Origin of the sequence: Photobacterium swingsii (genome assembly GCF_024346715.1) — a bacterium.
Classification (GTDB): domain Bacteria; phylum Pseudomonadota; class Gammaproteobacteria; order Enterobacterales; family Vibrionaceae; genus Photobacterium; species Photobacterium swingsii.
This window is the reverse complement of record NZ_AP024853.1, coordinates 57,672-115,342: the sequence shown is the minus strand read 5'-3', so window position 1 is coordinate 115,342 and position 57,671 is coordinate 57,672. Positions and strand designations below refer to the sequence as shown.

Here is a 57,671-nt window from a genome sequence, read left to right as displayed (position 1 = left end):
ATTCTGTGCGTGAGTTAATCAACTACGATCGCGTGGTTGTAAATGCCAATCTAATTACCGACAAGCAAATACAAACCCTACATACTGCAGGTTCACTCGTTTTCGCTTATCTCAGCGTAGGGGAATATGATGGGGAAATACTGCCAAGTACACTGGCCAGTGCCTCACCTGCCAAAAATGAAAACTGGCAAAGCCATGCCATGATGCTCTCAAGCCCAGCTTGGCAAAAACACCTGCTTGCTGAAGCAAAAAAAGTGACAAAAAGAGGCTTTGATGGACTTTTCCTCGATACTCTAGATAGTTACTATCTGTTCACTGACTCTGAAAAAGAGCAAACCCTTCAGCAACAAGCATTGGCTAAGATCATTGATAGCCTTTACCAACTCCCGACTCACCCCAAATTAATACTTAACCGCGGCTTTGAAGTGATTCCACAAATTAAAGCCCCTATCTATGCAGTTGCAGCGGAGTCACTTTACGATAGTTATCACCCTGTTGACCAAACGTATCATAAGGTCAGTGAAAGCGATCGTAATTGGCTTGCTGGTAAGTTAGCAGAGGTAAAAGCACGTAATATCGAAACCATCGCTATCGACTATATCCCCGCATCAGAACGTGAACGCCAAAAAGATGCTGCGCAACGTTTACTCGATGAAGGTTACACCCCATATATTAGTGATGGTTTGTTGTATGAATTTGGCACTAGCACGATCCAACCTGTCGCTAAACGGGTACTTGGCTTTTACGATAGCCAATATGGTGCGATGAATAGCTCACAATGCCACCGTATGATGGCGATGCCAATTGAATACAAAGGTTATGTCCCCGATTGCCAAGATGTAAATAATTTCAACTTTTCTCAGGTAGACATAAGCCGCTACGCTGCGGTTTATACATGGTTAGAACAAGCCTCTTTCCAGCGCGTACCTGCGCTATCCCTATGGCTAGATACTGTTATATTTAAAACACCCGTTTTGTTTATCAATCAACTTCCTACTGATAATGCACTGTTAGCTCGGCTTGGCATTCAAAACAGTGGTGATTTAAGTGGGAAAATCACGTTAAAAGTAGGCCATGCTTGGCTTAGAAATCGTTACCCATTGCGTTTTAGTCAGTTTGAAACTCAAGCGAAAATCACCATAGATAAAAACACAATCACACCTTTGATCACCATAGAGGATCAACAACAAAACACGTCCACGCTATTTTTTAAAGCTGGCTGGGGAGGTGCGATTTTAAACCCACTGCCTGTGGCAAGCTTGGCGAATGAGACCGAAGTCTGGCAAATTGATCCTTTTCGCTTAGTCGATGAAACCTTGCAACTACCCGTTATTCCAGCAGCAGACGCCACCACAGAGTCTGGGCGACGTATTCTAACCAGCCATGTCGATGGTGATGGTTTTCCTTCTAAAGGATGGTTTCCCGGCAAGCCCTATACAGCCGAGGTCTTACTTGAACATGTATTTAAGAAATACACTTTACCTCAAACTGTTTCAGTGATTGAAGGTGAAGTAGGTGAACGTGGCCTATACCCTAAAGAGAGTCCACAACTAGAAGCCATTGCGCGCAAAATATTTAAATTACCACATGTCGAAATTGCTTCGCATACCTTTAGTCATCCATTTTTCTGGGATTTTGATAAAGTGGTCGATTCCAGTGCGTACGGTGAAAACTTACCTATCCCTGGTTATACCGTCGATTACAACAATGAAATAATTGGCAGCATCGACTACATCAACAAAAATTTAGCCCCTAAAAATAAAAAAGCGCGATTGGTTTTATGGTCGGGCAAAGCCGATCCTAAAGAAGATATTCTCGCTATCGCTGAAAAAGCCAACTTACTTAATGTAAATGGTGGCAATACCTATGTAGTACGAGGCAATGATAACTTTACCCAAGTCTCGCCAACCATCACTTGGTACCCTTCAGCGGTTCACGTCTACGCCCCGGTACTCAACGAAAATTTATATACCAACCTTTGGACAGAACATCATGATGGGTATGGTCGTGCAGTAGAAACTTTCCAATTATTGGGCGAACCACGTCGGTTAAAAACCATTTCGATCTACTACCACATGTACTCTGGCGCTTACCCTGCCTCACTCAAAGGGCTAACCAATGTATATGACTGGGCCATTAAACAAAAAGCCACGCCATTGTATTTAAGTGAGTATGCAGAACGTGCTCGCACGCTGTATGAAACAGGACTATCAAAAACCTTATCTGGTGAATGGCTCATCACATCAACAGGCATTAAAAGTATTCGAGCGCCCTACAGACTTGGTTACCCTGTCACGCCAACGTCTGAATTAGCTGGCTGGAATCAAGGACCCGATGGCAATTATTTAATGCTGACTAAAACAAGAACGCGTTTACAGTTTTCAACAACACAATCGAACGCCCCCAGGCTACAGAGTGCCAATGCACAACTTACAAAGTGGCTAGCACAAGGAAGTACCATTCACTGGGCATTTAACAGCCATGTCCCATTCGAAATGGAATTGACCAATATGAATCACTGCACCTTACGTAGCAATAAAACACTTGCTAAAACGCAATTACCGCCAAATAGGGTGCGGTATCAATCGAACAAGAACGGTGTTTTTCAAGGCACACTCAATTGCAATAACCTGTAATTAATGCATTTTTGCCTCCACCGTAGCAGGGTTGAAGTTTATTGATATGAAAAAACGAGAGTCAGAAGACACGCATAAGAATCCGCCAAGAATACGACTGGTTAATCGGTTATCTCTGGTTATATTAACGCTCACATCACTTTGGGCGTTATGGCTGGTTGCGCCAACAAAAAGCATGTTGGTTAAGTTAATCTCTCGCTCAACATCACCTGAAGTCTCTCTCGCATTTCTGAACGAGTTAGAAAGCCACGAGCCACAAAACCGCACCATTATGTTCATGCAAGCCCAAAATCAGTATGAATTAGGCAAGGTTGATGACGCCTTACAATCACTCTCTCCTATCCTATTTTATTCAGACAATCGTCGTGATTGGCATAGCCATACTTTGTTTTTGGATATTTTATTGCAGCAGTCATACTCCGACAATACTAAGGAAAAGCAAACCGCAAATGTAGAAATAGCGAACTTTTTCTCGGATATTGATTACATTCCAGAAGCAACAACTGCGCGAAAATTTGCCGATGCTGCCATCTCGCTTGCCATGCCTAACTACGCCTTTAAATTTCTTTCTCCTCACCTACAAAGTGGAGAGACCAGTTATAAAGAGTTGATTGAACTAGCCTTACAAACGTCTGATTATGAAAACGCAGCTAAACTGCAACGTGAAGCATTCATGGAGTACCAAAGTTACGAAACTCTCGCATCGCTCATCACGTTGAATCAAAGCTCTAACAACTCAGCTGCCAACCTTGAATTTTACAAACATTACGAGGGAAAACTGGCTAATGAACCACAATATTTAATGCTAGTGATCGAGCAAGCCAAAGAGGCAGGTGAGCTCGAATTGGCAATGCAAAAATCACAGCAGTTGTTAGCTATTGCGCCTTCACCAGCGCTACAAGTAGAAACCGCGGATCTTGCCATTTCACTGGGTAATTTGCCGTTAGCAACTGAGTTATTAGCACAAGCAACCAGTCAGAACCCTACATCAGCATCTTTGGATAAGTTGCACAAGGTTTACCGCTGGCAAGGTGATATCCCGAATGCCTTTAAGACCAGCTTGGCATTACTAAAGAAAAGTGCAACTGAACCACAAATTCGAGCTGGTATCGAAGAATCAAAAGCCTTAGGTGACATCTACCATGAGGGGGTTTTCTTTGATGCACTCGCCTATGCTAATGTTCTTAAAGCTAGCGAATACGATGCGTGGCTAAATGCATTAGAAAAGGCCAAAGGCACACCTGCAGCATTGCGTAGTGTTAAATCATTGTCTGCGAAGCGACCGTATGACAGCGCTTTAGTGAGCCATAAATCGCGTCTGTACTCTTATAACAGTGATCATGCACAAGTAATAAAACAAAGAAAAGCCCTCAAGCGGTTGCGCCAACCAACCACAGAGGAAGCAGAACGTTTTGCCAACGCCTATATCTACCTCAATCAACCCGAGCAAGCGTTAGAGGTTTTGATCGAGCCATCTGATTGGCAACTTGCTGACGATGATTACCTTAAGATGGTGGCAGCCTTAGCATGGGATAGCAGCAATAAAGCATTAGCACAACGTAGCCAACAATATTTAATGCAGCGCTCAACGGCGAATATTGATGTTTATCGTTATATCCAGCTGCATGCCCCCTTTACCATCAAGGATATCGATGAGCTCACACGCTTATATCAAGAGTCTGGTAATAGTGAATTCTTACTCTTGGCCATCAGAGTCAGCAATGATGCTCAGTCATTCGATCAAATGCCCGCACTTTTTACTCTTGCTAGCAAAGATCGCTATTTGAAAAGTAATGCCGAAGTGACTTATTACCGTGCACAACTTGCCGTTAAACAAGGGCAAACTGCACGTGCGCATCAACTTTATCAGCAAGCTATCTCAACTAACACTGGTTTTCAGCCTGCTATCAATGGCTATATGTGGTGGTTAATTGCCACTAATGATCAAGACAAGCTGCGTACCCTTTATGAGAGTTATCGCCTGCCACTGGCGAATAATGCTGACTTCTGGTCTGTTTTTGCCGCAAGCGCACAACAGCTTGGCCGAAATGATGAAGCTGATCTCTGGTATCGCCGCCAAATCCAAGCGACAGATAAACCCGATGCAGCATTATTGCTGAACTACGCTTCTCTCTTGGAGTTACGTGAACAATATGATCGCGCTTATCAATTACGCCAGTATGTCGCTAAAAATATGGCAACATCTTTACTGGCGCTGCCCGATGGTGACATTTCACATCGAGCCTTAATCGCATTATTCGTTGGTGATAAAACAGCACTGAAATTGGTCGAAGCCAATACCCTCGCTCAACCAAACACGAATAATGTCGCCGAACTGATCCAATACTACCTTGCTCAAGGTCGCCCTGATGTTGCACTTTATTGGCATGAAAAAACGGCACTCAGCCAATACCAGCTACCAGATTGGCAACAACTTTCTTTTGCGATAGAGAAACACGATCGTGAAGCTATGGAAAAACTTCTCATTGAATCGCTGACCTTACCCGTTGCTGATAAAAATTACGCACTACAAGCTGTAGGTAGGCATCAACAAGCATGGCAGCAAGCTCAACAAGAAATTGGCGTACTTGCAGATGAAGTGGCCGAAAAGCAACTACGTAAGAATCATGTAAATCAACACCCGAATAAAACACACAGCGTTCGCGCCCAACAAACATCCATCACTCAGTGGAATATCAATCGCTTTAGTCTGGATTACTACGCTCCACACTACAACGGCTATTACCGCCTAGGTAGTGATTACCAACAAGCAGATACTCCTGAGCTATTAGGTAAAACGCCCATCGATGATGAATTTCGACTACGAGGCGGTTTTTATTGGCAGCAGAATGAAAGTACATGGGCTGTTAAAGCGGATCTTGCACAAGGTGTTGGCGATCAACGCCTTGGTGTATTAGCCGAATTTAACACCCAACTGAAAAGCTATTGGTCTGGTGGGATTAAATTAGGCATTAACAATCATCTCGAGGCCAGCCAATTAATGACCCTCGCTGGGCAAGATAATGTTCTCGGTATAAACGTGAACTATCAACCTACAGCGCGTGAAAATCTAGCAATGCAAGTCAGTCTTCATGATTTATCAACGCGCTTTGGTGATGATATCGGCCGTGGCTGGGACATGAATATCCGCGCCAGCGAACAATTTTTCTTTAATGACCCAGCATGGCAAGTTTATAGCGAATTTAGCATGCAACAGGTCAGCCACAGTAACGCCCCAATGAGGGGAGTTAACCGCTGGCAACAAGGATCTAGGCCACTTGCCCCCAGTGATTTTATTGCTGAGCGCTACCAAAGATTATCAATTGGTCACCGAGTGTGGCACGGGGAACCAGGAGTTCCTGGGCCAACAGCACCCTCACCTCGTTACTGGCTAGATAGTTCTGTGGGCTATAACGTAGAAGCCCAACAAATTGATATGACGTTAAGTGCCGGCCTCGGTTGGCGAATTATCGGAAATGACGAACTCTACATGGGTGTTGATTGGCAAAGCCAAGACCGAAATGGCGATGAGTCGCTAAAAGTAGCTTTTGGCTATTACTACAGTTTCTAATTAAGGAGAAGCCGGATGAAACGCATCTTACTTGCTGCTTCCATTGCAGGGTTAAGCGCCTGTTCTAGTTACCAAGTACCAGATAGCCCAGTTTTTGCGGCAAATAGTCATTGGGTCATCATGCCAATGGCAAACCACTCAAATACCCCCATGGCAGCAGAGAAAGTAGAGGAGATTCTCAATGCTCAGCTTTACGCCAAAGGGATCCGTGCCACTATATATCCAGAGCTAAACACAAATGATCTTGCTGTGATCATTGATGATTCAGCCAAACGAAGACAAGCGCAGACGTGGTTAGCATCACAACCTGCTGATTACATTATTACAGGCTCAGTGGAAGAGTGGCACTATAAAAGCGGGTTAGATGGTGAGCCTGCTGTTGGTATTACGCTCGAAATAAAATCGGCGAAAAGTAAAACAACACTTTGGCGTGCGACGGGCTCGCGTGGTGGCTGGGGTCGAGAAAGTGTTAGTGGCACTGGGCATATCGTGATCGATGAACTGCTAGATGGGGTCAACGTTGAAAACCTTGAATAGCATGGCAGCGATTGTTGATATAGAAAGAAACAAACTCTGCGAGTAGGCTTATGAATAAACTATGGCAACGCTTCATCATTGGCTTTAAAGAAGAGGGCTTTGCATGGCTGGAAACGGCCGTTATTGCATTGCTGGCAATATTTATTTGGATGAAGTCAGATTCGTTAGCCCCCACTTCTACGGATCATAATTTCTTCTGGCCTCTTTTTGGTCCACTGCTAATATCGTTACGCTATGGCTTTGCCAAAGGATTCATTTGCGCATTGATCACAACAGCTGGCTTAGCCACTGCGATGCGTATCACTGGCGTACTTGAGTTCTACCCCTTTTCATTAGCCGTTGGAACCATACTAACAGCTATGATTGCGGGAGAGTTTCGAGACTATTGGCACAATATTAATCAACGTCATATTCTTGATCATCAGTATATGAGCCAGAAACTCGATAGTTTTACAAAAAACTATCACTTGCTTAAAGTCTCACATGATCAGTTAGAACAACGCACTGCTGGTCAAACAATCAGCTTGCGGGCAAGTATTAACACCTTACAAAAGATTGCCTCCGCTCATGCAGATAAGCGTATTGAGAACATCGGGCATCCACTGCTAAACCTTCTCGCCGAAATAGGTGGTTTGCAAGTGGCTGGTCTGTACAAAGTGACCAAAAATAAAATAGACAAACAGCCTCACGCCATCATCGGGGATCACCACCAGCTCATAATCAAAGACCCGATGCTACAAGATATGTTGGCATCTAAAAAATTACTATCACCTGCAACCATAGGTGAAAATGAGATTCACAAATCCCGCTACCAACTCTGTATCCCTTTACTCGATACTATGGGCAATTTACAAGCCGTTGCGCTAGCTGAAAATGCAAAATTCTTCATGCTAACACCAGCCAATGTTGCCCTATTATCATTGGTTGCTAACCATGCGGCTGACTTGCTCAGTGATGCTTTACTCACCCCTGTTCTGAAAGCAAATCAAAGCGACCTCTTTTTGAAATACATGGCGCGCGCTAAATACAATAAACGCCATTACGGTGCTGATAGTAATGTTGTCGCCTTTGTTGATAGCTCAGGTAAACATGGTAATGTATTGAGTAGCGTAGTGAATTTCCGTCGTGGTGCTGACGTCTACTGGACTTGTAAGTCCCTGACGAACAACCCGGTGTTAGTGGTACTACTCCCGCTAACCACAACTTACGACAGCCAGCAATACATTGCCCGTGTCACCGATTTACTCAAAAACAATATCGGAGAGGCTATCAGTGATATTGATATCCTAGGGCCACTCTCTTTAGACACGGATAACGCAGAAATCACAGCCTTCATGGATGAACTAGGAGCTTATGATGAAAGCTTGGCTATTTCTTCAAACCCTAGCGTTTGAGACAATCGGCTTTTATATTCTGCTCGATAAAGAAATGACGCAGATGCATTGGGTTGGATTTATTTCAAGCCATGCCATCGCCTGCGCCAGTTTTACCTTTTTATGCTGGATTCTGCTACCAAAGAAATACAAAACGCCCGTCATTAGTTCGGTAAGCTTCTTGTTTTTCTTTAACTTTTTCTTACCACTATTTGGCATGATAGGCACAGCGGCATCCTTGCTAGTTGCCTTATACATACCAAGAAAACAAAGCCTAATCACTTGGCAAGAGTGTGAAGAGGCCCCACTACCACAAAGTCCTGGCGACTTGTCTGGTACACAATTTGGTGCGGGTGCCCTACGCGAAATTCTGCTGCATAACGACGACCCAGAGCGTCGCTTATTAGCGGTCAGTGCCATTCGTCATTTACCCAAACCCCAAGCCGTACCTTTATTGCAGCTTGCGCTGAAAGATTTGTCTGATGATGTTCGCCTATTAGCCTATGCATCACTTGAAACCATAGAATCCCAAATCAACGAAGCAATATCCCTTTTCAAAGGCCAATTCCAATACCGTGAGCAAGCCAGTAAAGCCTATGAGATAGCACAACAGTATTGGGAGTTATGTTATTTAGGGATTGCTGAGGGCGCTTTACGTAAACACTACTTAGATCAAGCTGAGCATTACCTCACTCTTGCCAATAATATTTCACCCAACGCATCCAGCTATCTATTACTTGGTCGAGTCATGTTAGAACAACAACGACCAAAGGATGCATTGCAATGCCTAACGCAAGCCATGGATGGTGGCTTAAGAGTCAAGCAAGTCGCCCCTTACCTTGCAGAAGCGGCTTACGAAGCTGGCGATTACGAAACTGCGAAATATTACATTAGCTATTTCCCTGAACAAAAAGGCGAAAAGCTAAGCCAGATAAAGGAGTATTGGGCATGAAAAAAAAGAGTGACATAGATATATGCCTGCTACTTGAAGGCACATACCCCTACGTTCGAGGAGGTGTATCGAGCTGGGTACATCAAATTATCAGCGGCTTACCCGAGTTTAACTTTCACTTAATCTTTTTAGGCGGGCATCCCGATTTTTATGATAAACCCGCTTATGATTTCCCTGATAATGTCGTGGGGTTTGACGTCCACTTCTTACTTGCAAATAACGGCAATTTGAAACCTAAAGCGCGTAAAGGAAACAGTAAACTCTTCGACGCTTGGGGGAAATTTTTATCCTTCTTTGAAAAAAATGACACGCCGATCCCTGAAGACTTACTGAAAGACGTATCTGAGTTCTTAGGCAAAAATAATCAGCTAACGCTTAGCGATTTCTTGTACAGCGAAGCTTCGTGGGAAGTGCTAACTAATAGATATATGGCGTCTGCCGAGCATCAATCCTTTGTGGATTACTTTTGGACCTATCGCAATATCTATCAACCTTTATTTATCTTATCGCAGATATCACAAAATTTACCTGATGCTAAGGTCTTCCACAGCGTCTCTACGGGCTATGCCGGTTTTCTGGGAGCGCTCTGTCAAAAACAGACAGAAAATCCATATTTGTTAACCGAGCACGGTATCTATACCAAAGAACGTAAAATCGATTTAGCACAAGCTACATGGATAAAAGACCGCCATAAGCTCATCGATATCAGCATGCATAAAGGCATGGATTTAACCCGTAAGACATGGATTCGCTTCTTTGAGCAGCTGGGGCTTACGGCTTATCATCAAGCCAATAAAATCGTCTCTTTGTTTGAGGGAAACCGACAAAGACAGCATAAAGACGGTGCGCCCGATACCCGCACTCAAGTCATTGTAAATGGCATCAATACGACGCGATTTGGCGAAGCTTATAAATTACGTCCTGATACACCACCTATGGTCGTTGGCCTTGTGGGTCGTGTTGTGCCTATCAAAGACATTAAAACTTTTATCCGTACAATTCGAGGTGCCGTCGAAACGCTGCCAGATGTTGAAGGCTGGATTATCGGCCCAACTGAAGAAGATGAGGATTATGTTCATGAATGTGAGCTCCTCATTGAAAGTTTAGGGCTAGAGAATAACGTGAAAATGCTCGGCAGCCAAAATGTCGCTGAAATCATGCCTCAACTGGGGGTCATGATGCTGACCTCTATCAGTGAAGCGCAGCCACTGGTTTTACTTGAAGCAATGGCTGCTGGCATTCCCTGTATTGCGACCGAAGTCGGTGCCTGCCGTGAAATTATTGATGGCGCAGCAGGTGAAGACGCTGCATTAGGATCATGCGGCGAAATTATTCCGATAGCGAGCCCGATTGATGGTGCTAATGCCATAACACGAGTGCTCGGCGATGCAGAACAATGGCGTAAAGCGGGTGATATTGGAAAATCCCGTGTTGTACGTTATTACGATGAAAAAATGATGTACGACTCGTACCGAAGACTCTATCAGGAGGCCATTGATGGCAGGAATCGGGTTTGAATTAAGGAAGATTCTAAAAAAGAACACCATCCTTTCAATGCTAGAGGCATACGGCCTAGCGGGGTTGATCAGCTCTGGGCCTTGGGTACTGTCGATCCTCGCATTGCTCGCGATCGGTATTTTGAGCGTCGGCTGGGTCTTTCCCACCTACGTCATTGTCCAGTTCTTAGTCTTAGTTACCTATTTGATGGCTGGCTCGCTCATCATTAGTGGCTTATTCCAGTTATTACTGACACGTTTTATCTCAGATCTCATTTTTGCCAAGCAAGAGCACCGAATTGTCCCTAACTTATTAGGATCAATGCTTGTTACCAGTGTGTTGGCAGCCCTGATCGGCGGCGGGATTATGACTTTTTCTGATCATATAGAGCCGGCGGTCAAAGTCACCATCTTCACCTCTCTGGTACTGCTCTGTAATCAGTGGTTAATCTTGATCTTCTTAAGTGGTATGAAAGAGTATTACCGTATCTTCATCACCATGATGATCAGCTATGGCTTAATGGTCGGATTAAGTTTCGTTTATACCTCCGATGGCTTACTGGGTTTGATGCTTATTTTCACCTCGTGCCAAGCATTACTGACTTTTGCGTTTCTCTATCACGTTATTCGCGACTTCCCAGCCAACCAACTGGTCTCGTTCGAATTTTTAGACCGTAAAAAAACCTTTTTTTCATTAATACTGTGTGGTTTTTTCTACAATCTGGGCGTGTGGCTTGATAAGTTCGTCTTTTGGTTTAGAGAGGAAACCTCTCACCAAGTCATTGATTTATTTCGCGCATCCTATATCTACGACTTGCCGATATTCATCGCTTACCTTGCTATTGTACCTGGTATGGCAGTATTTATGCTGCGAATGGAAACGGACTTCGCTGATGCCTGTTTAAAATTTTATGATTCAGTGCGAGAAGGAGCGACCCTTCAATCGATTTACCTGCTCAAAGATCGTATGGTTCTGGCATGTCGCCAAAGTATTTATGAGATATTCAAAGTACAAGGCATGACCCTCGCCCTATTACTACTTTGGGCTGAAGATATTCTAGTAGCATTAAACATTGACCTCTCCTACCTCCACTTACTGTATGTCGATTTAGTGGGGGTAAGTTTACAAGTGTTGGTCATGTCGATACTTAACGTGATGTACTACCTTGATAAGCGCTATTCAGCACTTGCTCTAACTGTTTTCATGGCGGTGGGGAACTACATCTTTGCACATGTCAGTATTGAACTTGGCCCTGTTTTCTATGGCTATGGCTTCGCTGTGACCATGTTACTGACAACCATTATTGGCTTAGTGATGCTTGATAAGCAGTTTAACGATTTAGAATACCAAACCTTTATGTTACAGCGCTCTTAAAGCGCCTACAGTGTACACAATTTAACAGCGCCATGGCCGTTCAGCCATGGCGCTGTTACTCAATAGCAATCAAGCAGCTCTATACTTAACTATTGTCACTATCGCTACTTTGACGTGGTTGTGTTGTTTTATGTCTACCGGATTGTGCACTCACATCCATCCACGATGAGAACTTATCAACGATATCGATAGGCATAGGGAAGATAATGGTTGAAGTGCGGTCATTCGCAATTTCCGTTAATGTTTGCATATAGCGCAACTGTACGGCATTGGGAGACTGGTTCAGCACCTTAGCGGCCTCGCTCAATTTCGCCGACGCTTCTAGCTCACCCGTCGCATGGATAACCTTAGCGCGACGAGAACGTTCAGCCTCAGCTTGACGTGCTAACGCTCTGACCATGCTGTCATCCAGATCTACATGCTTTATCTCAACATTCGCAATTTTTATCCCCCAATTGTCAGTGTGTTGATCGAGGATCCCTTGCAAATCATTGTTCAAATCATCTCTAGCAGATAACAGCTCATCAAGCTCATGCTGCCCTAACACTGAGCGTAAGGTTGTTTGTGATAACTGACTGGTTGCTTCATGGTAGTTCTCAACGTTATTGATGGCCATCTTAGGGTCAACCACACGGTAGTAGACCACGGCGTTCACCTTTACCGACACATTATCGCGAGTAATTAAATCTTGAGTTGGCACATCTAGCACGATTGTCCGTAAATCAACTCTCACCATTTGTTGGATAATCGGCACAATAATGATCAAACCCGGTCCTTTCACTTCATAAAAGCGCCCAAGCAAAAACACAACGGCCCGCTCATATTCTCGTAATACTTTGAACATGCTGGCGATCAAGGCAACTGCCAGCACTATGATGGTCGCTAACGAGTAGGTAAACATGATCTTATTCCTTATTAACACTCTCTACGTCGAGCCATAGACCTGAAATGTTTGTCACCACAACATGGTCTCCCTGTTGGTATTGCATGTTAGAACGAGCTTGCCAAATCTCACCATCAACCATGACTTTCCCTTCGCCAGGAAAGCCACAGATCACGGTGGCAATCTGCCCTTGGATAAGTTGTACGCCCGTTGTTACTGGGCGACGGCGTACTTTGAGCAGTAATGCAATAATGACAAAGAAAAACAGTGCAGAAACAACGGTTAACCCCACAATAAGAGGAACAGCAATTTGGAATCCTGGTGTTTCTGTATCCATCAGCATGACTGACCCCAACACAAAGGCAACAATGCCCCCCAGCCCTAAAATACCGAAACTCGGACTGAAAGTTTCCGCAATCATCAATGCTATTCCTAATAACAACAAACCAAGCCCAGCATAGCTAACAGGCAACAATTGTAACGAATACATGGCTAAGATGAGGCAGATCCCGCCGAGTACGCCGGGAAGCCCGACTCCTGGGTTATAGAACTCAAGCAATAAGCCATAGATCCCAATCAGCATCAAAATGTAGGCAACATTCGGATTGGTAATAACAGTGAGTAGCTTAAATCGCCAGTCTTGCTGTCGCTCTACATAAGCCACATTAGAAAGGGCGATCTCAGTTTGAACACCATTCACAACAACTTGGCGACCATTCGCCTGTGCTATCAACTGATCAAGGTTAGGCGCGATAAAATCTATGACATTTTCAGCTAAAGCACTTTCTGCATCTAAACTCGCCGCTTCTCTTACTGCCTTCTCAGCCCAGACTTCATTACGGCCATGCAACTTAGCTAAACTCTGGATATAAGCCGCGGCATCATTCATGACCTTTTTCTCCATCGCCGTTTTGGCTGCAATTTTCTCACTCTCTCCCGAGGCGTTATCCGTATTATCGGCTTTAGCATCTTCATCTGGCGTTTTCTTAGCTTGGTCTGAGGGAGCTATAGACTCATCCTCTGCAGATGGTGCCGGTTGAGATTTTTGTGGCGAGTCTTGCTGTGACGGGCGTGATTTATCAGATTGATCTTGTTTAGGGGCAAATGGATTATTACTGTCTTGATCTTTATCTCTCTGCGGCCCACCAAGCGAAACCGGAGTTGCGGCACCAAGGTTCGTACCGGGGGCCATTGACGCAACATGACTCGCAAGCAATATATATGTCCCAGCACTCGCAGCACGCGATCCAGCAGGGCCAACCCAAGTTGCGATAGGAATGGGGGAAATGGTAATGGCTTGAATGATTTCTCGCATCGAGGTATCAAGCCCACCAGGGGTATCCATTTTCAACACGATAAACTTTGCTTGCTCTTCTTGGGCCAAAGCAATCTCTCGTGATACATAATCACTAATAGCTGGGCCAATCCCCCCTTTAATTTCAATGACCCACACATCGTCGGCACGAACTGAATGCGAAAACCAAAGCAAAACGATCCAACAACACAATAACAACCGTTTCATCTCATGCTCCAAAGCCACCACAGGAACAACATAGTGAAGCCAGAATGGGTACAAACCTTCTTTAATTATCCTCAATACACGCGAATGAAGTGCTTTTATCGAATGTGATTAATGTTATCGACTGTGGCCACAAATTAACCTTATTAGTAGTAAGGATAGACTAGCAGCTTAATCGCGGGTGAACATTAAAGGTAAACGTCTCACTGTTACACCACCCTTTGATTAAAATCACTTTTATACTACAGCCATGGCTTTGAAACTGCTTGGAGGTAAAATGAAGGATGCTTGTAAATTCTTTTCCCTGCATCACATAGCACTCTCTGTGTTCTTACTCTTATTAAGCATTAGTTTTCTCTCCCGTCATGCCCAAGCAGAAACTGTGCAAGTTGGGAGCTATGAGTGCCCCCCCTTTGTAATGAGTAACGAAAATGGTAGCTATAGTGGGCTGAGCATATTTTTATGGCAACAAATAGCAGAAAACCTCAATGTGAAATTCGAAATATCAAGCCATGAGTTAAAAGAATTACTTGATGATGTCACCGCTGGAAGAATTGATATTGCCGTGTCTTGTATTTCAATCACCGAAGAGCGTGAATTAGTCCTCGATTTCACACATTCTTTCTACGAAACCTCACTGGCCATCGCAGTCAAAGAACAAGGACACTTTGCAACCTTACTCAATATTATCACTAACAAAAAACTGTCATTAATATTAGGTGTTGTCTTTGCAGCAGCCGCGTTTGTGGGGGGGATTTATTACCTGCTAGAGCACAAAGTGAATGACAAGTTATATTCAATGCCATCACGCGCAGCACGGTTACTGGAGGGGTTCTTATTAGGATTACTCTTTATAACCAAAGGCCCTTTTAACTACTATGAATTTAAAACATTAACGGGTCGATTTATTACCGTATTACTTGCTATCACGACAACCCTTTTCATTGCCAGTATTACGGCAATATTGGCTAGCACCTTTACATTAGGGCTGCTAAGCAGTGACATAAAAGGCCCCAACGATTTAGCTAACCTCAATGTAGGGGCTAAATTGGCTTCAACATCGTCTGTATATTTAACGAATCACAGTATCGTGCACAGAACCTATGAATCCACAGAGCAAATGCTAACCGCTTTAGATAATCGAGAAGTAGATGCGATTGTTGCTGATGACGCTGTTTTAAAATACCTGATTAAAAAATCTAAGGAAGATGGGAAATACACCGATCTTTCTGTGCTGCCTTACCAGTTTGAAAAGCAAAATTATGGTTTTGCCATTGGTGATAATAGCCCGTATGAGGAAGAACTAAATCGTGCCTTACTCAAAGTAAGAAAAAGCCCCGAATGGAAACAAGCACTCAGTAAATACTTTGCAGAAAGGTAGCCCTTGTCACGAATAAGAAAAAAGTAATAGGCAAGCACCAATAAACAAAAATCGGCCAATCAGCCGATTTTTGTACATGACTAAAACCACTAAACGCAGGGATTCATGGCGGTTAACGCCATTTCATTAAACGGCTGAACTTTGATGGATGATATGACCAGCAATGATCAAAGATGTCCATTAATGCCGGGTTACCATATTTAGACAAAGTGACGGCATGAAAGCGATTACGGCTCGCTTTCAGTTTATCTATTCGACGTAGCATTTCTTCTGGTTGTGATGGCGCGATAAAGTCAGATAGCACCACTAAGTCTGCATTTTTATACTTTTCACCACACATCAAATCAATGGATTGATCTAACACTGGCGACAGGTCGGTACCGCCATGAAATGAATAAGACAAGAAGTTTAATACTTCACTCAAGCCGTCTTGCTTAGTGAGTTCGTAAGTAATCTGCTGAGTTGAGAACATGATAACAAAACAATCACGATCTTCAGCCAAAGCGATTTGCATCAAACCATAAGCCAATGCCTTCGCACATTGCTCTGGAAATCCTGACATAGATCCAGAGGCATCAATACAAACAATAAATGGGCCTTTGTCTTGTTCTACTTGCTTACTCTGGCGCTTATACGCTTTCACTTTTCGAAGTTTACGCTGCGTCCCCTGCACGCGATAATTCATTAAACGTTTATCAACTAAGTGCTTGTAGAACACAACTTCCAATTCAGGGTAAGCCAAAAACATGGTTTCATTGGGCAACAACTTTGCTAAATCATCACTTTCATGCACGCCAACAATGTCATCAGAAACGTTGTCGCTACACTCTTCCACCATACGTAAATCTTCAGAGCGCACCCTTTCTTTATTGGGGTCATCAATTTCATTTGCCATGCGGCCAAGCTTTTCAGCAATATCTTTTAAGCCGTCATTACGTTTTAAAAAACGAGCAACTGATTTCATCGATTCAATATCAGTACGGGTTAATTTAGCTTTCGCCATGTCCCATAAGCGACCGACTTTCGTTTCATCACCCGCCTCAGTCACTTGCTCCATTTGTTGCATGGTTTCTATACGTTGGTAAAGATCTGTAAGCAACTGCTCTTTATTCTGCTCTAATTCATCAAGTTGAGCTTGTTTAAGCGTTGCACTTAAATGCTGATACCACTGACTACAGAAATAGCTTTGAAACATAGGGTTATGTTTCGCATGTTCTTTGGTAACAAGCGACTTCGCTTTAAAATAAAAAGCTGAGTGCCCTTCTAGTTGCTGTACTACTTCATCAGCCTGGCTTATGAAGTAATCTTCGTCCCAATTAATGACCTCTTCATACAGTGCAATTTCCTGCTTAAAACGATCTTCAATACTGACTTTGGTAATACGCTGTTGGACCTGACCACGCCATTTCATGATCTGGTTTTTCATCGCAGCCTTAATACCAGGGTTCGCTTCTGCCGCCATAATGATTTGCGGACGCATTAATAGTTCATGAATAGCAGAATCGACCATGCCAGATTCTGCCACCATCATTGCAAGGTTAAAACTTTCAGATACTGGCATAAGTCAGGTCCTCGTTACTCACATTAAATACAATGCTGATTTATGCAAAGTAGTCTGAAAGGTGGGCAATACGAAATGCACCTTTCTCTACTAAGTGCTTTAACTCTGTCACTGCATCTGACGCCGTTGTTATGCTGTGCTCTATAAGTTCAGGCAACTCTGATTCAACGAAGTTATGCGGTAATGCGCCATGGAAAGAGCTACGCGACTTCTTAATGTTGTGCTCTGCATCAACAACCTTCTCTGAGGCGCGATCAAGCTCTTTCTGCCAATCAGCTTTCTGGCTTGCACTTATCCCACGCGATCCAGCAATGCCAACGAATACGGAGCGATTAGCAATATCTTTAATCACTAGGCGTAGATTGGCATCAACTTCAAACTGCAATCGACAAAGGTTGGTGTTTTTATTCACGAAACCGTAGATATCGCATTGACCCGTTTTGATTTTCTTTTCGAACTCATCACCATCGACGTAAACCCAACGACCATCGCCTTTTTCTTGTTCAGAAACCGATGGATTTTGTTGCAACATTACCAATTTAATCATGCGTGGATTATGGTTAACGGTGTAACGCTTAGCGCCAGAGAAGTCGTATTTAAACCATTCTTTTCGCATCATAGTTTCACGCGAAAACGACATGCTCAACGCATCAGCCACTTCTTTGTTGATGTTATCAAGAATTGCTTGTGCTTCATTGGCATCGGTTTGAGACGCTTCTTGGTTGAATGCTTTTTGAGTTGCAAAATCACGTGTGATATTGCGCACCACATGACGAGATTCAGGGCTATGCCATAAACAGTCTTGTAACAACAACAGATCCAGCGGATTAATCGCCCTACGTCCGTTGAAGAAAGCACTCGCTTTCAGTAAACGTACCGACTTCTTCCATCGACGATCAGAAATATACAACTCACTGTCTTCGGCAATACCATCACCCGCTTCAACTTTCTCTTCGATCATGCTTTTTAGCTGATAAATCTTTTCAAAAATAGCTTCATCTAACTCAACATTTTCAAGGTGTGCTTGCCATTGCTGGTATTCTTCATCCTTAATCGTCAGACTAGGATCAATATCTTGAATAGTGCTTTCGCCCATCAACATAGCTTTAAAGTTTTGCTTTTCTTGAATGCGATTAACAAACACACGAACTAACATGCGATCGTAAAGTGCTTCTAAGCCGCTGTCTTCATCTGGTAATTCATTCGATGCCGTGATCAAGACTCGCATAGGAACAGGTAGAATATCCTGACCATTTTTAAAAGTGCGCTCATTCACAACAGTCAATAATGTATTCAATATAGCAGGGCCGGCTTTCCATATTTCATCAAGGAAGACCACCTCTGCCGTCGGTAAGTAACCATCGACAAGACGAACATACTTTCCGTTGTCTTTTAATTCCTGAATAGAAAGGGGACCAAACACCTCTTCAGGCGTGGAAAAACGGGTCATCAGGTAATCAAAAAAACGGCTGTTATCAAATGCTTGAATTAAGCGTTTCGCAATCAGGCTCTTTGCTATACCAGGTGGACCAAGCAAGAAAGCACTTTCTCCTGCCAATGCAGCCAGTAAGCAGAGTTTAATCGTTTCTTCGCGCTCATAGACCCCATTCGATAACGCTTTGATAAGCTTCTGGATCCGCTCTGATACTAAAGCACCATTGGGCTGTGTTGTTCTAGCCATAGTTAACATATTGTCCGACCTCTATTGTTATGTCCCTGTGCGTATACTACTTGCAGTAATGCACAACAATTCCTAGTCATTTCAAGGATAGACATAAACATTAAATGTTACAGCATTGTAAATGGAAATATTTTGTTACATACCTATATACCAAACCCTGCTTCTACAATGTAGCTTGAAATCTATGTTTCCAATTCTGAGAGTTAAATCACATTTAGTATTGGCGCGCAGATTTACAGTGCTGTAACTGCACCTATTCTTTAAAACGCTTTTTAATTAAACAACTTAAGGGTCACATTTAACTCATAAAAACCCTTAATATTCGTGTCAAAAAAGACTCGTATAGCGTTTCTTATGATAATTAAATAGTAGGCTTGTTCAGCTTTATTAACTTTGCGAAGATAATGCCAGTTTTATAAAGTAAGCCGATGCATATGAACAAAGTCTCTCAACTCCCAGCACGATTAGCTATTGTCGTTTGTATCGGCGTCCTGTTTTCTGCTTTTGTCCCATCAAGCGGCATGCTTGAAGTAATGACCTCAATAATGACGTTAGTGCTGATTATTATGCTACTAAGAGAAGATTTTGGTCGCGAAATGAAAGGGTGGCTACTACTAGCCTTCGGTACTTATTCGATTGGTGTTATTGCTGATCTACTTGATGAGGTGCCTGAACTCAATGATCACTGGTTGATTGATAATTCTGATGATGTATTTATGCACATTGGCGTTTTTCTGATGTGCCTCTGTTTTATAAAAATGTTGCAGCAACGCCAAAACTTGATCGCCCATTTAAATACCCAGATAGAAAAAGCCCACCACTTAGAAGAAGAGCTCAGTAAACACGCTTTTCAGGATGACTTAACCCAGCTGGAAAATCGACGCGCACTCTTTCGCCGTTTCGATGCTATTGCTATTCAGCTTCAGCGTGGTGTGCTGGCATATATAAACATTGATAACTTTAAAAAAGTAAATGATCGCTTTGGACACAAACGTGGCGACGAATTACTGATTGAGCTTGCAACTATACTGAGTTCAACTAGCCCAGATGGCAGTAAAATTTATCGTATTGGTGGGGATGAATTTGTCGTACTCTTGCCAACAGATAATAATGAAGCAACTCACCAATGGGTCGAGTATTTATACCAAACCACAAGTTTGATGCGTCAAAGCTTTGATATAGATCTAAGTATCAGCATTGTGCCCTACCACGCTGGAAACTTATCCGACCCTGATGGCATATTGGCCCATGCAGATAAAGAAAGGTATAAGAAAAAAGCAGAAAAGAACAAGCACGCTGAACACACAAGATACTAAAGGCACTAGCAAGCTGTTCTATCTATATAAATCTACAGCGCAGTTGCCAGTGCTTTTCATCAATAAGAACGATCAGCGACTCGTTGGATTGGTGTTACGTCTTAAAACTGCCCTTTTACCGCTGTAGCAGTAATTCAAGCTCCTCTTGAGTGATTATTTCACTCACTTCGGACATTTTATGCAAGTTATAGGCTTGCTTAGATTGCAAATACAGCATCTTTAATTGTTCATTATCCAACGAATCAATTTTTGATAGTAATTCGACAAATTCAACTTTTTCCATAGTTTGCCCCTACCACATATCTCAACTCTTTCAGTGAGCGACAACATCCTGTTACTCACACACTCAGCTGCACCAATAATATATTCCCTTTGCCAATCCCCTCTCTAAAAAGATGACACATCAGCATAAACCCAGACACAATTAATGCCTATAGTTTCATATATATCGTTTTAAACAGCAATTGCAACAGTGAGCATAACAAAGTGCGGTATGCTTCAAAATTCGCTCAATATCTCTTTATGTACAGGCAAATTATCATTTGCTGGGAATAATCTTTGCAACTTAATCACAGACTTATGCCATCACCATCAAAGAGCATGTAAACAAGAAACCAATGAAGTCAAGCTAGCCTCAGATCGCAGAGCTAATAATCTAAGTTCATTTTAAACAGACTAATTACACCTCTGTATAAGTAGGTCGTGATACAGCACTAGAATCACATTCTGTTTTGTTTTCACATAAATGTCACATCTCCGTAATAAGATGTCGCAAAATTATTTCAATATGGAGAAAGTCTATGTTCCCAAAGGCTACCACCCTGCTAACACTGTGTGCTGGTTTGGCATTCAACACACAAGCAGAAACGCTGACGGTGTCAGGTTCAACGTCAGCAAGTCACATTGTTGAAGTGTTAGCTGAAACCTATTCAGCACAAAATCAGGGCAATCAAATTGCCGTACAAGGGATTGGGTCGTCTGCGGGCATTACTGCCGTTCAAAAAGGCGCTGCAAAACTAGGTATGAGTTCTCGTTATTTAAGTGACGAGGAAATCAAGACCGAGCTAAAAAGCGTAACCTTTGCGCATGATGGTATAGCTTTGGTTGTTAACAAAAATAACCCAGTGCAAAACCTAACAAAAACACAAGTCTCTCAGATTTACCATGGTGAAATCACTAACTGGAACCAAGTTAATGGCCCCGATAAAAAAATCGCGGTTGTTAGCCGTGAAAATGCTTCAGGCTCACGATTTTCTTTTGAAGATTTCATGGAATTAACCAAAGATATCAAGGGGATTCGCGTTTCTGACATCAACCCTCAAGCTATTGTCGTTAACACTAACGGTATGGTGAAAAGTTTGGTTTCAGGTAATCAACATGCCATTGGCTATGTCTCTTTGGGATCAATTGATCAGTCAATAAAAGCACTTGATTTTGAAGGTGTATCGCCAACGCTTGATAACCTTGAATCAGGAGAATATAAAATCTCACGACCTTTTTTAATGCTATATAAAGACAAAACATTAAAAGCTGACAAAACAGCGAAGAATTTTGTTGATTACATCGTATCTCCGCAAGGACAATCAATTATTGATGAACAAGGGTATTTAGCGTCTAAAATACAGTAAAGCAGGCATCAAAACCTATATAGCCTCATTGATACAGAATAATAAACAGGCTGACTTGAACTCTATTTAATGTGATATCACTTTAAAAGGAATTCAAATCAGCCTGCTATATGACTGCTACCTAAGTCAATGAAGCCATATCGCTATAGTTAATACAGACACTTACTCATCTTTAACAACTGGGTACTCTTCATTGCTTCCCCACTCCGTCCATGAGCCATCATAAACCGCAATATTCTCACGGCCTGTTTGCTCCGCTGCCAGCGCAAGAATACACGCAGTGATCCCTGAGCCACATGTGAAAATATAACGCTGCTGAATGGGCGCTAACTCATCAAAAGATTTGTTAAGCCGTTCACTATCAGCCAACTTGCCATCGAACACAACTTTAGGGAATGGTAAATTTTTTGCGTTCGGCATATGTCCGCTACGTACTCCTTGTCGAGGCTCGACTTGCTTGCCGGCGAACCTTTCAGCTGGCCTTGCATCGACTACCGTGACAGCTTCATTCGTCAGTTGCTGGTTTACATCGTCAGCACTCGCAATCCAACGGGTTTGAAGCTTAGCTATATAAGTGGTTACGGATATTTCTGTTGCTGGTGCTTGTGTAGCTATTGCGCCACCAGCCGCAATCCAAGCTGGCAGCCCACCGTCAAGTACAGCAACGTTATTATGCCCCATCGCTTTAAACATCCACCACACACGAGGCGATGAAAATAGCCCCACACTGTCATAAACAATTAAGGTGCTATCGTTACTAATACCAAGCTTTGATACTTCATGTGCGAAGTCTTCAGCTGTAGGTAGCATGTGTGGTAACTGTGACTCATGTGATTTTATCTTGTTATCAAAATCAAAGAAGAGTGAGCCAGGTATACGTTTAGCTGCCCACTCTTGTTGAGGGAAACGCTCTGATCCTGGCATAAACCAGCTGGCATCCAAGACGGTTATCGATGGGTGATCAATATGCTGACTAAGCCATTTAGCCGAAATAACGGATGAAGGTATATCCACAGTAGTTCCTTTTATCTCTTCATGCTGCCTTAATCGTAAATTTGACAGATACGTCAGTGTTTTAAAATAGCATATCGTATAAATTTTATAATTCGGATGTATGTGAATTATCAATAAGGCTGTCGATGAGAACACAGAATAAAGAGCACGCATTTTTTTGCAGCATCGCAATTGCCTCAACACTCTTCGCCAGTACTCTAACCAGTAGCGTACAAGCTGCCACAATACAAGATTCGAATACCCTTCGCAGCATTTCGTTTTCAATGGAGAACGATGGTATTGTTCAAAATGATCAAAACTATACCAATGGTATTTTCCTTAACTACAATTCTGCAGTAACAACAGATCTTGCTAACCAAACCCCTTTTCCTATCTCGACTATTGCTAATTGGCTGCCATTGCAGAGTCATGCTTGGCAAGGCTGGCGTCTAAAGTTGGGACAGCAAATGTGGACTCCCAGCGATATTACACTAGAACAACCTCAACCCAATGAACGGCCCTATGCCGGTCTACTATTTCTCGATACTGGCATATTTCAGTACACAGCAAGCAGAGCCGATAAACTCACCTTCCGTTTAGGAACAGTTGGACCTAATTCACTGGCTGAAAGTGCACAAAAATTCGTTCACAGCGTGACACCATCAAAAGCCCCGCAAGGTTGGGCTTATCAAATTGAAAACCAGATCATTGCAAACGTAAATTACGAAGGGCATCAACTCTTTAATCGCTTTTCTTCCATTAAAGACAAACAATGGGAATGGAGTGCAGTCGGTCGCTTAGATGCTGGAAATTACCGGAGTGAAGCTGCTTTAGGTAGCGTGGTGCGTTGGGGAAGTCAATTATCAGAAACCTTCGGTTCTACAGGCTTCACACCCAACCAAACAACAGATCTCGGGCTCCTCTCATCTAGTCGCTCAGGATACTTTTTATATGCGGGCCTTGAAGGTCGATATCGATTTAATGACATCACCATCGAGGGTAATAAGCCAGACGAAGTGTATGATGTGACCTTACAGCATTGGCAAGCTACCATCACTGCTGGGGTCGTATTATATCGCCCAAGGTGGGGGATCAGTTTAAGTATGGCAGCTGATACAAGAAGCTTTGAAGAAGATTCCCAAGATATTAGCCCTTACGGCGCCTTTAAAATCTTTTATCGTTATTAAAAGCCAATCTCTGCCACAAAATGCCAAATCAAGCTCTGTTTAATGTGTCTGTTATAAAAACGAAAACAAGTAAACAGAGCAAGGTCATTCAGTCATGAAATTTAGGCCACATGCTGTACAAGTGCCGACAAGCCACTTTCAGCAAAGTTATTCTCTTTTGCCATTGTTGCAATTTCATCTTCCTGATACTGCTTGCCATTATAAACAACAACAATGCTTGTATCACCCGACTGCAGGAAGTGTGTTTCCCCATACTCGGTATAACGTGTAGCACCTATACTGATTAATGCTTGAGAAGGATAATCTGCGTGCGACAATAACTCAGCGATGTTTTCTGTAGGGCCTACGTCTTGCTGATTATTCATACGATCAACAATCCAATCTAAAAGTTGTTGATGAAAATAACTGTAACCAATAACAGGGCTATCTTCACCGTAACGCTCAGTAGTATCACCACGTTTATGGAAGCTTGCTATACGATAATCATCAAGCATGCCCCCTTCAGCAAGGTGGTCAAGGTCAAACAGTTCAGCAGCAATACCTTTGGTGTCCGCACCCCAGTTTTTCTTTTCACTGATCTTCTTCGCATTTGGTTTGCGAATAGAACAATCGTTATAAGCTGCAAATTTTACTGGCTTCAGGCCAACAACCTGCGTGCCTTGATATTCGATATCACACAAGAGTGCTACTTCAGGTTCAATCTGTAAGTTATCAGCATCGTTGGGTGGCACAATAGTGTCTGACGACAAAGGATAAGTAGAAAGAAAACCTGCTTCTTTCGCAGGAACATAAAAAGGAAAAATAGCTTTAGGCTGAATTGCTTCTTTTACCTCTACAGCTAAAAAGTCTTTGGCTTCACCAGCCTGTTCTAAATGCCCAGCAAAGTTACCTGCTACACCAAATCCAATTACATCTTTAAATGCCATAACTTCAAACCTAACACCATAATAAGAAATACCCTTCTATAGTAACGAGCAACATCGACAGATTCGATAGTTAGTCATCGCTTATTTGTCTTCGATCAGATAACAACCGAAAGCAACCTATAACCTAATCAAGAATCATTACTATTAGTGATAATCATCACGTTTCATTAAGGCCGCATATCAACAGCACAAAAATGCCTGTATATTGCCCGTATATATAAAAACACCGTACATTAAGGTGATAAATGAAAAAGACAAAAACCATTATTGCAACGTTATGCTTGTTAGGTTCCAGCGCGACCTTAGCCGCATCAACAACAGACTCGATTGCAGCAGACTCCCCCTCAGTACTACCACGTGTTATGAATGGCGAAGCAGCTATTCAAGATTTACTACCGTGGCAAGTCATGGTGTATGGGCAGAATTACGGCACTATGTGTGGTGGTTCAATCATATCTGAACATTGGATCGTAACCGCTGCGCACTGTACGTTTAAAGTGGAACTTGGTAGCCGTAAAGTCATGCTTGAAAAAGGTGACTATATTTTTGCAGGCACTACTAACCCTCACCTTTTTGGTGGCTACCTAGACCTTAATAAAGGCACAGTAATAGAAGAAGTCATCACCCATAAAGATTACAATCCTGAGATTCAGGCGACACGGTTTGATAACGATATTGCCCTCATCCGTGTAAACGCGTCTTTATATGATCGTGGTGGTAAAGCCATTCGAATTGCAACATATAAAAAACCAGATCTAGCAAGCGCTGAGCAAACACAGGCTGACCAGCAATTTGCGAACACCTATGTGAGCGGTCAAGACTCTCAAGCAACCTTGATTGCATCAGGTTGGGGACACTTAGGTACACAAAACAAAACATCAGAGACTCTTCAAGTTATAAAACTTGCTGGTATTCCAGATAGCCAATGTGATAGCCCTCAGTTCAAAGGCAATTACTTTGTCTGTGCTGACTCTAACCGTGCCGCGGTGAAAAAAGATGTATGCCGCGGTGATTCAGGCGGCCCTTTAATTTGGCAGAATCCTGCAAATGTGAATGATGCCGACAAAGGGTTACGTCTAGTAGGTGCTACCAGTAATGGTCCGCTGTGCAGCGCTAAAAAAGACGGGCTAACAGATGGTGATGGCTTATATACGCAAGTATCCTACTACCGAGATTGGATAGAAACGAAAACAGGTCTAAATTTAGATTCGATTCCTATGCCTAGCTATAAATATGACCCTTTCAAAGTGGTAAAAAATACCCCACCCAAAGAGCCGAAGAAGCCAGATACAAACTCTAGCGGCGGTGGTAGCGTTCCGCTATTTGGTTTGCTTACGCTAGGTATATTTGCTTGGTTGCGTCGTAGCAAATAATACGCCCATATTACACAAGTCGTTTAACACTAAGTACGAACGCCCAAACAGTAATACTATTTGGGTGTTCTACTTTTTATAAGCTTAAGCAGAAATATAAACAGCAACACAGTTCGGCACAATCAAACCAAAACAAGATCTAGATCACATTTTGTTAGCATTTATTCGCTTTTTAATTTCAGCTGTATATTATCCACTCAGAATAAAAAACACCGTTCACATACAAGAAGCCGATATCATGAAAAAGATGAAGTTCCTTATGACTGCGCTCTGCATACTTAGCGCAGCACAGTCTTACGCCTCAACACCACAAGCAAAAGTAATGAATGGTGATACTGCCATCCAAGATCTACTACCATGGCAAGTTATGCTCGTTAGCAGCCAAGGCTCTCTGTGTGGTGGCTCAATTATCTCTGATCATTGGATTGTAACGGCGGCTCATTGCGCGGTAAAAAATGATAGTGGCACCTCAACTGCGGTACTCAACAAAGGCGACTATGTTTTTGTTGGCCAAACTAAATCCCCGATCAGTAATGGCATTCTCGATATATCAAATGCAATAAGCGTTGAAGAAGTCATTTATCATAGCAACTTCAAATACGATGAGAATGACAGCTCAACTAACTTTAATGATGATATCGCTGTTGTTCGTGTAAAAAACTCTTTGTTTGCTCAGGGTGGCAAAGCGATTTCAATCGCGACAGCCAAAGAGCAAAGTGACGCTGATAAATCTTTTGAACAATACTATGTGAAAAATCAAGACTCTAAGGCAACGCTAATTGCTTCTGGCTGGGGCCATTTAGGTACACAAAATAAAATTGCTGACGAGCTACAAGTTGTTGAACTAGCAGGTATTCCTGACAATCAGTGTAATACCTACAGCCAAACAGGTAACTTCTTCGTATGTGCTGACTCTAATAAAGCCAATGTAAAAAAAGATGTTTGTCGTGGCGATTCAGGTGGCCCGCTTGTTTGGCAAAATCCAGCAAATAGTGCTGATACAGATAAAGGTCTTCGCCTTATCGGTGCGACAAGTAATGGGGCATTATGTAGTTTAAAAAACAAAGGGATAGTCGATAACAACGGCTTATACACTCAGGTTCCATACTACCGTACATGGATAGAAGGAAAAACGGGCTTGTCATTATCTTCACTGCCAAAAGCAAGCTACAAATATGACCCTTTCAATCCGCATTGGAAAACCGTAAAACCTAAGCAACCAACATCAGGCTCCAATGGTGGTGGTGGTACTATGCCACTTTCTGGTTTACTTGTGCTGGGTCTATTCGGCTGGCTTCGCCGTAATAAATAAGCGTAGCAATTAAAAAATCCAGCCAATGGCTGGATTTTTACTTATTAGGCTATATGGCCACAAAATTACTCACGCATAAAACTGCTATTGTAGTGCCTTACATCTGGTACGATATTGTGTTTGTTGAGCAAGCGATACATAGTCGCACGTGATACACCTAGGTCTTTCGCTGCTGATGCAACTTGCCCACGATGCGTTTCTAGCACAGCCACCAAAACATCTTTTTCAGCCTCATCTTTAATATTACGCAAGCTCTGCTTTAAGTTCGCTTTACTAGGTAAATCAAAGTGCTCCGCCCTTACTTCATTGCCTTCTGCCAATAATGCTGCCCGTTTAACTTGATTGATCAATTCACGAACATTACCCGGCCAGCTATAACGTAACAATAGCTGCTTCGAATCTTCAGAGAATGTCGATGCCATGGTGCTGTATTCCGTCGCAAACTTGGCTAGGAATTTTTCCGCCAGCATAAAAATATCCGAACCACGCTCGCGCAAGGTTGGTACTTTTATATGGAACACATTAAGGCGGTAAAACAATTCCTTACTAAACTCACCATTCAAAACAGCATTTTCAAGATCTGAGCTTGAAGAAGCAACAATGCGAATATCACAATGAGAGTCATCCTCTAAAGTATCATTCGCGGGTGCTTGTAAGTAATTCAACAGCTCGTCTTGAAGCTCTTTCGATAGTTCTTCAACGTTATCAAGCAAGATAGTGCCTGTTGCACGAAGTTCACCATCTTCTTTTAGGTCTGCTGTTGATGTTCTTAGAAATGCTACTTTCTCATCATCTTTCGATAAAGAACCACAATTAACAGTAACAAAAGCGGCATTCTTGCGTTTAGATAAATTGTGAATTGATTTAGCAATCAACTCCTTACCTGTACCATTTTCGCCTGTTAAAAATACATTTACATCCGTAGAGGCCACTCTACGTACCATGTCTCGTAGCTGCTTTATTGATTTAGATTCGCCAAATAATCCCATATCATGCTGCGATGTAATTTCCACCCAAGAGCTGGCTTCTATTTCTAACATCCCCAGCTGATGCCCTACAGTCTCGAGTAAATGGTTACTCGGAATCGGCACTGAAAAGTAATCGACGCAGAAGTTATTAATAAATTGGCATATCGCATCTGTTTGTAGCTGCTCTTTTTTAATAACAGCAATCCATTTTACATGTTTGGTTTTATTTGCCCTCAAAGCAATGCTATTCAAGCTAAAATCATTATTGCTTAAATCAACAATACAAATACATGGGCTGTATTCATCCAAGATTGAGTCAGCCGTGCGGAGGTCGTAACAACAGTGTGTTTTCCAGCCTGATTGTTCTAAAAGCGCAATCCAAGGTTCATAGTTACATCCAATTGCAACTAAGCGACCATTAAAAGATTTATTTTGACATTGAGCCACCATCGAAGTCACCTTCTATATCAATGTGCATTTTTTATAATGTATTAAGAATATAGGTGAGAAATGATAAGTTTGCAGGGTATCAGATATAAGAAACGTCTCAAAGAGTTCAAAAATAGCATATACCTAAATTCATTTAAGATAAGTTCATTTCTTTTTCAAGAACTTAGTAATATTTTCATTAGTACAATAAAGTTCAAAAACTAATTACAACTAACATCAAATGACAAAAAAACACAACAAAAAAGGTATAGTAGCGAGTACTATACCTTTATATTAACTTAAAGAGGGTCTCTAGTAACTATGACTTAAAATAGCATTTTCTAAGCGGTTTATATTACCTTGCTCACGTAGAAACCCCTCGACATCCGCTTCTATATTCAGCTCTGTTTGAATGCTAATATTCGCACCATCTACCGTATTTTGAATAATATTGGCAATACTGCCGTCCTGTAAACTTAACGAAGGGCTTACTGTGTTCTCGCCTGTTCCTGGGTTATCATTCTGAACCACTTTTATAGGGTCTGCTACCTCATCAACGCCGACTGTCGTTAATACCCCGTTATCTATAGTAAGGTTCGCTATTTGAGAGGTATAAACTTTACTGCCATTTAATGCCGTCGAGATAGTTAGTCCTATATTTATCAAGGTGTTATTGATAGATATAAAACCACCTCTGACCGTTGCCATTTCTTGCTCACTCATGGTGACAAGGTTATGCTTTTTCTCATCTAAAGATAAAAATCCGATAGAGGCATGGGCAACAAAAGCCACACCACCAATCGCAGATATTATGGATAATCGGGATAACTTTTTCATACTAGCCTCTAATAATCGTTTGCTCCTGGCAAGGTAATGCTGAAGGTTGCAAGCGAATCGCGCGATACCGCCTCTGCCGTTGGCGATGCCGCATAAACACTATAATTTTCTTTTTTTATAAAACCATTTCTTGCGACATCAATATGGCTTTTCACAAGTAAAACTAACCCTTTGTAGTATTCTTCAAACTCTTTAATATCCATAACAATAGTTCCGCGTGATGGGTCACCTAAAATAACTTGCTTAGTATTTATGCCTTTTATTACCACAAAATGCATATACCCATCAAAGTTTATTATGGTGATTGCTGGTATGCCGAGTTTCTTTATTTTCTCTAGAGGTAGTTTATAGCCGTTTGCTTCTAAGCCTATTGAATTAATATATTTTTTCATATCGAGCAAGGAAAAGCCTTGTTTCTCTATTTTTTCTTTATCCCCATGTTTAAACATAAAATCAAACACTTCGCTTTCATTAATTTCAATGTCATAATGAAACGTCATTAATGAAGCAACAGCCGCTGAACCACAACTAAAATCATATTGTTGGCGAAGTACATCACCAAATAACTGCTCTTGGTAGCTTTTCACTTTAACGTTATACCCTCCTCGACTTGGAAAATAATCTAACGCTAAAACAGAAAAACTGCTGGTTATGCCTAATAATATCGCTATCGATTTATTCATAACAACAACACCCAAGACTTTCAGTACACCAATTTTGCCCGCTAAAGTAATGAAAAGAAGGGCCTACTTCTAGGCCCTTTCTCAATCTTATTGTGAGCCAACCAACGCTGCATTGGTACTTGTTGTTTGTTGCACTAATGAGTTATTACCAACGTTTTGACCAGCGATGCTAATACCTGATGCGCCACCGAATGAGTCATTCATTGAGTTCATTTGCTCAACTTTTACGACAGAGTCGCTACCTTCGCTGCTGCCTCCACGACCACGGTAACCTTTATCACCATGTTCGCTACAACATGCACCACCGTAAGTGACAGATGCCCCCATCACATCACCCTCGAGTTTACTTTCAGCTAGGTAGTGGTCGATATCAATATCAATATCTACTGCTTTTGATGCATCCCACTGACTATTGTCGTAGTACATATGAGAATTATCACTATTGTCAGTTTTTACTACACTTTCATCGTTGCCAATGTCTGACATATAAAGCAGATCATTATCTTGATTACCACTGTAATTAATTTCTTTTGATTTGCTATATTCTGCTGTGTAGGATTTGTCTACATTAACATTGCCTGAACCATCAATATCTGCATATTCAGATTTAGATTTGTCGAAATCATAGGTCGCATCTTTGTTAAAAGAATCTTGAACTAATACATCAACATTATTTGCATTTTGGGTATTTTCTTCATCTGCCAAAGCAAATGGAGATGCCATTACTACTGCTACTACTAGTGCGATATTAGTTTTACGCATGATATTACTCCAAATATGTTGTGTGCATTGTTTTTATTATTTACATCACATCTAAGCGCTGAGTTATTTCAGCTTATTATCTGTAGTCATTGATAAATGACCGAAGTAATGTTGTTAGTCCCTGCGAAAGGCGCAACTCAATAAATGTTGAGTAAACGGGCTGGCACAGCCTCATGCCAGCACATAGATAAACTAACAGGTTACTTCAATGTCAGGTTTACAACGGTTGCATTCTGAATCAATACATTATTACCCGTATTTTGCACTACACTAAAAACCCCAGACGAATCGGCAAATGAGCCAGAATCAATAATATTGTCGCCTGTCGTATTATGGTAAGCACTATTACCTGCAACATCGCCGTCCATCTCTGAATGAGCCTGCATGTTGTCAATTTGAATCTCGTAATTCGTTCCCCGAGATTGACCCATTAAATCATCAGAAATCATGTCAGAGCTTGTTAGAATATCCAACTCATCTGCAACTGCCCCACTAGATAATAAAACAGCAGCAATCAGCGTTAAATATTTCATAACATCCTCCTGAGAGTTACTTATATTTACCAGCAACTCTCAGCTTGTTTGTTACCGGCCGAAGTTAAATATTAACTAGTATAAAATGGCATTTGTACTAGCACTTTGTTGTACCAACGAGTTATTACCCGCATTTTGACCTGCCATATTAATACCAGATGCACCAGCAAATGAGTTATTCATTTCATTTGATTGTGTCACCATGACTTCGCTCATACCACCACCGCTACCACCACTGCCGTAACGACCACCGCGTTCACCGTAACCGCTATCACAACAGCCACCACCGTATTTCACAGAACTTTGTGCGACAGAGCCATCAAGTTCAGCTTTAGAAACAAAGTGATTGGTATCCATATCGATATTCCAATCTTGGCTGTAATCATGGGTACTATTATCTTCCCAGTGCTTACTGTTATCGCTGTTATCGGTATAACGATGACTACGATCGTTGTCGATGTTATGCATTAGTAATGCATCGTTGTCTTGGTTATAGCTGTCTTTTACTGTGTAAGAATGATCAACAGTATGTTTTGCATCATAATTTGCGTCATAGTTAAACGAGTCTTTAACAGAAAGGTCTTTATCATGTGAAGATGTGTAGGTTACTGTTTTATCGTAATTACCACTGTTATCTATGGTATAAATTTCATTACCCACATCGTTTTTATTGGTTACATCACCAGCCGCTACTGGGCCACCACCATAACCGTCATCATAGTCACTACCGCCGCCTTGGTAACCGCCATCACTACCACTGTCGTCATATCCACCTTGGTGACCATCCGCTAGAGCTAACGGCGAACTAACAAGTACTGCTACTAATAGTGCGAGATTTGTTTTACGCATGGTATTACTCCAAATATGTTGTCTTGTTATTTTTCTAGTAACTCGCAATATTTCTGCGAGATACATTAAATCTAGTCACCACCAACTTTTGAACTGTATTAATTTTAATAAGTTTATTTTCCTTTAAATAAACAGGCGGTTAAGTTTTACTTTATTTAAATAAATTTATTCAAGTTCCAGTTTGGCTAATTAATATTAATAGCGAAGCAAATTATCAATTCTGAGAGGGTCTTATAAGCATCTCAGGATTAAGACATTAAATGAGACGTCTCATTAGACGTTATGTCTCACTCTACTACTCTTTTTTTATGGTCAAAGACGTCTAACTCTCCGACCTTTTTTGGGATTAATTTGCGTTAAAGTGAGGAAGTTTTGAATACATTCAAATATAAAAGCTTAGTAGCGCTACTAACACTCTGTTCTAGCGCTGTTTTTGCCGAGGAACCCTCTGCAGATCAAACCGACGATAAAAAGGAAAAGCCAAAAAGAGTTCAAACCGTTGCAGATATTTTTGAGCAACCAGGTGTACTCACACCGCGAGGTTCTTTTGTCTTAGACACTTCATTCTCGTATACACAGAACTCTTCAAACTCGGTTTCAGTTGTAGGCTACACTGTTCTACCGTCATTAATTGTTGGGCTAATTGAAGCCAGTGACGTAGATAGAACAACTTTGACCGTTGGTTTCACTGGTCGCTACGGCATTACTAACCGATTTGAAGTCGAAACCCGTATTCCACTGGTTTACCGAACGGATTCCATTTCTAAACGAAAAGCACAGACAGGAGCAAATAATAATGAACTCATTGATCTTGATGGCAGCGGTTTAGGTGATATTGAAGCGGCATTTAAATACCAATTCAATATGAAAACAGCACCTTATTGGATTGGTAGTTTACGTTTTAAAAGCACAACAGGTAAATCACCATACGATGTCAATATCGATCCTAAAACCAATGAGTTTGAAACTTTGCCTACAGGCTCGGGCTTCGCCAGTATTGAGCCAGGAATCACGATGATATTGCCGATTGATCCCGCTGTTATCTATGCAAGCACCAGTTATATCTGGAACATAGAAGATGACGTAGATACAGAAGCAGGCAGTCAAACAATCGATTTAGGCGATACGATTTCATTTAGTGCAGGAATGGGCTTTGCGGTTAACCCTAAGTTTTCATTTAGTATGGGACTTAGCCATAAAACCATTTTGAAATCTAAAATCAACGGCGTCACACCTGACAATGCCAAGTTACTGCAATTAGATTCACTCTCTTTTGGCGCTAACTATGCTATTAGTCGGGATACCACAATCAATATTGGTGCAACCGCAGGGTTAACAGCCGATGCGCCCGACTTCCAATTATCATTGCGTATTCCTATCACTCTAAAATAACCCAACAGCGTGTCTACTGCCTGCCAGACACGCTGATTTTCCTTCTTCACACTCACCATCTGTACCTTCCCCCCTTCATCAACCGAGTTTCGCTTAACTCTGTTACAAAATTGCACTATCCTATAGCCAATTATTTGTCCCGTATCAGGAATACCCATGGCAACCCCATTAGATCAAACTCAAATCGACAACATCAACCAGTATGATGCAGAGAAGCGCTACAAGTATCTGATCAAAGAAGTCGTTGCAAATCGTGAAATTTGGATCCTAACCGATGAACACGGTTGTGTGATGCTAAACAGCGAAGATGAAGATTGTGTGCCTGTATGGCCAAACAAAGAATTCGCTGAATCATGGGCAACTGGCGATTGGGATCACTGCAAAGCAGAATCTATCTCACTCAATAAGTGGCACAGCCGCTGGAGCCATGGCCTTGAAGATGATGAATTGGCTGTTGCTATCTTCCCAAATCAAGACGAAGAAGGGCTTGTGATCTTCCCTGATGAGTTTGATTTTGAGCTGAAACAACAAGCTCGTAAAACCAAATAATGATAAAGGGGCTTAATCGCCCCTTTTTCTATTCATTGATTAAGCTGAATATCATTACGCTTTTCAGCATCCACTTCTTAATTTATTTCAGTGGCTTCTTGCAATGACTGCACGCTGTCGGTGGCTTCATAAAAAAGGGAGAACGACTAGCATTCCCACAGGCATCGCAAAACTTAGTAGAACGAATCGTCAACAATGTTAATGGGATCATAAACACCAACAAACCTATCAGCATAGGGAGCGGCGGTTGCATGTACACAATGAAAGCAGCCAAAACTGTATTACTAAAAATAGTATACTTAGGCCAAAGCTTACGTTTGCGAGCAGCGTCTTTTCCTCGCTGAAAAAGCATCATGCTGCCTACCGACAGGCCTAACCAAATCACAACTAAAATAATCAATAACTCTTGCTGCAAAATACTCTACCTTATATATCGTGCTTAATGGGCAGTGTAACTGATTTTATCCTACGATGATCGAGTAATTGAACAGGGCCACAAAGATAAACATTTCATGCAAACAGTACCTATCACTCTGTTATGGCAACTCAATAACATCTATCTTAAACAGACCAAGTCGTGTGGCTATAGTGATAGTTTGTAGAGCATGTCACACTTTCTGCTTAATTATTGGAGAAAGCCACTAAATCACCCTTGAAATGGCTCATATCTCCCATATATATGCTGTATGAACGGCTAATATTCATTTTGAGTTCAGTTAGCTTTGATAAGATAGCAACCGTAAACAAAGAGACCAACAAGAAGACAACCTAACAACATACTTTACTTCTTTACCCTTCATCATTGTGAAGATGATGCTGGATACACCGTTTTATGTAAGTTGTAGATTGTTTACGTGACAGTTAGCTGCTGTCACATAAGCCATCATTGGAGTTGTTGAATGGATATTAAATCTGTTATTCGTGCTTGTTGTGTTCTTTTATGTGTTGTAGGTCGCGGCTCTGTTGCTGCACCGCTACCTCAATTTACTGACACAGACTTCGAGCCATCTTCCAAAGAAACGGTTCAAAGTAAAAAATCGTTTCAACGCAGCCTGAGTGGTCTTTACAGCATTGAAAGTTGGCAAGAGCCAGCAATCACTCAACCTTATTCTGAGTTTGGCATGCTTTACACTGCAGCAACTCATGCTCAAACTGAACTTGACGCGCTGATTAAAGAAATCAGTCTTGTCACGCAAACCCAGGCAATTATCCCTGGAGTAAAATCAGAAGCACGTGCACAAAAGAAAGTTGCAACAGAGCTTCAAGGCGATGCTAGTCGCATCACTGACCTAGCCCGTGGCTCTATCGTTGCCGACGATATTCCAAGCTTGGTGCAAGCGTTTGAATTAATGAATAAAGAAGTGACTGTTGTTGCGGTAAAAAACAGATTCAAAAAACCAACAGCATCTGGCTACCGTGATTTAAAAATGTTGGTACAGTTACCAGAAACAAACATCATTGCAGAAGTTCAGCTCCATCTAAAAGGTATTTCGGATATTAAAAATGGTGCAGAACATGAAATATACGAAAAAATTCAGAAGATTGAGCGTAAAGGCCTAGAACAAGAGCGTGAGCTATCAGAATTTGAACTTGCACAAATCAAGCAACTTCGTTCTGAATCACAAGAACTGTATCAAGATGCATGGCAGCAATACCTACAGCCAGAAACAGTTGCTATCTAAGCTGAAAAATAGAAACTCCCCCTACCTCTCACTAAAGGCCGTATTTACGGCCTTTTGAGTATCTCAGTTTCTTATTTAAGTTACCGCATCTATCCCATTTTTGAGACAAGCTCTCATCTATTGACTATCCTATTAGTACCGTAGTTTCTAGTTATACTTATCTGGAAACAGGAAATAGCTTGTTCATTACACAATGATATCCTTTAGTGATGAACATATAGCTATAACAGCGTTAGGAAATAATATGTCACATACTTATAAACCTATCGACTGTGCATTACATGATTGTTTTGAAATTGCTTGTTTATATCACTACCAAGTGACACTTAAACTACGCGATCAAAGCATTATCGAAGGTGAATGCATAACAACAGAAACGCATCCTGATAAATCAGAATGGCTAGTATGTAAAACACAGTATCAATACCTAAAAATTAGGTTAGATCAGATACGTAAAATGTACTCTAAATCAGCCAATGCTATCTTTGGTGAAGTAAATCTCTAATTTAGTGATCAAAAGCACGTACTCGCGTGCTTTTATTTTTCCAGCAAAGCAGTACAATGTAAAACCAAATGAAACAGCAAACCAGTATATATGCCTTCGATAACAAGCATCCGCGCAAACTTGATCATGACTACTGTTATGATTACATCACAATTTTATCAATACTTAACCCAACATAAGATTATTGGTTTCCCATTGAATTACGTTTCTTACTTTGCGAAAACGGACTCTTATCAGTTTTTCCCAGATCGGCTAATCACCACAAGTGTATTTTGGTTGCTCATTTTCGCCCTCTTAAACATACTGATACTACTGACAACACAACATTTCAAATCAAACAGATAAAACCAACTCAAGGTGAATCACTCGTAACTTACACCTATATAAATTCAATTAACGCAACGCTCTAATCACTGAATTCAGTGCTTGGCTGTTGGCCTTGCTTGCTGCGTAAGTCAACCCTAATCGTCGGAACATTCTAGGCCCAACCAAAGGCACAGTTATCAACTGCTTCGATTGCTCCAATACTCCTGTTGGTAAAAAAGAAATACCTATTCCAGCTTGCACCAAATGCATCACTTGCATTTTATGTTCAGCCCTAGCGAGTAAATTCAATGATAAACCATCGCAAGCTAATAAGCTGATGGTTTGCTGATGCGCTTCACACGGTGGGCATTCAATAAAATCATACTGGTGAAGATCACGTGGCTTCACTTCCGTTAACTGCGCTAATGGGTGATCGGGTAGCATGCATAGCACATAGTCTTCTTCCCATAGAGGCAAAAAGATTTCATCTTCCGCTTTAAGAATATCAAGCGTGATAGCACAGTCGGCATGAGGATCGTTGGCATCCACCAGCTCTAACCGTAGTTCAGGACAGTTTTCGCTTAACCTAGCCATTACTCGAGCTAATTCAGTCTGACTTAAATCGGGAAAGTTCGCTATTTTAATCGGTGTAGTCTGCCGGCGTTGAGTAAACAAATCTGGTAATGCATGAATTTCATTCATCAACTGTACGGCTTTTGGGTACAAATGATGTGATTCTTCTGTCAATGTCACTCCTTTCTTGTGACGCTCAAACAAGGTTACTCCTAGCTCTTCTTCCAGTTGCTTGATCGCATTTGAAATTGAAGGCTGAGAAACATAGCATCGGTTTGCAGCTGCGGTGATGTTTTGCTCTTCATACACGGCAACAAAAAAACGCAATAACCGTAAATCCATACCAAGTTCCTAATTTTCATTCATCGTAAAAACACAGCATGATAAATAACACTTATGGCTTACGAATCCCCACAAAATACCTTTGTAGTTCAATAAGTAGACACGCACCTTACCTTCTGATCTAATGAATTCACCACAAACACAAAAGATTGAAAGCAAGATGCGTGATATTCAAATTCTACACGAGTCGCTGGAAAATCAATGCCCTAACATTCACAAAAAGAGACTAAAATCACTCATGGACTCGGTGCAATCATTGCTTAGCAATGATGCACTTACGCTTACTTTGCTTGGGCGCTCTCTTCCTTCAAAGGCCAAAACGAAACACTGTATTAAGCGAGTTGACCGTTTATTAGGTAATAATCACCTGCACCACGACAGACTCGATATTTATCGGTGGCACTGTCATCAATTTTGTTCGGTTAATACACAGCCCATTGTCTTAGTCGATTGGGCTGATATCCGCGAATACGAACGACTCATGGTACTAAGAGCATCTATTGCTGTAGATGGTCGTTCTGTTACGCTTTTCGAGCAAACTTTTACTTTCAAAAACTACAACTCTCCACGTAGTCATCAACAGTTTCTCGATAACTTTAAAGCTGTTTTACCCTCGCATGTCACCCCTATCATCGTGACTGATGCTGGCTTTCGTAATACATGGTTTAGACAAGTTAATGACATGGGTTGGTGTTATCTTGGACGCGTAAGAGGAGATGTAAACGTCTTAATAAAAAACCAATGGCAACACATCAAGCAGTTGTTTAATCAAGCGAATAGCAAACCTAAATATGTCGGATTCACACAGCTAGCCAAGCGAAACCCATTGCAATGTCATCTTCATCTCTATAAAAAACAAACACCTAAAAAGCGTAAAGACAGGCCAAAAGGTCGAGAACACTTCTCCGCCCAGGCAGTCCATAAAAAGTCAGCACTAGAGCCTTGGCTGCTGGCGACTAATATCCCAACCAATATATTTTCATCTCGATGTATCGTCAGGCTCTATACCAAACGCATGCAAATTGAAGAAACATTCCGAGACTTAAAAAGTCCACAATATGGTTTTGGCTTACGCCAAAGCCGCACTCATGACCCTAAGCGCTTCGAAATTTTACTGCTCATTGGTCTGCTCGCTTTTATGGTCTATTGGTGGTTTGGAATAATTGCAGAACATAACGGTTGGCACCGCCACTTTCAGGCAAATTCAGTAAAAGACCGACGCGTTTTATCATTTGTTAGGCTAGGAAAAGAGGTCTTCCGACGGCTGGAATATCACATCAATGAACCAGCAATACGCTGGGCGCAATCCACCCTAATTCTAATGGCAAGGAACAATTATCGTGCGTAAATTATGTGGGGATCCGCCAGCACTTATGGTTACGGGCTTCAAATTATCTATCCATAGTTTTTACTTATCATAACCCTTAGTAATTGATATTTTTCAATTTCATCCCCTAGGCTTATATTAGCAACCAGAACGCAGCAAGCTATTCAATTTATGTTGCGTAACCTCATGTAATAAAATAACTTTTAGAGAGAGTATCTTATGTCTAAGCCACTAGTTGTTATCACAGGTGCGAGTTCAGGTATTGGTGAAGCAACCGCACGTCACCTTTCAGAGCAAGGATACGCTCTTTTATTATTAGCACGCCGCGTTGAACGCTTAGAAGCCTTGAATCTGCCAAACACCCTATGCCGCAAAGTAGATGTTACAGATGTAACTAGCTTTAAAGCTGCAATTGAAGAAGCTGAAGCACAATACGGTAAAGTGGATTGCTTAATCAACAATGCTGGCGTCATGCTACTTGGTCTAGTGCATGAGCAAAACCCGCTTGAATGGCAAAACATGGTTAACGTAAACATTCTTGGCCTAATGAATGGTATCCATTGTGTACTTGCCGATATGAAAGCACGTAAAGGCGGCACCATCATTAACATCAGTTCTGTTGCTGGTCGAAAAACATTCCCAAGCCATGCCGCGTACTGTGGTACAAAATTTGCGGTACATGCAATGAGCGAAAATATTCGTGAAGAAGTGGCAAGTGAAGATGTACGTGTTATCACAATTGCACCAGGTGCTGTTGAAACTGAGCTACTAAGCCACACAACTAGCGAAGAAATCAAAGCAGGCTACGAAGACTGGAAGCAAGACATGGGCGGTATTCTTGCGCCACAAGATATTGCGAATGCTATCAGCTACGCATATAACCAACCACAAAATGTATGTATCCGTGAAATCGTGTTAGCTGCGACTCGTCAGCAACCTTAAGTTTCTAACTGATAACTTATCAATAGACCAAGCCACCTTACGAATAGTGAGGTGGCTTTTTCTGTTCTGCTTCAGAAATAAACATTAATGAGATAGATATTAATCACACTTCCAACCAAGATAAGATATTTTATGTGATCCTCTCTTCGATATAATCATGATTATTAGTGATAACGAAAACCCTGTCGTAGTCTTATTTAATGTGATTTTTCAACAGGAAGTATCATAGTGACTACCCTAACGCTTTCAGATATCGCAGCAAGACATCTACTCACCAGCATCAAAGATGATGTACTCACCATTACGATGAACCGCCCAAATAAGCTAAACGGGTGGACAATGGATATGATGGAATCGCTTAAAGAAGCCTTCTCTCTCGCCAATACCGACGAGAATGTAAAAGCGATTATTCTCACAGGTGTGGGGAAGTACTATTCTGCAGGCGTTAATTTAGCGGGTACATTAAAAGTCATGCCACCTAAGGCATTACATGAATTGATCGTTAAGAATAACCAACGACTTTTTGAAGTGTTTCTAAACTGTGAAAAGCCTTTACTTGTTGCCATTAATGGCCCAGCAATCGGAGCCAGTGTTACCTCGGCTACCCTAGCTAATTGTATTGTTGCAGCTGATAACGCAACATTTTCTACACCTTTCTCTGCATTAGGTATTACACCTGAAGGGTGTTCAAGCTACCACTTCCCTCGTTTACTCGGTGAGGAGAATTGCCAACGTATGTTAGGTAAAGAAGGCTGGAAACCAACAGCAGAAGAAGCACTAACAGTAGGGTTAGTACAAAAGGTTGTGCCACAAGCTCTGTTAATGGAAGAAGCAAACCGTATTGCACAAGATTGGATTACAAATAAAGAAGAACGTCAGTTTTTAGCCAATAGTTCTCTCAAAGCACTTCAAGCAGCCAACACCTCGGAGTCAGTCCAGCTTGCTGATGCTTTTATGAGTGCTGCTTTTTTAAAAGCTCAAGCTCGCTTTTTCTTCACTAAAAAGAAATATGCACCATCTATCACTTTCTGCATGCTTTGGGCGTTACGGCCACTATGGGCTCGATTCCTTTAAAGCAAGGGCTAGCATTCACTTATAGCAAGTCGTAGTTAACTAAAAATATGGCCTACTTGTGCAGGCCATGTTTTCATCGCGATAATTATAAATTAATCTGGAACGTTGCTTTTACTGTACGGTCATCACCATACATTGCATTGTGGTTACAACCACCACGCAAGTATTGTTCATTGAAAAGGTTATTTACATTCACTCGCACTAAACCATCTAGATCATCACTAAGTGCTACGCGATGGGTATAGCCTAGGTCAACAAGTGTGTATGCAGGCTTAGAGAACTTCTCATACGGATCACCGTACTTCTGGCCTTCATAACGCGCACCAAGGTGAAAGTTGTTCTTCTCATCAATTTGGTAATTTGCCCAAGCGCCCATCGCAAATTTCGGAGCATCCTTTGCACGTTTACCTTCAAGGCGTGGATGATCTAGATAACGGGCGTCTAACCACATCAAACTTGATGATAACGATAGGCTATCTGTCATTTGGCCATCAGCTGCTAATTCAATACCACGGTGACGCACTTTACCATCTTGATGCATGGTATTCGTGCTTCGATCATCGTAAGCAAGATTGTTCTTCTCTATATTAAATAACGCACCCGATACCAGCATTAAGCCTTCAAAGAACGTTTTCTTTGCACCTAGCTCGTACAATTCTCCTCGTTCAGCATCCAACTTTTCACCTGCATTGTTATATTTCGCAGCAACTGGATCTTTTGGCTCAAAGCTCTGCGAATAAGTTGCATACACTGAAGAATCATCGGAAGGGTGGTAAATCACTGCAAATTTAGGCAACACATTATTGTGCGTTTCATCTTTGGTCTTTTCTTGATCAAAGCGAACACCGGCGAGTGCATGCCACTCTTGGTTAAACTCAACATAATCTTGCACGTAAAGACCAAGGGTTTGGCGTTCAAACCCCGTAACCTTACCTTTGCGATAATCAAGATCCGTTGGCTTAGCAATAACCTTATTATCGTTAATGCTTAACTTACCAATACTCCCCTTTTTATCTTGTTGCTCCGTCCTCTTGTAGTCAATATAACTAGAGCCAACCAGCAACTTATGCTGCATACCTGCTAACTCAAACTCACCTTTAAAATCGAGGTAAGCAGTATCGACTTTATAAGTATCGAACGTATCACGTGCCATGACTTTCCAAGTTTGAGTGTTGGGATCGTAATTCGGTTTTTTTGAACTTTCGTTGAATACCTTACCCCAGTTGCTCTCAATGGTACGGCGATCAACATTCTGGCGGTTATAACCCGAGGTTAACATCCAGCTTTGCGACAATTCAAAGTCAAGATTCACACCATAATTTTCAACCGTACTATGACGCTTCGCCCAAGGCATATCCCATACGAACTCTTTGGTACCGATTAGGTCGCCATTTTGAAAAAACGCAGAGCCCATATCGATATGACCATCGTCTTGCGTTCGGTCGTAGTTCAGGCGAACCGTACCACGCTCACCAAGATCAGCTTCAAGGATTAAAGCACCTACCATACGCTCACTTTCAAGTGCTGAACCATCTTTATGACGACGGTAACTCTCTTTCTTTGCAGTTGAGCCAATTAAACGCGCGCGGAGCGTTTCATTACTATTTAATGCCCCACCCACATCCAGTGTTGTTTTGGTATGGTTATACGCACCAAGCTCTTGGCTAAGATTAAGGTGGAAGTCACCATGCGCCTTTTTTGTGACTAAATTAATCATTCCTGCCGGTGTAGATTTACCGTAAAGCAGCGACGACGGGCCTTTTAATACTTCAACACGCTCATATAGCTCTAATGGCAAAGCGTAGTTAGCTAAATGGAATTGACCATCACGTAAATAACTTTGATCTGGATTCAATTCAAAACCACGCATGTAGAAGCGTTCACGATTTCGACGGGTATTGCCAGCAGATATACTAGCGTCATTCTTTAAAACATCCCCTAATGTAGCAGCCCCCTGCTCTTCAATCAGTGCCTCGTCATAAATTGCGATTGAACCTGGTGTATCTAGCTGATTCATCTCCATTTTCATTGCCGAGATATTATCAGCTTGGTAGCCATGCTGAGTCCCCATCACAGTCATATTCTCTTCTTGAACTGCATCTTGATGAGCGTAAACAACCATAGAACTGAATGCCGAAGCGACCAACATAGCCGACTTTTTAATCGTGAACATGTTTCCCCAAATTTTTCATGTGTTGCATTTCAACCCTGACGCAAATGAAAACAATTAGCATTACGTCAAACCTTGTTATTTTATAACACTTGGTATAACGTAAAACCAGAGATTTCGTGATTGAGAATCATAGCTATTTACATTCTTTACTTGCGTCATCTTTCACTATGATTTTCTAAACAAACATGCATATACATCATCAATATATAAGGTACTAACATGCGTTATCTTACCCTTAAGGTGCTAATTTCTGGTTTATTATCAGCACCATTACTCGCTGAGACTATTGATTTCAGTTGTGCGGGAACTTGCGATCAGACTGTTTTATGTGAAGTACTATCAGAACATGATGTAGCGGAATTTACGGTGGAGATAGTAAGGCTCAATGGCGAACATTTACAGAAGGGGAAGCTAAATGACTACATGGAATATGAATTCACACCTCCTAAAGAAAGCTACAACGTCATATTAAGTGATAAGAAGCAGTCAACGGTAACAATTAGTGGGCAAAATATTAATATTCCATGCAAATGCAAGTGCCCTCCCATTACCTAGCTCTTATTCTATTATTGCACTACGCTTTTAACGCTTTGAATAACTAGTTTAAGTCTTAACAATTAAGGGGCTCAGTGAATATCGAAAAAAATCGCCCAATGCATCACACATTGGGCGATTTTATCTATCGACAAATCAAAACTCACCGAAAAAATTCGTGACTACGGCTTTTCTTTTGTAGTTTCAAAAGCCAAAACTTTTGAGCTACCTGCATCATCGAAAAACAGCTGTAGCTGCCCTGCATAAAAACCATAGCGATCCACTTTGGATAACGCTTTAAGGAACCGTTTTTCCTGCTGTTGAGCCGCATCACTTCGGCATGCCTTGCGCGTTGTACCAATTGTAGCGAGTTTTATCTCTGTTTTGCCTTCTGAGCTTTGTACTTTACTAGAGTAGTTGTTACAGCCTGTCGAACCAACAAACTGCCCCTTCTCAAACTTCAAAGTACTCGCAGAAAGGGGCGTTTTAGACGCAGGTAACGACCCTTTCTGCATCAAATGCCAGGTTTTCCCTGCGATTATATCCAAACTAATGCGGCTACGTTGCAGCTTACTCGTATCTTGCTCTAGCTTACCGTTCTGATATCGCCAAAATTGCGTCACAAAATCACCGCCACAGCACATTGGATCTTGTTCACCCGCCTGAATAGATTTCACGACAATAAATGGTGGCTCAACATAGAGATCGACGACTTGAACACGATCGCCAATAAGCGCAGTGGCAACATTATTCGCTTCGCCATAACCTTCCGCATCGAAGTGCTCATCGAATAGCGATAGATACGAAAAACGTCCTGAGCCACTTGTTTGAAAGTCGGTGATCACAGCAGCTTGAACTTTTTGATTGTTCATCACGCTACCATAAGCCGCGAGATTTCCTGCAAAGGTTAGCGACACTTTGTAATAACCGTCATCGGCATTTGAAGAACTTGGGCTCTGCCAATCTTCTCCCCATATACCACGCCATAGTCGTTTAGGTTCATTCCCCTCACCCACCCCTATAATTTCAGCCTGCTGTAAATTCGCTAGATCAAGTGCTGAGATCATTGGACTAGGCTTTTTATTAACAAGTTTACAGCTAAGAGTATCCTGCCCAACTTTTGCTGTTGCTTCTTGTTTATGTGACCAAAAGCTAGCACTATCATTGATGTACTTAGCGCCACTGGCACTTACGGTTACATCTAACAATTCATTATCTAGCCCATAGTGGAGTATCGCTTTTGCTTGATTGTCGACTTGGTAGAAGCGTACTGCAACCGCAGGGTGTACGCCGCCAGTACATTGGTAATAGGTCGGGGTGTCATTTACGAGCAATCCTCCCTTCTCTGCCAAGGTTTCTGTTTGCAATGCATAGCTATTTTTCGTGCACTGATAAACATCCGCCGATTTCCAACAATCATTACGTCCTTTGATCCAGCCTCGCTGAGAGGCTTTAAAATTCGCTTGTTTATCAATAGAAAGGCTAGACAATACCGTTTTATATAAAGCATTCATTTGCAAATCGAGCTTTGCTAATGACTGATCATTACAAATTAAATGCTCTACTTCACCGGAAGCATTAGCGCACTCAAAACTCGGCTTAGCATCATGTGCAACAGCAAAATTAGCAACGAGTATCAATGGTAAATAAGTCAAATTCTTCATGCTCATTCCTAAAACAAGATAAATTAACATAAAATATTTATTCAAATTTCATTCATATGAAACTTGAGTAAACAGTGTAATTACCCAATCTTAACGCTCTTAGAAGTCAATTAATACAGCGTGTTTCCCCTTCTTAATACTTTATACAAGAATCTACGCTCATGCATTAACACCGAAAATAGCAATTAAATTAAATATTATAAAAGTGAATAATTATGACCTGCCATATGAGGATTTTACTGCCACAATTAATAGGATTCCGTGTATAACGAGAAGACGAGGTAACTATGAAAATTATTCAAGCTAGTCTACTTATGGCAGGGTTAGCCATGTCATTTACCGCTGCCGCTGAATACCGTATGAATGTGTCATCTGTTAATGATGGTGCATGGATTACAGTCAGTGAAAACGGTAAAGGAGTCGAAGGAGCGACAGTTACCACTAATATTCATGGCTTAGGGAGTACAAAAACAGACGAGTATGGACGCGTATTTGTGTCGCTTCCTCAAATTCGTTCTCAGACTGTAAAATTCACTGCGACTGATAACAATAGCGGCCAATCTCTCAGTAAGGTTACTTATATCCAACGAGACAAGTAACACCTTTGGAAAAACCGCGTCTGCACGATAGGCGCGGTTAATTTCAAATAGCACGTACCTATCCCATCTAAACGAAGCTTAAGAATACCACCTTCATTCTGGTACGCGCCTCGCTCATTACTCAATGAGTATTAATTTTTTAGTGGTACTGTTCGTACTGACTTAGCAAGTTTAATGATGAACACCAGCTAATCACCCTAAAAAAGCATGTATTCACAATAGCTATGCATTGTGAACGAAATCAATTCATCCCCTCCATCTCTAGCAAGTCGCAATATGAAAGCGAAAATCAACTTTAATCATTATTTTATTTGGATCTTAATCACCATAATGCATAAAAGACATCTTCTGCATAGTGACGCATTTTTACTTTTGAAAGATGATAGAGGCGAACAGAAACAAGAATAAATAACATCAAGAAATTGCTCATAAAAATAGCGAGCGGGCAAAAGGCTCGATATCAACTCTAAATGATATTTGCTGAATTTTGGCTTTATTTTTTGTTTTGATAAAAATCTGACACTTCGTTGACATTAACATTTTAGTTAATAACTAATCTAAGTTCATGCCACGCTAGTTTTTAAAGCTTATTGCTCTATATGTATGAATTATGTTCTCCATTCAGCATACATTCATGCGAAAGAGTTAATCATGACACAAAAGATAATTTCAACTCATTACGAATAACACAGAGAGAACATATGATGAACAGAAGACAACTAAAAGCGCAACAACAAGAAGCAACAATCGCTGCGCTCGGTGAGTGCTATCGCCGTTTAAAAGAAGCTGGAATCAGTGCGAAAGACCTAACCCAAGACGGTTTTCAGCTTATGTTTAAATCGGCGTACAAAAATGTATCACTTTAAATATAAAGCTTTTCGTCAGTTAATGAAGGAGTGAATACAGTAATTTCGGCTATTACAGTATTCACTTTATTCTCCTTCTCGTAACAGTCTATATAAATAGCTATAGCAATCACAGTGCCAATTCCTATCTATTCTCCTCATCAGCACCCTACACTTACTATCGTGCTTATCATTAGCTCTATACAAAGCTAATATCGTGTTATGACCTAATACACAATAATGTTTAAATGCAAAAAAGAGGCGTTAAACGCCCCTCTTCTGCTAATTCTCATTCATGAAACTTATGAATCAACCGCGGTAATAACGCTGCGGTACAAACGGCATTTTTTCAACTGTCATCGGCAGTTTCTTACCACGTACTTCAGCAAATATTTCAGTACCAATCACTGCACAATCTGTTTTCACGTAAGCCATTGCTACAGGTGACCCCTTTGAAGGCCCAAATGTACCACTTGTGACAATACCAATTTCGTTATCGGCTGCATCGAATAATTTACTGCCTTCACGTACAGGCGCTTTTGATTGACCAAGTAAACCAACGCGCTTACGAGCAACATCTTTGGTTTTGATTTGCTCAAGTACCAAGTTTGCACCAGGGAAACCGCCCGCACGCTCACCGTCTGCACGACGCGCTTTGCTAATACCCCATAACAAGCTTGCTTCTACAGGTGTGGTTGTTGTGTCGATATCGTGTCCATATAAGCACAAACCACACTCAAGGCGCAGTGAATCACGCGCCCCCAAGCCAATCCACTCTACTTCACTAAACGCAAGTAACTCACGAGCCAGTGCTTCCGCTTTATCGTTTGGCACTGAAATTTCATAACCATCTTCGCCAGTATAACCTGAACGACTCACGTAACACTCAACACCCAATAGCTCGATCTTCGTCGCATCCATGAATACCATGTCACTGACCGCTGGATTCAAACGCACCAACACATCGGCAGCTTTTGGCCCTTGCAAAGCAAGTAATGCACGATCTTCGATAATCTCCAACTCAACATCAGCAGGAAGATGCGCTTGAATGTGTGCGATATCTTGCTCTTTGCATGCAGCATTAACGACAACAAACAAATGATCACCAAAATTAGTCACCATCAAATCATCTAAGATGCCACCTTGCTCATTAGTAAAGAAAGCATAGCGCTGTTTACCCTCAGGTAGGTCAATAATATCGACAGGTACTAATGCTTCGATCGCTTTCGCAGCACCAGCGCCATGAAGACGAACTTGTCCCATATGCGATACATCAAATAACCCCGCATGCTCACGGCAATGTAAATGCTCTTTACGTACACCAAGAGCGTACTGTACAGGCATATCATAGCCTGCAAACGGTACCATTTTTGCGCCCATTTCAATATGAAGAGCGTGTAGCGGTGTAACCAGAAGATCTTGAGACATTTTTCTTTCTCCGTAGGCCGTGCGGCCATGTTATCCATTTCATTATGTGAAGTGGTTTCGCCACTTATCACACTTACTGCCTTACGTTATAGCCGCAAGGTCACGTATCGCTGAGGCTTCAATCAAAAGCCTCTTAAATTTTTGTTGATGCTCTACCCCGCAAATCACACCCAAAACATATATAAGAGGCTTTGTCTTATATAAAGCGCAAATTTTGAGAAACAGTTTTGTGATCGAATCCTCACACCTAAACATTAAAAACCAACGCTAATAAAACACAACTGCAAACATCAAAGCATTAACATTTAGCATTACAAAGTTGTTAATGGGTGAAAAGTCAATTATCTGGATAGTCTTGTCATAAGCAAGGCTTCAGTAAAGCACTCAAACCATCATGTTTTCAAATATACAAACAGCTTTCAGTCTTGCTAGCCGCTAGATTGAACCCTAAAGAAACACTTGGCTTTTATTCACTATATTTCTAGCCTGATTGCGCTCTGAAATGCTTAAAAGTATCCGCTGATTAATACTAAGAGCTAGTCATTATGAGGCCGTCACCCATAAGATGTTGGCATCCTTCTCACTCACTGAAATCAGCATATGCCCCATATTGGCATCGTAATAAACCGAATCACCTTCGGTTAAATTGACTGGCTCATAAAATTCAGAGAAAAATGTAATTTCACCATTTAATACTAACAAGAACTCTTCCCCATCATGACGAATCCAGTCAGGGTAATCACTAAAATGTCGAGCACGTACTTGCGACTTAAATGGCATCATTTTTTTATTGGTTAACTGGGTTGCTAGTAGTTCATGTTCGTATGTCGACGTTGGGTGTGGTTTACCTCGTTCTGCCAGCGTAACATCACGTCGCCCCGTTGTTCTTGTTTGGCGAGGAGGTGCAAAAAGCTGAGGCATATCAACATTTAAGCCACCAGCCAACTTTTGCATCGCTTGAAAAGTTGGTGAAATCTGTTCGTTTTCAATTTTAGAAAGTGTTGAACGCGCTAATCCCGTTCTTTTACTGGCTTCTTCTAATGTCAAACCGTGCGACATTCGAATTTCTTTTAATCGCTTACCCAACTGTAAAGGCTCAATTTTGGTCGACTCACACTCGCGGGCAACCGTCATTGATGGGTAAATATCTTGCTGAGCATCCTCACTCATTACGTCCCCCTCCTTGGCGATAATCTGGCTTCATTCTGTCATAGTGAGCATAAAACTAAACCACTTTAGGGGATAAAAACTATGACTTCACTAACAGAATCACAACAAAGTTTCCTATTGGAAACTCATCTTTCCCATTTGCCTCTACAGTACATTCCTTTCTGACCCACCCTCTTTACCTGGCACCCATTACCAATGAAAAAGCCAGCCGTAGAGCCTTGTAATTCAGCCTAGCACATCAATTTGAACTCAAAATGTTTCATCTATCGCATGTGTATTTACTGCGTAGAAATCAACCAAAGCATAACCAAACACCAACAGTGACGCAAACGTTTGCTAAAAAATTCAAAGATTAAAGTGGGCAATAATACACTATTGGAAATTTTCGTTTGATAACCTCTCTATAGCGTTGTATGTTACGCACTTGTTAGGTGCTATTAAGCTGTTCTCAACACCCTAAAAATATTAAGTCGGCGTGAATGCTTTTACGCAGATACAAACATTGAAAGCGGATAGATTGCGCAAGGAGTTATAAATGGAAAATACACTGAAGTTCACTGAAAGCCATGAGTGGGTACGCGATAACGGTGACGGCACTATCACTATGGGTATTTCTAACCACGCTCAAGGCCTATTAGGTGATGTGGTATTCGTGGATCTTCCTGAAGTTGGCGATTCAACAGAAGCAGGTGAAACCTTCTCGCTTGTTGAATCTGTTAAAGCAGCTTCTGACATTTACGCACCAGTGACTGGCGAAATTGTTGAAATCAACGAAGAGCTAGAAGACAGCCCAGAACTAGTCAATGAAGAACCGTACGAAGGCGGTTGGATTGCAAAAATCAAAATTGAAGACGTTGAAGAGCTTGCTAAGCTTATCGACGGTGAAAAATACTTAGAGACTATCGAAGATTAATGCGTATCGGCTTTCTTCGGAAAGCCGTTTTTATACCAACACACAGTAAATACTGCTCGTAAATAACACTCTGAGCTGTATTTCACCGGTGTAACTCAGGTATTAATTTAAGATTATCCAGCCAGTATCAGCTCACGATACTGGTAGCAACTGTTCAGGAAAGAACCATGACCGATATGACTCTGCTACATGCACTCAGTGATGACAACGATTTTGCTGGTCGTCACAATGGCCCAGACTCAGCACAACAAAAAATCATGCTTGAAACCATTGGCGTTGAAAGCGTTGAAAAGCTGATCGAACAAACTGTCCCTGCTGACATTCGTTTACCAGAGCCAATGCAGCTTGACTTGCCTCAAAGCGAAGCAGATATGCTTGCTTCACTGAGAAAAATCGCAAGTAAAAACATCATCAACCGGAGTTTTATCGGTCAGGGTTATTACAATACACTTACGCCAAACGTTATTCTGCGTAATGTGCTTGAAAACCCAGGTTGGTACACGGCTTACACGCCTTACCAGCCAGAGATCTCTCAAGGTCGTCTTGAATCACTGTTGAACTATCAACAAATGATCATGGACTTAACAGGCATGGAACTCGCCAATGCTTCGTTACTTGATGAAGCAACCGCAGCCGCTGAGGCCATGACCCTTTGTCAGCGTGCAGGTAAAAACAAAAGCCAAGCCTTCTTTGTCTCAAATGACATTCACCCACAAACCGTCGACGTTGTTCGTACACGTGCTGAATTCATTGGCTTTGAAATTATCACAGGCAGCGCAGAAGAACTTGATAACCACGATGTATTTGGTGCGCTGCTGCAATACCCTGGTACAACGGGTGAAATAAAAGACCTTACTGGAATCATCGAAAAAGCACACGCCAAGAAAACACTTGTTACTGTAGCTGCTGATTTACTATCTCTTACCATTCTAAAAGCGCCAGGCGAAATGGGCGCAGACGTGGTTGTGGGTAGCGCACAACGTTTTGGTGTACCTATGGGCTTTGGTGGCCCGCATGCTGGCTTTATGTCTACTAAAGACAAGCACAAACGTACGATGCCGGGTCGTGTTATTGGCGTATCAAAAGATGCCAAAGGTAACCAATCACTGCGTATGGCTATGCAAACGCGTGAGCAACATATCCGCCGTGAAAAAGCGACATCAAACATTTGTACAGCACAAGCACTACTGGCTAACATGGCGGCTTTCTATGCCCTTTACCATGGACCAGAAGGCTTACGTAAAATCGGCCGTCGAGTACACCACTTAACGGCAATTCTTGCTGCTGGTTTACGTAATTCAGGCATCGATCTCGCGCACGAAAGCTTCTTCGACACCCTAACGCTAAACACGGGTAAGAAAACTGCAGAGCTTTACCAAAAAGCACTCGATGCAGGCATTAACCTTCGTAAAGCCGATGCTCAGCTAGGTGTTAGCCTTGATGAAACCACCAAAGTGGCAGATGTTGAAGAGCTGCTTCACATTTTGACAGGCAATGAATTAAAAGCCTCCATGTTCACGGCTGACATTGCAGCTGACGAATATGCTGCTATTCCTGAAAGCTGTCGCCGTACTAGCGAATACTTAACTCACCCTGTTTTCAATAGCTACCACAGTGAAACGCAAATGATGCGTTACATGAAAAAGCTAGAAAACAAAGACTACTCGCTAACGCACGGTATGATCCCGCTAGGCAGCTGTACCATGAAGCTCAATGCAGCCGCCGAAATGATCCCTGTGACATGGCCTGAATTTGGTGCGCTACACCCATTCGCACCTGCAGACCAAACCAAAGGTTACGACGAACTCGCCACTAACCTATCTAAAATGCTGTGTGAAGTAACCGGCTACGATGCATTCTCGCTACAGCCTAACTCTGGCGCACAAGGTGAGTACGCAGGCCTTATCGCGATTCAGCGTTACCACCAAGCCAATGGTGACAGCCACCGTAACATCTGCTTGATCCCAAGCTCTGCGCACGGTACTAACCCAGCATCGGCGGCGATGGTTTCAATGAAAATTGTTGTTGTCGGTTGTGACGACCAAGGCAACATCGATGTTGAAGACTTAAAAGCGAAGATTGAAAAACACCGCGAAAACCTATCATGCATCATGATCACCTACCCATCTACACATGGCGTGTACGAAGAAGCTGTACGTGAAGTGTGTGAACTTGTACATGAAGCTGGCGGTCAGGTTTACCTTGATGGCGCGAACATGAATGCACAGGTTGGTTTAACTAACCCTGGCTTTATCGGTTCAGATGTATCACACCTTAACCTACACAAAACCTTCTGTATTCCTCACGGCGGCGGCGGCCCTGGCATGGGTCCTATTGGTGTGAAATCTCACCTAGCACCTTTCATTCCAGGTCACGTTGAGCATGCTGAAAATGATCAGCAGCAATATGCGGTTTCTGCGGCTAACATGGGCTCTTCATCCATCCTACCAATTTCTTACGCATACATTGCAATGATGGGCGAACAAGGGCTAACCGAAGCCACTAAGCTGGCTATCCTTAACGCAAACTACGTGATGGAGCGTCTACGCCCACACTACCCTGTTCTGTACCGTGGTACTGAAGGCAGAATCGCGCACGAATGTATTATCGATATTCGCCCAATCAAAGAAGCGTCGGGTATTTCTGAAGAAGATGTGGCGAAGCGTCTTATGGACTTTGGTTTCCACGCACCAACCATGTCATTCCCTGTTGCGGGAACCTTGATGATTGAACCAACTGAATCAGAAGATTTAGCTGAACTTGATCGCTTCTGTGATGCGATGATTGCTATCCGTCAAGAAATTGCCCGTGTACAAGAAGGTGAATGGCCACTTGAAGATAATCCACTGGTAAATGCACCGCATACCCAAGTGGATCTGCTAGAACAAGAATGGGCACACCCATACAGCCGTGAAGTGGCATGTTACCCATCAGCTCAAACTAAAGATGCGAAATACTGGCCGACAGTAAACCGTGTTGATAACGTATTTGGTGACCGTAACCTAATTTGCTCTTGCCCAAGTATCGAGAGTTATATTGAAGATTAATCGTCAATATTAAGGTCAAACCTTAACGATAAACTCAATAATAAAAGGCGAATCGTATGATTCGCCTTTTTATTTTCACATCAACCTCAATATTACTTTCACACTTCATCACCTCACATCCAAGTAAATCGTTCTAATAAAACCATCAATTACATTGTTACAGCTATTTTATTGTTGTCTGCCCTGTAATTAAAAAAGCCAGATGAAAGCACTGATAAGCAACAATAAAATGTGCATCTCAACCCTATATTCGCAGCCTTAATTAAAGTTACGCATTCAACTTCCATTATTAACAAATTTAATATCTGAAGGAACTATGGGAAAGCCAGCGGCAAGAATTTCAGATCATCATACCTGCCCAGACAAAACAGGAAAGATCCCTCATGTCGGAGGACCAATCGTTGCTGGATCGCCCAATGTATTTATTGGCGGTCTCCCCGCGGCAAGAGTGGGTGACATGATGATGTGCATAGGGCCTCCCGACTCTATTGCGAAAGGGTCAGCATCCGTCTTCATAAATGGCAAACCTGCTGCTCGGATGGGAGATAAAACCTCACATAATGGCGTTATAGTAGGTGGCGATGGTAGCGTGCTTATTGGTGACGCTGGCATTGTAATTCCTCCAGCAACAACAAGCTCTGATGGCGGTAGTTCAGAAAGTGAAAGTTCAGGCTCTGATGGTCGCTCTTCGAGCACGCCTATTATCATTCCACAACAGATGGCAGCAATACACAGTGCCGCAGAAAGAGCACAAGGGATCTGCCAAGTTTGTCAAGATACAGAAAATCAAGAGGCTGACAGCAATGCCAACTAACCTTGATTTTTTAACCCTCACTGAAGCAGAACACCTTTATATTTTGCTTGATGCCAGCCTTATTACAAACTTAGAGAAAAAACTCAACGAGCTTGGGGGCTATTTAAATGCTACGCCTGTGTATCAAAGTACTACGCTTCATCACCTTAGTGCGATGTCACCTTGGCTAGTCGAAATATCACCAACAGAACCGTCAGTATTAATCAACTGGGCTATCGATAATCAGTATTTCGATAACGCAGCATGGCTATTTACTTCTAATCAAAAACATAAAAAAGTATTAAGACACTTCCATTCTTTATTATTTGTGAAACACCCTGATAATAGTGAATATATTTTTCGTTTTCATGATCCAAGAGTAGCAAGTGCCCTACTTCAATCACATTACCAAGAGGGTGAAAACAAGCTTGCACAACCTGTAAATACAGCATGGTTTTATACAAACAATAACTGGGATTCTATTAATCTCACATCATGGCAAATTGAAAAAACGAAACCAATAAAAATTCAATATTATCTGACAGAGCAAGATCTCACTGTTTTAGCTAATATCACCATGACAAGGTTCATTCAGAAATTAAACCATCATATTCATACCTATTTTCCAGACTGGTACGCCGATGTGAACCGAACACCCACGCACCAGCTCATCGTATTAGCCAAACAGCTTGGCTTTACTTCCGAACGATCGACTTTCTTTTTTACTAACGTACTTGGCTATTTAGGCGAAGGTGTTATCAAACACCAACACTACCAAGATATTCATGAGTTACTGACTAAGACAAGCAGGTTAACCCCAGAGCAAAGAGCAGAAAAAGCCGCAGAATTGGCTCATTACTATCATCAGGGGCAACATCATCAGGAGCAATGCGCTCAAGGGATAACAAATGACTAACGCAAATGACAACGCTTCGAATCAATCACAAGATGAAGCTGGTGCACTTTCTGGTCAGTGTCCGATGCAGCCGTTAGGGGTTGATATTGTGCCTGTCCGTTATGCGATTGATGAAGAAGATGATAACGGTGAAGGCAAGTTCGGCTTACCAGAACAGTGGCAAGGTAACGGGATTTTCCAACGCAACCTTATCGAATCAGACTATACCCTACGCCAATTAAGAGATGGCTGGTTATATGTCATTGCCGATTACGATAAAACCTTTCATGAATATGAAGTAAAAGGCAGTGATTTCATTAAGTACAACTTAGAGTCATGGGTTAAAGAAAAAGGTAAAACAGATCGTGGCGCTCCGGGGAGCCAAAGCCCATTTCTGACCTATCATCAAAAAAACACGCTCTATATTGCTTGGTCGAAAGAACGTTGGAGCTGGCGATTATTTAACTTTGTGCTTGAAAACAAATCAAACAGCAAGAGTTGGATGAGGCGCGTATCGCTAAATCAGTATTGTCGCACTCTTCAGGCAAGCCATGCAGGTGAAGCCGAGAAAATAGCCGAGGCTGTTGCAGATATTAGCGAAAGTGCTTCTGATACCCTTCTTTTCGAAGGCCATATGGCGCAAACAGCAGAATCCCAAACGACAGAAACAGAAGATGAAAGCACTCAAACAGAAATCAAACCCGTAATAACAAAAGGTACAGTTACTGGGGCAATGGCAGACGTGAAATCTGCATTATTTGTCGCTCTGGATGACCCTTATACCGATTTACAAGATTTAAGCTTGGCATTAACCCGAGAATTATTTGTACTTGAAGCCCTTAATGATGAAAAAGGCCATAAACACGCCCTACTCGAAACGACTGCACAAGTCATCGGGCTCAATACACCTAAAGACACGCAGTACCCTACATCAATAAAAACACTGAAAGAGAAAAAACAATATCACCAGCTCTTATCAGAATACTACAACATAAAAAAAGCAGTACAAGATCATAGCGATATACTCATAAGAGATAAGCAAAGCCTTATTGATGATGGCAGTTACGATTACCATTTATCTCACCACGAACGATTAAAAGAAAAACTAACCGCGCAACAGGATAATTTAAAACAAAAATACCGTGGTATTGAACCAAACAATGAGGATAACTTTAAACGCTGGAAAGACACTAAAAAATGGCGAGACGAAATCAATGAAGATGCGCTGATTACAGATATCGATGAGTACGCTCAAAACGATCTCCCTATTCTAGAAGCACAAGCAAAACGCGTAGAAAGATACCGCTCACAACTACAAGCGGCATGTCGCACATTTGGGTGGCACCCTGAACGTGGCTTTGTTGATAATGAAACGCGCGAAGGGCAAGATTTCTTAAGTGAAATTAACTACTTTCTCATCGAGTCTATGAGTAAAGCATTAGACGATAAAGCCGTTGAATGGCTAAAAAATGAGTTTGACTCTCCAAAAACACTCATGCCTCTCTATTTGTCTGGTTACAGTAAAGCACTATACCAAGCCATCCAAGAAGAATTACCAGAACCAAGCATCTATCTCACTGGCAATGATTATGACGATGCAGCAAACACGCTTACTGCAATCGACGATTTTTTATCAAATAAAACCATACAAGATACGAAATTTTTCAAAGACTTGAAGGCGCCATTACAAAATGTTTTAACCGTATTCAGCGAATCTGTTAAAGTGATTTCAGAAGGTGCTATTTCAAGCATTGCTCATAAAAGTTCATCATTACTTATACTTGCAAATAACCATAATTTCATACACTTCAATATTATTGCTGAAAAAGTTGCCCTTAATACAAACCTTCGTACAAACCCACACTACGCAGATGAAATTAAAAAATGGAGCGCCAAATATAATGCAGCTTCACAAGAGTTAAGGTATTTAGAGCTAGAAGCACAACATCTAAAAGCGTCGCGTATGCACGACATTTCCATTGCAGGGATGGATGATTCAATTGATAGCGAGCAGATAGAAACCCAGAAACGGAAAATGACAGATCTCCAGCGTGCTGCACAAGCAAAACTGTCTGACTTAAATGACATTTACTACGATAATCCTTCCGTCTTTTATTTAGCGAAAGACAACATCGATGACCTATCTAAAGACTTCCG

At 41.8% G+C, this 57,671-nt stretch carries 47 protein-coding genes (2 of these 47 cut by a window edge); 28 read left to right on the top strand and 19 right to left on the bottom strand.

The features are described 5' to 3' along the window. The 7 genes in view from OCU77_RS17875 to pelG are tightly spaced (at most 50 nt apart) and all read left to right on the top strand, a layout consistent with a single transcriptional unit that may run on beyond the window. Positions 1-2,636, top strand: partial view of an endo alpha-1,4 polygalactosaminidase gene (locus OCU77_RS17875; RefSeq protein ID WP_107302682.1) — the 3' portion only. 91 nt of this gene lie to the left of the window's left edge; the window shows 2,636 of its 2,727 coding nt (coding positions 92-2,727); its start codon lies off the left edge, out of view; it ends in the stop codon at positions 2,634-2,636. 46 nt (positions 2,637-2,682) lie between these two features. Continuing rightward, entirely contained in the window at positions 2,683-6,207 is a 3,525-nt protein-coding gene (locus OCU77_RS17870; protein ID WP_107302683.1) for a tetratricopeptide repeat protein, read from the top strand. A gap of 15 nt (positions 6,208-6,222) precedes the next feature. Further along, on the top strand, positions 6,223-6,744 hold the full coding sequence (locus OCU77_RS17865; protein WP_048897697.1) for a hypothetical protein: 522 nt from the start codon (positions 6,223-6,225) through the stop codon (positions 6,742-6,744). 50 nt (positions 6,745-6,794) lie between these two features. Next, entirely contained in the window at positions 6,795-8,138 is a 1,344-nt protein-coding gene (locus tag OCU77_RS17860; protein WP_048897696.1) for a PelD GGDEF domain-containing protein, read from the top strand. Next, positions 8,098-9,069, top strand: a complete 972-nt coding sequence (locus OCU77_RS17855) for a hypothetical protein (protein ID WP_144414884.1) — start codon at positions 8,098-8,100, stop codon at positions 9,067-9,069. The genes OCU77_RS17860 and OCU77_RS17855 overlap by 41 nt, the downstream gene beginning before the upstream one ends. Next, on the top strand, positions 9,066-10,586 hold the full coding sequence (gene pelF, locus OCU77_RS17850) for a GT4 family glycosyltransferase PelF (RefSeq protein ID WP_048897694.1): 1,521 nt from the start codon (positions 9,066-9,068) through the stop codon (positions 10,584-10,586). Before OCU77_RS17855 ends, pelF begins: the two co-directional genes overlap by 4 nt. Then, on the top strand, positions 10,567-11,940 hold the full coding sequence (gene pelG / locus OCU77_RS17845) for an exopolysaccharide Pel transporter PelG (RefSeq protein ID WP_107302684.1): 1,374 nt from the start codon (positions 10,567-10,569) through the stop codon (positions 11,938-11,940). The genes pelF and pelG overlap by 20 nt, the downstream gene beginning before the upstream one ends. An 85-nt stretch (positions 11,941-12,025) precedes the next feature. Here pelG and OCU77_RS17840 read toward each other — a convergent pair whose 3' ends face one another. Both OCU77_RS17840 and OCU77_RS17835 read right to left on the bottom strand, forming a co-directional pair. Beyond that, positions 12,026-12,841, bottom strand: coding sequence for a slipin family protein (locus tag OCU77_RS17840; RefSeq protein ID WP_048897693.1), 816 nt, complete (start codon positions 12,839-12,841; stop codon positions 12,026-12,028). A 4-nt stretch (positions 12,842-12,845) separates the two neighbouring features. Next, a complete protein-coding gene (locus OCU77_RS17835) occupies positions 12,846-14,345 on the bottom strand; it encodes an NfeD family protein (protein WP_048897692.1) in 1,500 nt (499 codons plus the stop codon). Between the two features lie 274 nt (positions 14,346-14,619). Between OCU77_RS17835 and OCU77_RS17830 the strand changes: the two genes are divergently transcribed. Next, entirely contained in the window at positions 14,620-15,723 is a 1,104-nt protein-coding gene (locus OCU77_RS17830) for a substrate-binding periplasmic protein (protein WP_107302685.1), read from the top strand. 112 nt (positions 15,724-15,835) lie between these two features. Here the strand turns inward: OCU77_RS17830 and viaA are convergent, their stop codons facing one another. Both viaA and OCU77_RS17820 read right to left on the bottom strand, forming a co-directional pair. Further along, a complete protein-coding gene (gene viaA / locus OCU77_RS17825) occupies positions 15,836-17,284 on the bottom strand; it encodes an ATPase RavA stimulator ViaA (protein ID WP_048897691.1) in 1,449 nt (482 codons plus the stop codon). A gap of 40 nt (positions 17,285-17,324) precedes the next feature. Next, positions 17,325-18,974 carry an ATPase RavA domain-containing protein gene (locus OCU77_RS17820; RefSeq protein ID WP_048897690.1) on the bottom strand — a complete coding sequence of 550 codons (1,650 nt, stop codon included), beginning with the start codon at positions 18,972-18,974 and terminating at the stop codon, positions 17,325-17,327. Between the two features lie 425 nt (positions 18,975-19,399). On the opposite strand from OCU77_RS17820, the gene OCU77_RS17815 reads away from it, so the two are divergent. Beyond that, positions 19,400-20,281, top strand: a complete 882-nt coding sequence (locus tag OCU77_RS17815; protein WP_048897945.1) for a GGDEF domain-containing protein — start codon at positions 19,400-19,402, stop codon at positions 20,279-20,281. Between the two features lie 115 nt (positions 20,282-20,396). Here OCU77_RS17815 and OCU77_RS17810 read toward each other — a convergent pair whose 3' ends face one another. Continuing rightward, positions 20,397-20,564 carry a hypothetical protein gene (locus tag OCU77_RS17810; protein WP_160314696.1) on the bottom strand — a complete coding sequence of 56 codons (168 nt, stop codon included), beginning with the start codon at positions 20,562-20,564 and terminating at the stop codon, positions 20,397-20,399. A gap of 517 nt (positions 20,565-21,081) precedes the next feature. Between OCU77_RS17810 and OCU77_RS17805 the strand changes: the two genes are divergently transcribed. Next, a complete protein-coding gene (locus OCU77_RS17805) occupies positions 21,082-21,909 on the top strand; it encodes a phosphate ABC transporter substrate-binding protein (protein ID WP_107302686.1) in 828 nt (275 codons plus the stop codon). Between the two features lie 162 nt (positions 21,910-22,071). Here OCU77_RS17805 and OCU77_RS17800 read toward each other — a convergent pair whose 3' ends face one another. Then, entirely contained in the window at positions 22,072-22,923 is an 852-nt protein-coding gene (locus OCU77_RS17800; RefSeq protein ID WP_048897689.1) for a sulfurtransferase, read from the bottom strand. A 125-nt stretch (positions 22,924-23,048) separates the two neighbouring features. On the opposite strand from OCU77_RS17800, the gene OCU77_RS17795 reads away from it, so the two are divergent. Beyond that, entirely contained in the window at positions 23,049-24,089 is a 1,041-nt protein-coding gene (locus tag OCU77_RS17795) for a lipid A deacylase LpxR family protein (RefSeq protein ID WP_053111757.1), read from the top strand. A 101-nt stretch (positions 24,090-24,190) separates the two neighbouring features. Here the strand turns inward: OCU77_RS17795 and OCU77_RS17790 are convergent, their stop codons facing one another. After that, positions 24,191-25,015, bottom strand: a complete 825-nt coding sequence (locus tag OCU77_RS17790; protein ID WP_048897688.1) for a DUF5718 family protein — start codon at positions 25,013-25,015, stop codon at positions 24,191-24,193. A gap of 245 nt (positions 25,016-25,260) precedes the next feature. On the opposite strand from OCU77_RS17790, the gene OCU77_RS17785 reads away from it, so the two are divergent. After that, positions 25,261-26,388 (top strand): trypsin-like serine protease, encoded by a 1,128-nt coding sequence (locus tag OCU77_RS17785; RefSeq protein WP_048897687.1) that lies wholly within the window; start codon positions 25,261-25,263, stop codon positions 26,386-26,388. Positions 26,389-26,626: 238 nt separating this feature from the next. Next, a complete protein-coding gene (locus OCU77_RS17780; RefSeq protein WP_048897686.1) occupies positions 26,627-27,700 on the top strand; it encodes a S1 family peptidase in 1,074 nt (357 codons plus the stop codon). 65 nt (positions 27,701-27,765) lie between these two features. Here the strand turns inward: OCU77_RS17780 and OCU77_RS17775 are convergent, their stop codons facing one another. The 6 genes from OCU77_RS17775 to OCU77_RS17750 all read right to left on the bottom strand — a co-directional run bounded on the left by OCU77_RS17775 (position 27,766) and on the right by OCU77_RS17750 (position 32,761). Further along, positions 27,766-29,118 carry a sigma-54-dependent transcriptional regulator gene (locus tag OCU77_RS17775; RefSeq protein WP_048897685.1) on the bottom strand — a complete coding sequence of 451 codons (1,353 nt, stop codon included), beginning with the start codon at positions 29,116-29,118 and terminating at the stop codon, positions 27,766-27,768. A 291-nt stretch (positions 29,119-29,409) separates the two neighbouring features. Beyond that, complete coding sequence (locus OCU77_RS17770; protein ID WP_048897684.1) at positions 29,410-29,934, bottom strand: hypothetical protein; 525 nt, start codon at positions 29,932-29,934, stop codon at positions 29,410-29,412. An 8-nt stretch (positions 29,935-29,942) separates the two neighbouring features. Beyond that, positions 29,943-30,617 (bottom strand): C39 family peptidase, encoded by a 675-nt coding sequence (locus OCU77_RS17765; protein WP_048897683.1) that lies wholly within the window; start codon positions 30,615-30,617, stop codon positions 29,943-29,945. Between the two features lie 87 nt (positions 30,618-30,704). Beyond that, positions 30,705-31,379, bottom strand: a complete 675-nt coding sequence (locus tag OCU77_RS17760; RefSeq protein WP_048897682.1) for a hypothetical protein — start codon at positions 31,377-31,379, stop codon at positions 30,705-30,707. Between the two features lie 200 nt (positions 31,380-31,579). Continuing rightward, entirely contained in the window at positions 31,580-31,912 is a 333-nt protein-coding gene (locus tag OCU77_RS17755) for a hypothetical protein (protein WP_048897681.1), read from the bottom strand. A 75-nt stretch (positions 31,913-31,987) separates the two neighbouring features. After that, a complete protein-coding gene (locus OCU77_RS17750) occupies positions 31,988-32,761 on the bottom strand; it encodes a hypothetical protein (RefSeq protein WP_048897680.1) in 774 nt (257 codons plus the stop codon). Between the two features lie 372 nt (positions 32,762-33,133). Here OCU77_RS17750 and OCU77_RS17745 point away from each other — a divergent pair, with 372 nt between their 5' ends. Both OCU77_RS17745 and OCU77_RS17740 read left to right on the top strand, forming a co-directional pair. After that, positions 33,134-34,153, top strand: coding sequence for a transporter (locus tag OCU77_RS17745; protein ID WP_048897679.1), 1,020 nt, complete (start codon positions 33,134-33,136; stop codon positions 34,151-34,153). Positions 34,154-34,309: 156 nt separating this feature from the next. Continuing rightward, complete coding sequence (locus tag OCU77_RS17740; RefSeq protein ID WP_048897678.1) at positions 34,310-34,702, top strand: DUF2750 domain-containing protein; 393 nt, start codon at positions 34,310-34,312, stop codon at positions 34,700-34,702. A gap of 82 nt (positions 34,703-34,784) precedes the next feature. Here the strand turns inward: OCU77_RS17740 and OCU77_RS17735 are convergent, their stop codons facing one another. Further along, positions 34,785-35,117 carry a hypothetical protein gene (locus OCU77_RS17735; protein WP_107302687.1) on the bottom strand — a complete coding sequence of 111 codons (333 nt, stop codon included), beginning with the start codon at positions 35,115-35,117 and terminating at the stop codon, positions 34,785-34,787. 484 nt (positions 35,118-35,601) lie between these two features. On the opposite strand from OCU77_RS17735, the gene OCU77_RS17730 reads away from it, so the two are divergent. Together OCU77_RS17730 and OCU77_RS17725 are read left to right on the top strand one after the other, a co-directional pair. Beyond that, complete coding sequence (locus OCU77_RS17730) at positions 35,602-36,384, top strand: nucleotidyltransferase family protein (RefSeq protein WP_048897677.1); 783 nt, start codon at positions 35,602-35,604, stop codon at positions 36,382-36,384. Positions 36,385-36,628: 244 nt separating this feature from the next. Continuing rightward, the gene (locus OCU77_RS17725) at positions 36,629-36,889 is read left to right on the top strand and encodes a Rho-binding antiterminator (protein ID WP_048897676.1); all 261 of its coding nucleotides are present in this window, start codon (positions 36,629-36,631) and stop codon (positions 36,887-36,889) included. Between the two features lie 393 nt (positions 36,890-37,282). On the opposite strand, the gene OCU77_RS17720 is transcribed toward OCU77_RS17725, so the two are convergent. Continuing rightward, on the bottom strand, positions 37,283-38,110 hold the full coding sequence (locus OCU77_RS17720; protein ID WP_048897675.1) for a LysR family transcriptional regulator: 828 nt from the start codon (positions 38,108-38,110) through the stop codon (positions 37,283-37,285). Between the two features lie 160 nt (positions 38,111-38,270). Here OCU77_RS17720 and OCU77_RS17715 point away from each other — a divergent pair, with 160 nt between their 5' ends. The 3 genes from OCU77_RS17715 to OCU77_RS17705 all read left to right on the top strand — a co-directional run bounded on the left by OCU77_RS17715 (position 38,271) and on the right by OCU77_RS17705 (position 41,453). Next, positions 38,271-39,458 (top strand): IS4 family transposase, encoded by a 1,188-nt coding sequence (locus tag OCU77_RS17715; protein WP_261856001.1) that lies wholly within the window; start codon positions 38,271-38,273, stop codon positions 39,456-39,458. Between the two features lie 198 nt (positions 39,459-39,656). Continuing rightward, the gene (locus tag OCU77_RS17710; protein WP_048901023.1) at positions 39,657-40,379 is read left to right on the top strand and encodes an SDR family oxidoreductase; all 723 of its coding nucleotides are present in this window, start codon (positions 39,657-39,659) and stop codon (positions 40,377-40,379) included. A gap of 228 nt (positions 40,380-40,607) precedes the next feature. Beyond that, a complete protein-coding gene (locus OCU77_RS17705) occupies positions 40,608-41,453 on the top strand; it encodes an enoyl-CoA hydratase/isomerase family protein (protein WP_048901024.1) in 846 nt (281 codons plus the stop codon). Between the two features lie 85 nt (positions 41,454-41,538). Here the strand turns inward: OCU77_RS17705 and OCU77_RS17700 are convergent, their stop codons facing one another. After that, positions 41,539-43,626: a TonB-dependent siderophore receptor gene (locus OCU77_RS17700; protein WP_048901025.1), complete on the bottom strand. Its 2,088-nt coding sequence runs from the start codon at positions 43,624-43,626 to the stop codon at positions 41,539-41,541. Between the two features lie 219 nt (positions 43,627-43,845). Here OCU77_RS17700 and OCU77_RS17695 point away from each other — a divergent pair, with 219 nt between their 5' ends. Next, complete coding sequence (locus tag OCU77_RS17695; protein ID WP_048901026.1) at positions 43,846-44,181, top strand: hypothetical protein; 336 nt, start codon at positions 43,846-43,848, stop codon at positions 44,179-44,181. A 161-nt stretch (positions 44,182-44,342) separates the two neighbouring features. Here the strand turns inward: OCU77_RS17695 and OCU77_RS17690 are convergent, their stop codons facing one another. After that, positions 44,343-45,824 (bottom strand): META domain-containing protein, encoded by a 1,482-nt coding sequence (locus tag OCU77_RS17690; RefSeq protein WP_162845639.1) that lies wholly within the window; start codon positions 45,822-45,824, stop codon positions 44,343-44,345. 287 nt (positions 45,825-46,111) lie between these two features. Here OCU77_RS17690 and OCU77_RS17685 point away from each other — a divergent pair, with 287 nt between their 5' ends. Together OCU77_RS17685 and OCU77_RS17680 are read left to right on the top strand one after the other, a co-directional pair. Then, positions 46,112-46,423 (top strand): hypothetical protein, encoded by a 312-nt coding sequence (locus tag OCU77_RS17685; protein WP_048901029.1) that lies wholly within the window; start codon positions 46,112-46,114, stop codon positions 46,421-46,423. A gap of 701 nt (positions 46,424-47,124) precedes the next feature. Further along, a complete protein-coding gene (locus OCU77_RS17680; protein WP_160314743.1) occupies positions 47,125-47,289 on the top strand; it encodes a hypothetical protein in 165 nt (54 codons plus the stop codon). A gap of 288 nt (positions 47,290-47,577) precedes the next feature. Here the strand turns inward: OCU77_RS17680 and gcvT are convergent, their stop codons facing one another. Beyond that, the gene (gene gcvT / locus OCU77_RS17675; protein ID WP_048901030.1) at positions 47,578-48,696 is read right to left on the bottom strand and encodes a glycine cleavage system aminomethyltransferase GcvT; all 1,119 of its coding nucleotides are present in this window, start codon (positions 48,694-48,696) and stop codon (positions 47,578-47,580) included. Positions 48,697-49,239: 543 nt separating this feature from the next. Continuing rightward, positions 49,240-49,866 (bottom strand): helix-turn-helix domain-containing protein, encoded by a 627-nt coding sequence (locus OCU77_RS17670; protein WP_048901031.1) that lies wholly within the window; start codon positions 49,864-49,866, stop codon positions 49,240-49,242. Positions 49,867-50,401: 535 nt separating this feature from the next. On the opposite strand from OCU77_RS17670, the gene gcvH reads away from it, so the two are divergent. The 5 genes from gcvH to OCU77_RS17645 form a co-directional block, all read left to right on the top strand. Then, positions 50,402-50,779, top strand: coding sequence for a glycine cleavage system protein GcvH (gcvH, locus tag OCU77_RS17665; protein ID WP_048901032.1), 378 nt, complete (start codon positions 50,402-50,404; stop codon positions 50,777-50,779). Positions 50,780-50,946: 167 nt separating this feature from the next. Then, the gene (gene gcvP / locus OCU77_RS17660) at positions 50,947-53,826 is read left to right on the top strand and encodes an aminomethyl-transferring glycine dehydrogenase (protein WP_107303177.1); all 2,880 of its coding nucleotides are present in this window, start codon (positions 50,947-50,949) and stop codon (positions 53,824-53,826) included. 316 nt (positions 53,827-54,142) lie between these two features. Then, entirely contained in the window at positions 54,143-54,640 is a 498-nt protein-coding gene (locus OCU77_RS17655) for a PAAR domain-containing protein (RefSeq protein ID WP_048901033.1), read from the top strand. Then, entirely contained in the window at positions 54,630-55,535 is a 906-nt protein-coding gene (locus OCU77_RS17650) for a DUF4123 domain-containing protein (protein WP_048901034.1), read from the top strand. The genes OCU77_RS17655 and OCU77_RS17650 overlap by 11 nt, the downstream gene beginning before the upstream one ends. After that, positions 55,528-57,671, top strand: partial view of a T6SS effector BTH_I2691 family protein gene (locus tag OCU77_RS17645; protein WP_107303179.1) — the 5' portion only. It continues 1,270 nt past the right edge of the window; the window shows 2,144 of its 3,414 coding nt (coding positions 1-2,144); the start codon lies at positions 55,528-55,530; the stop codon falls past the right edge of the window. Before OCU77_RS17650 ends, OCU77_RS17645 begins: the two co-directional genes overlap by 8 nt.

What these genes read in the sequence shown, in the direction of transcription:
- OCU77_RS17870 (WP_107302683.1), top strand. Translation starts at nt 2,683, where the DNA reads ATGAAAAAACGAGAGTCAGAAGACACGCATAAGAATCCGCCAAGAATA.
- OCU77_RS17865 (WP_048897697.1), top strand. Translation starts at nt 6,223, where the DNA reads ATGAAACGCATCTTACTTGCTGCTTCCATTGCAGGGTTAAGCGCCTGT.
- OCU77_RS17860 (WP_048897696.1), top strand. Translation starts at nt 6,795, where the DNA reads ATGAATAAACTATGGCAACGCTTCATCATTGGCTTTAAAGAAGAGGGC.
- OCU77_RS17855 (WP_144414884.1), top strand. Translation starts at nt 8,098, where the DNA reads ATGATGAAAGCTTGGCTATTTCTTCAAACCCTAGCGTTTGAGACAATC.
- pelF (WP_048897694.1), top strand. Translation starts at nt 9,066, where the DNA reads ATGAAAAAAAAGAGTGACATAGATATATGCCTGCTACTTGAAGGCACA.
- pelG (WP_107302684.1), top strand. Translation starts at nt 10,567, where the DNA reads ATGGCAGGAATCGGGTTTGAATTAAGGAAGATTCTAAAAAAGAACACC.
- OCU77_RS17840 (WP_048897693.1), bottom strand. Translation starts at nt 12,841, where the DNA reads ATGTTTACCTACTCGTTAGCGACCATCATAGTGCTGGCAGTTGCCTTG.
- OCU77_RS17835 (WP_048897692.1), bottom strand. Translation starts at nt 14,345, where the DNA reads ATGAAACGGTTGTTATTGTGTTGTTGGATCGTTTTGCTTTGGTTTTCG.
- OCU77_RS17830 (WP_107302685.1), top strand. Translation starts at nt 14,620, where the DNA reads ATGAAGGATGCTTGTAAATTCTTTTCCCTGCATCACATAGCACTCTCT.
- viaA (WP_048897691.1), bottom strand. Translation starts at nt 17,284, where the DNA reads ATGCCAGTATCTGAAAGTTTTAACCTTGCAATGATGGTGGCAGAATCT.
- OCU77_RS17820 (WP_048897690.1), bottom strand. Translation starts at nt 18,974, where the DNA reads ATGTTAACTATGGCTAGAACAACACAGCCCAATGGTGCTTTAGTATCA.
- OCU77_RS17815 (WP_048897945.1), top strand. Translation starts at nt 19,400, where the DNA reads ATGAACAAAGTCTCTCAACTCCCAGCACGATTAGCTATTGTCGTTTGT.
- OCU77_RS17810 (WP_160314696.1), bottom strand. Translation starts at nt 20,564, where the DNA reads ATGGAAAAAGTTGAATTTGTCGAATTACTATCAAAAATTGATTCGTTG.
- OCU77_RS17805 (WP_107302686.1), top strand. Translation starts at nt 21,082, where the DNA reads ATGTTCCCAAAGGCTACCACCCTGCTAACACTGTGTGCTGGTTTGGCA.
- OCU77_RS17795 (WP_053111757.1), top strand. Translation starts at nt 23,049, where the DNA reads ATGAGAACACAGAATAAAGAGCACGCATTTTTTTGCAGCATCGCAATT.
- OCU77_RS17790 (WP_048897688.1), bottom strand. Translation starts at nt 25,015, where the DNA reads ATGGCATTTAAAGATGTAATTGGATTTGGTGTAGCAGGTAACTTTGCT.
- OCU77_RS17785 (WP_048897687.1), top strand. Translation starts at nt 25,261, where the DNA reads ATGAAAAAGACAAAAACCATTATTGCAACGTTATGCTTGTTAGGTTCC.
- OCU77_RS17780 (WP_048897686.1), top strand. Translation starts at nt 26,627, where the DNA reads ATGAAAAAGATGAAGTTCCTTATGACTGCGCTCTGCATACTTAGCGCA.
- OCU77_RS17775 (WP_048897685.1), bottom strand. Translation starts at nt 29,118, where the DNA reads ATGGTGGCTCAATGTCAAAATAAATCTTTTAATGGTCGCTTAGTTGCA.
- OCU77_RS17770 (WP_048897684.1), bottom strand. Translation starts at nt 29,934, where the DNA reads ATGAAAAAGTTATCCCGATTATCCATAATATCTGCGATTGGTGGTGTG.
- OCU77_RS17765 (WP_048897683.1), bottom strand. Translation starts at nt 30,617, where the DNA reads ATGAATAAATCGATAGCGATATTATTAGGCATAACCAGCAGTTTTTCT.
- OCU77_RS17760 (WP_048897682.1), bottom strand. Translation starts at nt 31,379, where the DNA reads ATGCGTAAAACTAATATCGCACTAGTAGTAGCAGTAGTAATGGCATCT.
- OCU77_RS17755 (WP_048897681.1), bottom strand. Translation starts at nt 31,912, where the DNA reads ATGAAATATTTAACGCTGATTGCTGCTGTTTTATTATCTAGTGGGGCA.
- OCU77_RS17750 (WP_048897680.1), bottom strand. Translation starts at nt 32,761, where the DNA reads ATGCGTAAAACAAATCTCGCACTATTAGTAGCAGTACTTGTTAGTTCG.
- OCU77_RS17740 (WP_048897678.1), top strand. Translation starts at nt 34,310, where the DNA reads ATGGCAACCCCATTAGATCAAACTCAAATCGACAACATCAACCAGTAT.
- OCU77_RS17730 (WP_048897677.1), top strand. Translation starts at nt 35,602, where the DNA reads ATGGATATTAAATCTGTTATTCGTGCTTGTTGTGTTCTTTTATGTGTT.
- OCU77_RS17725 (WP_048897676.1), top strand. Translation starts at nt 36,629, where the DNA reads ATGTCACATACTTATAAACCTATCGACTGTGCATTACATGATTGTTTT.
- OCU77_RS17720 (WP_048897675.1), bottom strand. Translation starts at nt 38,110, where the DNA reads ATGGATTTACGGTTATTGCGTTTTTTTGTTGCCGTGTATGAAGAGCAA.
- OCU77_RS17715 (WP_261856001.1), top strand. Translation starts at nt 38,271, where the DNA reads ATGCGTGATATTCAAATTCTACACGAGTCGCTGGAAAATCAATGCCCT.
- OCU77_RS17710 (WP_048901023.1), top strand. Translation starts at nt 39,657, where the DNA reads ATGTCTAAGCCACTAGTTGTTATCACAGGTGCGAGTTCAGGTATTGGT.
- OCU77_RS17700 (WP_048901025.1), bottom strand. Translation starts at nt 43,626, where the DNA reads ATGTTCACGATTAAAAAGTCGGCTATGTTGGTCGCTTCGGCATTCAGT.
- OCU77_RS17695 (WP_048901026.1), top strand. Translation starts at nt 43,846, where the DNA reads ATGCGTTATCTTACCCTTAAGGTGCTAATTTCTGGTTTATTATCAGCA.
- OCU77_RS17690 (WP_162845639.1), bottom strand. Translation starts at nt 45,824, where the DNA reads ATGAAGAATTTGACTTATTTACCATTGATACTCGTTGCTAATTTTGCT.
- OCU77_RS17685 (WP_048901029.1), top strand. Translation starts at nt 46,112, where the DNA reads ATGAAAATTATTCAAGCTAGTCTACTTATGGCAGGGTTAGCCATGTCA.
- OCU77_RS17680 (WP_160314743.1), top strand. Translation starts at nt 47,125, where the DNA reads ATGATGAACAGAAGACAACTAAAAGCGCAACAACAAGAAGCAACAATC.
- gcvT (WP_048901030.1), bottom strand. Translation starts at nt 48,696, where the DNA reads ATGTCTCAAGATCTTCTGGTTACACCGCTACACGCTCTTCATATTGAA.
- OCU77_RS17670 (WP_048901031.1), bottom strand. Translation starts at nt 49,866, where the DNA reads ATGAGTGAGGATGCTCAGCAAGATATTTACCCATCAATGACGGTTGCC.
- gcvH (WP_048901032.1), top strand. Translation starts at nt 50,402, where the DNA reads ATGGAAAATACACTGAAGTTCACTGAAAGCCATGAGTGGGTACGCGAT.
- gcvP (WP_107303177.1), top strand. Translation starts at nt 50,947, where the DNA reads ATGACCGATATGACTCTGCTACATGCACTCAGTGATGACAACGATTTT.
- OCU77_RS17655 (WP_048901033.1), top strand. Translation starts at nt 54,143, where the DNA reads ATGGGAAAGCCAGCGGCAAGAATTTCAGATCATCATACCTGCCCAGAC.
- OCU77_RS17650 (WP_048901034.1), top strand. Translation starts at nt 54,630, where the DNA reads ATGCCAACTAACCTTGATTTTTTAACCCTCACTGAAGCAGAACACCTT.